The following is a 57,671-nucleotide window of genomic DNA, read 5'->3' as shown; positions in this document are numbered from 1 at the left end:
TGATTTATTTTGACGGCAAGTATTATATCAATCCGGGTATTCCTGCAGCCCGTCAATCCATCATCGATACCGTAATGGAAGTCGTGAATAACTATGATGTAGATGGTGTCCATATGGATGACTATTTCTACCCATCATCCGAGACGTCTTCCAAGAAATTTAACGATGACAAAGCTTATACTGCTTACAAAGGCAACTCTACAAGCAAAAGTGAATGGAGACGCAACAATATCAACAGTTTTGTCCGTGATCTGGGCAAATCCATTCATGCGTCCAAGCCATCTGTACGTTTCGGGATTAGCCCGTTCGGCGTATGGCGTAACAAATCCAATGATATTACCGGTTCCGATACCAAGGCGGGTGTAACTGCATATGACAGTATGTACGCTGATACACGCACATGGATCAAAAACGGCTGGATCGATTATATCGCTCCGCAAGTATACTGGAGCTTCTCTTTACCGGCAGCTCATTATGATAAGGTAGTAGACTGGTGGGCCAATGAGACCAAGAATACGGGAGTCGATCTGTATATCGGTCAAGCCATTTACAAAATCAACACACCGGAAATTGGCTGGAATACATCCAACGAGATCATTAACCAAATGAAATATAATGAGAAATACAGTAATATCAAAGGCAGTATCTTCTTCAGCTACAAGGACCTGAAAAAGAATCCACTGGATATTGTCAGCAAGCTTAAATCCTATTGGAGTCTGTAATAGTAATCAATATTCACCAACCGATCCGTGTCATAAGCGCAAGATTATCATTATAAATACTAAAAAACGCCCCCTGCGTATGAGCAGGGGGCGTTTTTGGTAAGAAAGATGCTGTGCAAATATCATTTCCAAGTGTATAAAAGTTTGATTAATGAAATTTCGGTACATCCTCATCATCTTTGCCTTTGTTGCCCTGGATGACCTGGAATGGATAATTCTTTTTGGGTTTGCCGGATGGAGATGGAGTGCTTTTGGCAAATGGAGCAGATTTACTCGATGTTTTATACTGGCTTTGCTGTGATTTGAGTTTTGCCATTGTACGTGCAGAAGGCTTTATTTTTGGCTGTTTGCTCATACCGACAGTAGTTCTGGAAGAACGAAGCAGCATAAACGCAATTGCCAAAATAACTACTGTTACAATCAATCCGCCCCAGTTAAAAGTGGCAGGCATGAATATCATCCGATATATCGATGAAGCGAGTCCAATCACAGCCAGCAGTATCATCACGACGAAAATAATCAATTGAGCAGGTGACCTTCTCATTTTTATCATCCTTTCACAGGGTCAGGAGAAACTTCGGGAACTGCAGATGATGCAGACGCATGAGCCAGCTGCGCATCCAGTTCACGCATCCGGTTAAAGGAAGCAATCGATACTTCCAGCTGATCCAGCGTAGGCTCTTTGGTTGTCAGCAGCTGCAGCCAAAGACCCGGATAACCGAGATAACGAAGCACTGGAATATCACGCAAATTATTCGTAAACTTCAAAAATTCAAAGGATACACCAATAACAAGAGGAAGCAAGATAATACGCTGCAGGATTCGTTCAGCAAGTCCATCCCAGGGGAACAAGGAATAAATAATGACGCCGATAATGACCGTCAGAATAATAAAGCTGCTGCCGCAACGGTAATGCAGACGGCTGAATCTTTGTACGCTTTCTGGTGTTAATTCAGCTTTATTCTCAAAAGCGGTAATAACTTTGTGTTCGGCTCCATGATACTGGAACAGTCGCTTGATCAGTGGTGTCTGGGAAATCCCCCATAGATAGACCAACAGCAGTATGATTTTAATAACCCCTTCTAGCAGAGTATGCAAAAACAGGTTATGGAACAGGTTTTTGAACAGTAGACCTTCGAGCATAGCGGGTACGATTGTAAAGATCAGCTTGCCGACGATCAGAGACAACACACCGACTACAGCTACACCCAGAACCATGCTGAGACTTCTTTTGGATTCTTCTTTTTGTTTCTGCTGGGCATATTCTTCGGGGTCCATCTGATCCTCGGAATAGGCATCTGCAGCATAGTTAAGATGCTTGGAGCCTTTGGCGCTGGAATCAATCAGACTGATAATACCGCGCAGAAGTGGAATGCGGCGGAGTGTACGGACCCAGGATTTATCCTGTCTGGGAACTTCCAGGTAGGTGATCTCACCATCTTTGCGTCTTACGGCGGTTACGTTGACGTGCTTTCCGCCAAACATGACGCCTTCGATTACAGCCTGGCCGCCATAGCTGACTGGAGTGGATTGTTTTGGCAAATCGTGTCACCCTTCCATTATTCTTCATCATCCAGGAAGATGATGGTTTCGCTTATTCTATTGCCGGATTCAAAAAAAGTTTGCCGGCTAAGCATTTCTTGTACTACAGACATGCTTGATACTCATATTGTAGCGGATTTTACTTACCATTACCAGAATATGCAGAGTAGGGTCAAAAAGTGAATTATTTAACTGACTATTCTCAAAAATGCGCAGGGTATGGTAAAATAATCTCTGGCTATTTGCAAGACAGAACGGAGCGAAGGGGAGAGGTTCAATGAGTACAGTACGTTTAAATAAATTGCGTCAGGCCATGAAGGAACGCCAGCTTGAAGCGATGTTCATCACAAGCAGTGTTAACCGCAGATATTTGACTGGATTTACCGGTTCGGCAGGCTATGTTATCGTAACGGCAGAACAGGCTTATTTATTAACCGATTTCCGTTATATGACCCAAGCGCCTGAACAGGCCAAAGCGTTCACCGTGGTCGAGCATGCTCCAAACGTAGTGGATACGATCAAAGAACTGCTTTCCAAATGGGGTGTAGGATCGATCGGTTTTGAACAGGATCAGGTCCCTTACAGCAGGTATGCCGCTTACAAGCAGCATCTGGCTCCAGTGGAACTCGTACCGGTCTCCGGTATGCTTGAGGGCATCCGTAACTTCAAGGATGCAGAAGAAATTGCCATTATCGAACAGGCGACTGCAATTGCCGATCGTACGTATGACCATATTTTGAGCTATATCAAGCCAGGAGTTACCGAGAAGGAACTGGAATTGGAAATGGAATTTTTCATGCGCCGTCAGGGAGCATCCGGTCCGTCATTCGAGACCATCGTCGCTTCGGGCGTACGTTCTGCTCTGCCGCATGGAGTAGCCAGTGACAAGCCGATCGGTCATGATGAATTTATTACGTTTGATTTTGGTGCTATCTATAATGGATACGTATCTGATCTCACACGTACGGTATTCGTCGGTACACCGTCGGACAAACACCGTGAAATTTACAATGTTGTACTGGAATCCCAGCTGCATACGCTGCAGCATCTGAAACCGGGAATGAGTGGCAAGGAAGCGGATGCATTATCACGTGATATTATCACGGCACATGGTTATGGAGACGCCTATGGTCACAGCGCCGGTCATGGTATCGGTCTGGAAGTACACGAAGAGCCACGTCTGTCCAAGCTCAGCGATACTGTGCTGCAGCCGGGTATGGTGGTTACCGTGGAACCGGGCATTTACCTACCTGGATTCGGCGGTGTACGTATTGAGGATGATGTACTGATTACCGAAGATGGAATTCGTATTCTGACGCATTCCAGCAAAGAATTTACGATTTTACCGGTCTAAGCAGCTTCTTCCTGCACTTAGCAGGATCAGGAGTCATGTTTGCCGAATAAAATAAACTGGGATTGCTTCGATTGGACAGGCTGAACCCATTACGTTTGTAAAAACGCTAACAGGATACCTCCCGAACGTTCGCTGATCACAGAGTTTAACCCTTTAAACAGAATATCCTGTAGATTATGGGGTATAGTACAATATATAGGCAGTCTGCCGGACAGCTCTTCAGAGAACTGTTCGGCTTTATAGATAGGCGTATATTGTATCAAACTTGGCTTTACCATATATGAGGAGGCGTTATTTTGATTTCAGTTAACGATTTTAAAACAGGTTTGACCGTAGAGGTAGAAGGCAACATCTACTCCGTTATTGAGTTCCAGCACGTAAAACCGGGTAAGGGTGCTGCATTCGTGCGCTCCAAGCTGAAAAACCTGCGTAACGGTAACATTGTTGAGCGTACATTCCGTGCAGGTGAGACTATTGCCCGTGCACAGATCGAAAACCGTGGCGTACAGTATCTGTATGCAAGCGGCAGCGAGCATGTATTCATGGACAATGAAACCTACGACCAGTTCGAGCTGAACGAAAGTCAGCTGGAATGGGAACTGAAATTCCTGAAAGAAAACATGACAGTTAACATCGTTAGCTACCAGGGCGAGATTCTCGGAATCAACCTGCCAACATCTGTTGAGCTGGAAGTAACCGAGACAGAGCCGGGTATCAAAGGTAATACAGCTACTGGTGCTACGAAGAGTGCAACGATGGAAACCGGCCATATGGTTCAGGTTCCTCTGTTCATCAACCAAGGCGACAGACTGATCATCGATACACGCGAAGGTAAATACGTATCCCGCGCGTAATGATCTGCAAACAGGCGACTTCGCCATAATAGTGAAAGGCTGTTCCTTTATCCTTATGCAGGGTAAAAGGGACAGCTTTTTCTCTATAGATAAGAAATGCCTTGAAATTTGCGGTAGTACTTAGCGCGTTGTCGTATTATACTGATAAAGAATTAGTATTTTCATGCAAAAAAATGCATGTTATGCTGGATACGCTGTTCAATCCGGGCTGCGGCCTTGCTGTATGCCTGTATCAAGTAGGGAGTGAAGAGGTCTTGGCTTTGTACGTGATGAAGTTCGGCGGGAGCTCCGTCGGGGATATTGAGCGCATGCAACGTGTAGCAAAGCGCATTATTGAAAAGCAGGATGAAGGTCATCAATGTGTTGTAGTCGTCTCGGCAATGGGAGACACGACAGATGATCTGATTGACCAGGCACGACTACTGAATCCGAATCCGCCTGCGCGCGAAATGGATATGCTGATGACAGTCGGCGAGCAGATTTCTATTGCAATGCTGTCCATGGCGATTCACCAGCAAGGACGCGAAGCCGTATCCTTTACCGGTTGGCAGGCAGGTTTTGAGACCGAAGCGGACCATGGACGTGCACGGATCGTAGATATTCGTCCGGCCAAAGTACAACATGCACTGGATGCAGGCAAAATCGTTATCGTTGCCGGTTTTCAGGGAACAACGGCAGATGGTGAGATTACTACATTCGGACGTGGTGGCTCCGATACGACAGCTGTTGCACTGGCAGCAGCGATTCAGGCGGATACATGCGAGATTTATACGGATGTTGACGGTATCTATTCCACAGATCCGCGTATCGTCAAATGTGCACGCAAACTGAATGAAATCTCTTATGACGAAATGCTGGAACTGGCTAACCTTGGCGCTGCTGTACTGCATCCGCGCGCAGTGGAATATGCCAAGCACAACAATGTACGTCTCGTTGTACGCTCCAGCTTTAACTATAATGAAGGAACCGTGGTGAAGGAGGAAGCAAGCATGGAACAGGGAGCAGTAGTCAGTGGGATCGCTTACGATAAAAACGTGGCGCGGATTACAATCAGAGGGGTTAACGACCTGCCTGGTGTACTCGCCAAAATGTTCGGTGAGCTGGCATCCGCCAAAATCGACGTTGATATTATCGTGCAAAGTGGTGTCATGAATGGCAAAGCAGACTTTTCCTTTACCGTCAGTCTCGAAGATCGTCTGGGCGCGCTAAATGTGATCGAGAATATTGGCGTTGAGCTTCCTTATGATGAAGTGACTTCCGAAGTGGATCTGGTCAAAGTATCTATTGTAGGCGCAGGTATGGTCAGCCATCCCGGTGTAGCTGCACAGATGTTCAAAGCTATTTCCGATCAGGGAGTCAGCATCAAGATGGTCAGCACCTCCGAAATCAAAGTGTCCTGTGTAATCGAAGCAGGAAGGCTTAATGATGTGGTATCTGCGCTGCATACTGCATATGGTCTGGATACCGAAGAACAGGCATTTGTCGGCGGACCGCAGGATCGTCGCTAATTTCTGGATATAAAGTCAATAATATATAGCGTTATTTATGGCGGGAACATCATTTTAAAGAAGATGTTCCCGCCTTTTTCATGAATATGCTATAATACATAGCGTTATGTGAAATTACCCCTAACTGAGTGTTTTACATTATACTCAGGTTACAGGCAAAGAAGCCAAAGGAGTGAATTAATAGATGTTTAAATTAAACGAAATTAAAGAGCTGATTCAACTGTTGGATGAGACGTCCGTTCAGGAAGTTGAAATCGAAAATGAAGGTTCCCGTCTGGTAATCCGCAAGCCGGGTAAAGCAGAGACTGTCTATGTACAGGCTCCAACTGCTGCACCTGTTATGCAGCAAGCCAGTCAACCAACTGCTGCACCACAAGTAGCACCTACAGCCCCAGCTGCGACGGCAGCACCGGAAGTGGATCCGACTCTACATACCATTGCATCTCCAATGGTCGGAACGTTCTACCGCTCCCCTTCTCCAGAAGCGGGTTCATTTACAGGTGTAGGCGAGAAAGTAACCCACAAATCCGTCGTATGCATCATCGAAGCGATGAAGCTGATGAACGAACTGGAAGCGGAAGTGAACGGAACGATCGTTGAAGTGCTTGCTGAAAACGGACAGCTCGTTGAATACGGACAGCCTCTGTTCCTGGTAAAACCGGAATAATCAGTGCTATTCGTGTATAAGGCCGGAGGAGGAAAAGCAAAATGAAATTTCAAAAAATATTAATCGCGAACCGTGGTGAAATTGCGGTTCGTATTATCCGTGCATGTCGTGAACTCGGCATCTCTACAGTAGCGGTCTATTCCGAAGCAGATCGTGATTCACTGCATGTTCGTCTTGCGGACGAAGCTTATTGCGTAGGACCTACGCTGTCCAAGGACAGTTATCTGAATCTGACCAACCTGATGAGTGTAGCGACACTGACAGAATGTGATGCGGTACACCCGGGTTACGGATTCCTGGCAGAAAACGCGGATTTTGCAGAAATCTGTGAATCCTGCAATATTACCTTTATTGGACCATCTCCCGATGCGATCAACCGTATGGGAGACAAATCCGAAGCGAAACGTACTATGCTGGAAGCAGGCGTACCGGTTATTCCAGGTTCCGACGGTATCGTCGAAGATTTGGATGAAGCGGTGAAAATCGCACGAGGAATCGGTTATCCGGTCATCATCAAGGCAACTGCCGGTGGTGGCGGTAAAGGGATTCGTCTGGCAGAAGATGAAGAGTCACTCGTTAAACAGATTACCAATGCCCAGCAGGAAGCCGAGAAAGCTTTTGGTAATGGCGGCGTATATCTGGAGAAATATCTGACCGGTATGAAGCACGTTGAAGTGCAGATTATCGCTGACCGTCACGGCAATGCCGTGCATCTGGGCGAACGTGACTGTTCCGTACAGCGTCGCCGTCAGAAACTGGTCGAAGAAGCACCATGTCCGGTACTGTCTCCGGAGCTGCGTGCCGAAATGGGAGCAGCAGCTGTACGTGCAGCACAGGCGGTTAATTACTCCGGTGCCGGGACGCTTGAATTCCTGCTTGGTCAGGATGGCCAGTTCTACTTTATGGAGATGAATACGCGTATCCAGGTAGAACATCCGGTAACGGAGATGGTCACTGGTGTTGATTTGATTCAGGAAATGATCCATGTGGCTGAAGGCAACCCGCTTTCCTTTACCCAGGAAGAAGTAAAAATCAACGGCTGGTCGATCGAATGCCGTGTGAATGCGGAAGACCCTGAGCGCAACTTTATGCCAAGTCCCGGCAAAATCGGATTCTACCTGCCACCAGGTGGTCCAGGTGTACGTGTCGATAGTGGCGCATATCCAGGTTATACGATCTCGCCTTATTATGATTCGATGATCGCCAAGCTGATCGTATGGGCACCCACACGTGAAGAAGCGATTGCCAAAATGAAGCGTGCACTGGATGAATTCGCGATTGAAGGTATTCATACAACAATCCCGTTCCATATGCGTCTGCTGAGCCATGAGACGTTTGTGCGCGGTGATTTTGATATCAAGTTCCTCGAAGAAAACGAGGTATAATCCGGTTTGTCAACCAAACAGGGACGTGTTATATTTAGTTTATCTGGCAGGAGGTGTATAAAATGAGTACATTACCGACTGAATTCGAACGGACCGATATTGGAGAAATCCAGATTGCACCGGAAGTTATCGAAGTGATCGCCGGACTGGCTACGATTGAAGTGAACGGTGTAGCCGGAATGAGCGGTGGCTTTGCCGGTGGGATTGCTGAGTTGCTCGGACGCAAAAATCTGTCCCGTGGCGTAAAAGTGGAAGTTGGACAACGTGAAGCAGCTGTAGACGTATCTGTTATTATCAAATACGGACACCGTCTGCCTGAAGTGGCGGCTGAAATCCAGCGCAACGTCAAACGTTCAATCGAGACCATGACCGGACTGAATGTCGTAGAAGTAAACGTACAGATCCATGATGTTCATCTCGAGACAGTAGAGCGAATTGAAGAGACTGAGTTTACACAACGTGTGAAATAAATGAGCAGCATCAATCTGCTCAATACTGAACCCCCGACGTCACTGTCAGGGGTTTACTATAATGTAAGGAGGTCGCACATTCTTGGCTAAAATCATGGATCGGCTGTTATTGTTTATTTACAGCCTGAGTATTGGAATTTTATCTGTGCTGGCGATCCTGCTGCTAAGCGGACAGGTGCCGATGGAGCTTGATTACCGGAATGAGCAGACCCTTTATATTACCGTCATTGCGGTGGCGGTTATCCTGTTCCTGCTGAGTATTCGCTTTTTCTATGTATCGATCCGTACCGAGCGTGGTCATCTGAATGCTGTTCATCAGCGTACGGAATTCGGTGATATACAGATCTCGCTGGAGACGATTGAGAATATGGCGCTCAAAGCAGCAGAGCGTACACGTGGAGTTCGTGATGTCAAAACACGCGTACGTGTGGTAGAATCAGGTCTTGAGATTATGATCCGGGCGATTGTGGATGGAGAGCATTCCATACCAGGTCTATCGGAAGAAATGCAGAAAAGTATTCAAAAACAGATCGAGGATATTACCGGTATTCCGGTCTCGTCTGTTGCTGTATATATTGCCAATATCGTTCAGTCCCCTGCCTTCAAAAGCAGAGTGGAGTAGAAGGGAGTTCTCCTGATGATGTGGAAAGCGATCTGGGACACTCACGGTGGACGAATCCTTGGCGTACTTGCCGGTATCGGCTGCGGCATACTGTATCTGACCATTGGCTTTTGGGATATGTTGTTCTTTGCATTGTTAGTGTTCATAGGTTATATCGTCGGCCGTAACCGGGATCTCCGGTTGGGTCCAACCATTCCCTGGCAACGGATCAGCGAATGGCTGGCAGACCGCTGGCGTCCATTTCGTTGAACCCTGTCATACATCATTCCCGGATTGCAATCCTATTTATAGCAGGCATTACCGGGAATGCTGAATGGCAGGTTTTTTTGTTGGTATGGACAGATTCTACGTTTATATAACACAGGAAAACAACCGGTGTTCTTTTTCGTGAAGACAGCGGATTTGATAAACCGGCAGGTGCTGGCCACCTGACCGTGAAAAATACAAGGTGAGCGTTCCGTAATGGATATTGCATTAGATCCATACACGCAATCACCAGGAGGATAATTAGTAATGAAAAGAAGATTAGCGCGGGAAATTACCGTACAAAGCCTGTACCAGATGGAAATGAACGAGGTAAAAGCAGAAGAAGCAATTATGATTCTGCTGGAAGAAGCAGCCGCCGATAACGAATCCGAAGTCGAGCTTAGTGATGAAGCCCAGCTCAAAACGTATGTACTCGACGTCGTTAACGGGATCTGGGAGAACAAGGAAGCGATTGATCAGCTGCTGGTAGATTATTTGCAGAACTGGCAGGTAAGCCGTCTGTCCCGTGTAGATCGTCAGATTCTGCGTTTGGCTGTCTATGAGATGGTATTTACCGAAGGTGTTCCAGCCAAAGTTGCTGTCAACGAAGCAATTGAACTGTCTAAGCATTTTGGAACCGAAGAATCCGGCAAGTTTGTTAACGGCGTACTCGGCAAAATGATTCATGACCTGGACAAATTGAAATCCCAAAAAGGCTGATAAACCGCAGCTAACGAATAGCATCCGCACCCTAGAATAGCCCACTGCATGAAAATCAATGATGGTAAGCTTAACCCTTATGCGTTACCCTATCAAAAATTAATTTTCTGAACAGATAAAGGAGCGATTATCATGGCAGCAACAATCATTAGCGGTAAACAGATTTCCGAGGAGATTCGTCAAGATATCAAACAGGAAGTGGACAAAATGAAAGCAGAAGGCTTCCAGCCAGGTCTGGCGGTTGTCCTCGTCGGTGATGATCCGGCTTCACATGTTTATGTACGCAATAAAGAAAAGGCCTGCCATGATCTGGGCTACTATTCCGAAGTACATCGTTTGTCGGCAGAGACTTCCCAGGAAGAACTGCTGGAGATGGTTCACAAGCTGAATAATCAGGATAATATTCACGGGATTCTCGTACAGCTGCCGCTACCGAAGCAGATTGAGGAGAAAGCAATTATCAACGCTATTTCTCCCGAAAAAGATGTGGATGGATTCCATCCGATCAATGTAGGGAATCTGGTCATCGGCGATGACAGTCTGCTGCCATGTACACCGGCTGGCGTGATCGAGATGATCAAGCGTACCGGTATCGAAATGTCCGGCAAGCATGCCGTAGTCATTGGCCGCAGCAATATCGTCGGCAAACCGGTCTCCCTGCTGCTGCAACGTGAGAATGCGACAGTAACGATGTGTCATTCCCGTACAACCAATATGAAAGAAATTGCCCGTCAAGCAGACATCCTCGTGGTAGCAATCGGTCGTGCCAATTTTGTAGATGCCAGCTACATTAAGCCGGGTGCAGTAGTTATTGATGTGGGCATGAACCGTCTGGACACTGGCAAGCTTGCCGGTGACGTCGATTTCGAAAGTGCCAAAGAAGTATCCGGTCCGATTACTCCGGTGCCGGGCGGCGTAGGACCGATGACGATTACCATGCTGATGAAGAACACGCTGGTAGCTGCCAGACGTGCCTACGGTTTGAACTGAGAAAGGGGATCTTATGCAGCAACAGCAGCGTATATACTCCATCAAGGAGATTAACAAATATATCCGGATGAAAATGGAGTCCGATTCGCTGCTCTCCGAAGTATGGCTGAGAGGCGAAATCTCGAACTTCACTCACCATTCCAGCGGACATATGTATTTTACCCTTAAGGACGAAAGCAGCCGTATCAAATCGATTATGTTTGCTTCGTACAATCAACGTCTTCCTTTTATTCCAAAAGAAGGCGCGCGCGTGATCGCCAAAGGCTATATCTCGGTATACGAACGGGATGGTCAATATCAGTTCTATGCTACCCAGATGCAGCCTGATGGTATTGGCAGTCTTTACCTCGCGTATGAACAGCTCAAGCAAAAGCTTGAACATGAAGGTTTATTTGATTCTGCACGTAAGCGTCCGCTACCACAGTATCCACGTACGATTGGTGTCATTACTTCACCAACCGGCGCGGCAGTACGGGATATTTTGACTACCATTCGCAGACGCTATCCCGTCGTGAAGATTGTAGTCTATCCGGTACTTGTACAGGGTAAGGGAGCTGCACCATCCGTAGTCAAAGCAATTCGCAATCTAAACCGGATCGGTGAAGCCGATGTGCTGATTGTCGGTCGCGGTGGGGGTTCACTGGAAGAGCTATGGGCATTTAACGAAGAAATGGTGGCTCGTGCGATTGCGGAGTCCCGGATTCCAGTCATTTCGGCTGTGGGTCATGAGACCGATTTTACAATTGCCGATTTTGCTGCCGATCTTCGTGCTGCCACTCCTACGGCAGCCGCTGAACTGGCGGTACCGAATATTATTGAACTGCGCGCTCAGGTGCAGCAGATGCGTCGTCAGCTCAGACAGGGACTACTTCGTCTGTCCCAGCGTCAACGTGACCGGTTGAATCGTCTCAAGCGCTCGCCGGCTCTGCTGCATCCACAGCGTCAGCTGGTGCAGCATATGACCCGGCTGGATATGCTGGAACGTCGTCTGACGAGCAGTCTGCAGCGCCGTGCTCATATCCAGCGTGATCGTCTTGGGCGTTCCAATCAGCGATTGGCCAGACATAATCCACAGGAACAGCTGATTTATGCACGCAGACGTACGGATACCGCACGTCGTCAGCTGGAACTTCGTATGCAGCAGATTTTACGGCAAAAACAACAAAAACTCGGCTTCGGCCTCAAACAGCTGGATGCTCTGAGCCCCCTCAAGGTTATGGCCCGGGGATACAGCCTTGTATACGATGAACAGCAGGAACAGCTCGTCAAGTCTGTCAATCAGGTGACGACCGGTGAGATGATCACCGTCAAGCTGGAAGACGGACAATTGAATTGTCAGGTACAACATATCGAGGAGGCGGACAACAATGGCAAAGGCAGCAAAGGAACAGGAGCTTAATTTTGAACAGGCGATGGACCGGCTGGAAGAGATCGTCTCCGAACTGGAGCATGGCGATGTTCCGCTGGAAAAAGCAATCGATCTTTTTCAACAGGGAATGAAGCTGTCTCAGGTATGCGGCTCCAAGCTGGAAGAAGTGGAACGCAAAATTGAAATGATCGTGGAGGAAGACGGAGAACTGCGCAAAAAGCCTTTTGACAGCGCAGAAAGCGGTGAACCGATTGAGTAACCGTCCGGAACTGAAGCAGTATATTCAGGATATTTCCACCTATATGGAATCACATCTGCAAAATGCCCTGCCCACGAGCTGGCAGGTGCCGGATACACTGCAGCAATCCATGCTGTACTCGCTTATGGCAGGAGGCAAACGCCTGCGTCCTGTATTTGTCATTGCAGCCGCAGAAGCGCTTGGAGGCAGCAGGGAAGCTGCTGCTCCGGTTGCCTGTGCAGTGGAAATGGTGCATACGTACTCACTCGTTCATGACGATTTGCCTGCTATGGATAATGATGATTACCGGCGCGGCAAATTGACCAACCACAAAGTGTACGGTGAAGCGATGGCTATTCTGGCAGGAGATGCACTGCTAACGCATGCTTTTCATAGCGCAGCGGGAGCTCTTCAAACAGGTGTCCCTGCAGAAGCTGTCGTAGCCATCATCAGCGATCTGGCAGAGTATGCAGGACCGCGCGGTATGGTGGGTGGTCAGGTAGCGGATATGCAGGGCGAGCAGGGAATGACCGAACTGTCTCAGCTGCAGTACATTCATCTGCACAAGACAGCAGATTTGTTCATGTTTTCCCTGACAGCTGGAGCACGTACAGCGGGAGCCACGGAATCACAATTGGCTGCACTGCGCCAATTTGGTTCGGATATCGGCCTTGCTTTTCAGATTCAGGATGACATTCTGGATGTGATTGGCGACGAAGCCAAACTGGGCAAAAAAACGCAAAGTGACAGCAAGCTGCAAAAAGTTACCTATCCGTATTTCATCGGTCTGGAAGAATCGCAGCGGGAAGTAGCCCGTCTGACAGCGAGTGCCAAGGCAGCGCTGCAGCAGGCCGGACTGCAGGATTCGAGCCGACTGGAGGAAATTGCTGACTATCTGGTGCAACGTGATCATTAAAGGTTACGTATAGCCATGAAGGTTCGTCTATTCTATAGATAAGCGACACTTAGTGCCGCAAAAGTGACAAGATTTCGAAATAAGTCATGCTTGTGGTATAGTGAATAGTAATAATATATCGAAGAATAGCTGAATAAAATCAATTTGGATGTACATTAATGTGTCCAAAGGAAAGCGGGGAAATGGTGTGCTGCTTCCACAGATTCATCAACCAAGTGATCTTAAAGATCTGACAACAGAACAATTAACCGTACTGGCAGGAGAGATTCGTCAGTTTCTGATTGAAAAATTATCGGCAACCGGCGGACATCTGGCCTCCAACCTCGGGGTCGTGGAGCTTACCCTGGCACTGCATTATTTGTATGACAGTCCCAAAGACAAGTTTATTTTTGACGTAGGACATCAGGCGTACGTGCACAAAGTACTTACTGGACGCATGGATCGTTTTGATACCCTGCGTAAATACAAAGGATTATGCGGCTTTGTCAAACGAAATGAAAGCGAACACGATGTGTGGGAAGCTGGTCACAGCAGCACGTCGCTGTCTGCTGCCATGGGTATGGCACTTGCGCGTGATTTCAAAAAAGAAGACAACAAAGTCGTTGCCGTAATCGGCGACGGCGCACTGACTGGCGGTATGGCTTTTGAAGCATTGAACCATATCGGTCATGAACAGCGCAAACTGACCGTGGTACTGAACGATAACGAAATGTCCATCGCACCGAATGTAGGAGCCATGCACAAATATCTGGGCAAAATTCGCTCGGATAAAGGATATCTTCGTGCCAAGGATGAAGTTGAGCAGTTGATCAAAAAAATCCCGGCGATTGGCGGTAAAATTGCCAAAACGGCAGAAAAGCTCAAGGATACGCTGAAATATGCAATGGTATCCGGTGTACTGTTCGAAGAGCTGGGCTTTACCTACTTTGGACCGGTAGACGGACATGATCTGCCCAAACTGCTGGAAACATTCCGTCAGGCAGACAATGTGGATGGTCCTGTACTGATCCATATTGTGACGATCAAGGGTAAAGGTTATCTGCCGGCTGAAGCGGATTCATACAAATGGCATGGAATTACGCCATACAAAATCGAATCCGGTCAGGTCGTTAAAGCTGCGGGTCATCCAATGTATACCGAAGTATTTGGTCAGACACTGATCGAACTTGCGGAGCAGGATGAGCGTATTGTAGCTGTAACACCGGCGATGCCAGGTGGCTCGGGATTGTTCCCGTTTGCCAAGCGTTTCCCGGATCGGATGATTGATGTAGGTATCGCGGAACAGCACGCAGCAACAATGTGTGCGGCTCTGGCCATGGAAGGCATGAAGCCGGTCTATGCGGTATATTCTACCTTTATGCAGCGTGCATACGATCAGATCGTTCATGATATTTGTCGTCATAATGCAAATGTAATGTTTGCGATCGACCGGGCCGGCTTTGTCGGAGCGGACGGAGAGACTCATCAGGGGGTATATGATGTCGCCTTTATGCGCCATATTCCGAATATCGTGATTATGATGCCAAAAGATGAGAATGAACTGCGTCACATGATGAAGACGGCGCTTGATTATAATGAAGGCCCTATTGCTTACCGTTATCCACGTATTAACGGTCTTGGTGTAGCAATGGATCAACAGCTCGTTCCAATCCCGATCGGTACCTGGGAAAAAGTCCGTGAAGGCGATAATTATGCGATTCTCGCTTCTGGACCGATGGTACAGATGGGCATGGAAGTTGCTGAAGAACTCAAGCGTGATGGCATGAACGTGGCTGTAATCAATGCCCGTTTCATGAAGCCACTGGATGAGCAAATGCTGCTGGAATTGGCGGACAAGGGTACACGCATGCTGGTTGTCGAAGAAGTATCCCAGGCAGGAAGCATGGGTAGTGCTGTACTGGAATTCTATGCTGCCAAAGGGCTGCATGATGTGACAGTAGGTCTGATGGGTATACCTGATGAATTTATCGAACATGGCAGCATTAAGGATCAGCAGTGTGAAGCAGGCCTGACACCGGAAAATATTGCCGCATCTCTGCGCGCACTGGCTCCCGGCAAAGCCTGGACGTTCCAGAAAAATTCCGTATAAATTACTGGTACCTGGAATACAACGGTGATATCGCAGGAACAAACTTTTTGTATCAAAAATTGTTCTGCATAACTACCGACAGTAACAAGTAAAATCGATAGTAACGAAGCGGGAGGGCATCTTTCCGCTTCGTTTGCTGTTTGAGCGGATGAATGAATGTTTATATCATTTTCACTGTATGCTCTAACGTTAATGTCAGGTGTGGCAGTACAATAGATGAGAGCTGCATAAGTATCTCATAGCAACTTGGCGTTCTACTCAGATAACAACCATCCCCACGGATTTATTATTAAAATGAAGGTAGGAGTTACTTACCATGGCAAGTGATAAAGAGCGGGTTGACGTACTACTCGTAGAGCAGGGCTATTATGAAAGCCGTGAAAAGGCCAAAGCAGCAGTTATGGCTGGTCTGGTCTATGCCGGCACCGAACGTTTGGAAAAGCCGGGAATGAAGATTGGCCGCGATACAGCGCTGAATGTTAAAGGCGCTATACATCCATATGTAAGTCGCGGTGGTCTGAAGCTGGAAAAGGCACTCAAGCATTTCGGGATTGATATGACCGATCGGACGATGCTGGATATTGGTTCATCTACTGGAGGATTCACAGATTGTGCGCTGCAAAATGGTGCAGAATATGTCTATGCGATTGATGTAGGTTACAACCAGCTGGACTGGTCGCTGCGTAATCATCCTCAGGTCTGTGTAATGGAGCGAACTAATTTTCGCTATATGACGCCTGATCAGCTGGAAGGTCCCGTGCCGAACTTTGCCAGTATTGATGTATCCTTTATCTCGCTTCGTCTGATGCTGCCTCCGCTGAAGGACCTGCTGGACAAGCCAGCGGATATCGCAGCGCTGATCAAACCTCAGTTCGAGGCCGGACGGGAGAAAGTAGGCAAAACCGGCGTTGTACGCGATCCCAAAGTTCATCAGGAAGTACTGCTGAATGTATTATCTTTTGCCCGGGAAATGGGATATGTATTAAAAGATCTTACATTCTCGCCGATTACAGGGGGAGAGGGCAATATCGAGTTCCTCGCTCATTGGTATCTGCCATCCGGTGAGGGAGATGATACGATCGAGCAGCTGGATATACTGGATATTGAGCAATTAGCTGCCAAGACAGCCGCAGAAGCCTCACATACCTTTAGAGGTGGAGCAGCCAAACACCAGTAAAGTGGATGTAGAGCAGCCATACAGAGGCAGTACGGCTTATAAAAAGACGTGTAAAATAAAGTTAAAATGACAGTGAGCCGACACAGAAAAAGCTTGCTGCTAAGCTTCACGCTGGCAGCAGGCTTCTTGTGCTGGAGACTGGAGCAGCTGGAAGACAGGAGATAACGTTGTAAAAAATTTAACGATTAAAGTTTTATTTGGCTATTGATTTACGAACAGATATTCCTATATAATGAGAACGAACGTTCCGCCCAATAACCATTTTGGTACAGGGTTGGACCTTACTGTTCTGGATGTTACAATAGGATAATGTGCGAAGCTGGATTGAATGTCGTTAAATGGACTACAATATTTTCCATTTATACAAAGGATTATACCTGATCCATAGCGAATAATTATAGGTCTGATTGCATAAGATAAACCTATTATTCACAGGTATTTACGACAATAATCACTTGCATGCTAACTATAGAGCATACCATTAACGGAGGTCTGTATGAAGGGACAGCGACATATCAAAATTAGAGAAATTATTACACACCAGGATATCGAGACACAGGACGATCTGGTTGAAGCATTGCGTCAAGCGGGCTTCCAGGTTACCCAGGCTACCGTATCCAGGGATATCAAAGAACTATTGCTAATCAAAATTCCGACGGATGACGGAAGATATAAATATTCTTTACCAACGGATCAACGCTATAACCCCGTGCAAAAGCTCAAACGTGCACTGGTGGACAATTTCCTGCAAATTGATTTTACGACCAATCTGGTAGTTATGAGATGTCTGCCCGGTACAGCCAACTCCATTGCGTCCCTGATCGACAGCATGGAATGGTCACAGATTATGGGTACCATTTCCGGTGATGATACGATGCTGATCATTTGCCGTACCGAAGAAGACAGCCAGAAAGTAATCGAGCAGATTATGGGATTCATCTCCTAGTTACAGAATCTGCATGATCCATGCGTCGTATTCAATGCAGCCAGTCTGCGATTTGCCGGAAGTATAGTCTATGGTGAAAAGCGTTGCTCCCTAGTCTTGTACACGAAGAGGAGTGAGCTCCATGCTGGTCATGCTGAGCATTAAAAACCTGGCTGTTATTGAAGAAATCGACGTTTACTTTCATAAAGGATTCCATGTACTGAGCGGTGAGACCGGTGCTGGTAAATCCATCATTATCGATGCGCTCGGTCTTATTGCAGGCGGAAGAGGCTCAGCGGATCTGGTTCGTTACGGATGCGACAAAGCAGAGATGGAAGCGCTGTTCGAACTGCGCGCGACCCATCCGGTATGGGATACCTTATCCCGTCTCGGTATTCAGGGAACAGCAGAGGAGCATTTGGTTATTCGCCGTGAAGTAACAGTAAATGGCAAAAGCACCGGACGCATTAACGGGCAGCTTGTCAATCTGTCGATGCTGCGTGAAGTAGGCGAACAGCTGGTTAACATCCATGGTCAGCATGAGCATCAGTCTCTGATGAAGCCGGAACGTCATCTGGGATTGCTGGATACATTCGGCGATGTCAAGATCGGTCCGGTCAAAATGAAATATCATGAGCAATACAATGCCTATATCAAGGTTGAACGCGAATTGCGTGATCTGCAGGAAACCAGTCAAAAAACGTATCAGATGATGGATCTGTATCGCTTCCAGCTCGAAGAGATCTCTTCTGCGAATCTGCAGCCAGGTGAAGATGAAGAGCTGCAGGAAGAGCGTCTGCGCCTTGCACATAGCGAGAAAATGATGGATTCCGTATCAGGTAGCTATCATAATCTGAATGGTGATGGCAGCATGGGCGCACTTAGCGTAGCATTGTCCCGTCTGGGCGATGTATCCCGCTATGACTCCAAGAATCTCGATCCTATTGTAGAGCAGCTGCAATCAGCCTATTATCAGCTGGAAGATGCTGTATACCAGCTGCGCAGTTACCAGGAGAATATTGAATTCAATCCGGGACGTCTTGAAGAAGTGGAATCCCGTCTGAATCTGATCTCCGGACTACGCCGCAAATACGGAGAGAATGTAGAACAGATTCTGGAGTATTATGAGAAAATCCAGCATGAGACAGATTTGCTGGAAAATAAGGATGAACGTCTGCTTGAGCTTACCGACAAACGTGATAAGCTGCGTACTAAGCTGTTGGAGACTGGCGAGAAGCTGAGCAAACTGCGCCGCGAATGTGGACGGGAACTTGCCGAACAAGTAGAGGCAGAGCTGAAGGATCTGCAGATGCAACGTACTTCACTGCGTGTCAATATTGATTATATTGAAGATGCGAATGGTGCATGCTGGAATGGCCGTAATATTCGCATTACCCGCCAGGGTATCGATACAGCAGAATTCCTGATTTCACCGAATCCAGGTGAACCGCTTCGTCCACTCGGCAAAATTGCTTCCGGTGGTGAGCTGTCACGTATCATGTTGGCACTCAAAAGTATCTTTGCGCGTCACGATCAGGTACCTGTACTTGTATTCGATGAAGTAGATACTGGGGTTAGCGGCCGGGCAGCACAGTCGATTGCCGAGAAGCTGTTCAAGTTGTCTTCGGAATGCCAGGTATTCTCGATCACTCACCTTCCGCAGGTCGCTTGTATGGCAGATCATCAATATCTGATTGAGAAGCAGATTGTTGGGGATCGTACAGCTACCCGTGTTGTATCCTTGCATGAAGATGGCCGGGTCGATGAACTGGCACGTATGCTGGGTGGCGTGGAGATTACCGAGAAAACGAATCATCATGCTCACGAGATGCTCAAATTGGCAGAAGCACGCAAAGATGATTCTTCCTATGCCGTACATTAAGTTGCAATTGATGGATCTACCGACTGTAATCTATGGTGTGATTACTTAGCGGGATCTGCTCATTTCAGTATACAACCATAATTATCACGAGGAGAGCTTAAAAGAAGCTCTCCTTTTTTATAGTCGATACATAAATACCATGTATTATTTGAAAAAATGGCAAAAAAACCCGATTTTTGTTTTCGACAGAAGGGATTATAATAAAAATGTCGAAACTATATAAAGTAAGGTGAAAAATCAACTAGACGATTGAATATTGTCGTATGGATATGAGTAATATGAGCAAGATCTCAAGAAATAATAACTATTTTAACCAATGACCCAAGGGGGAATTTTTGATGTCTACTATTCGAGTACTACTGGCTGATGATAACCGCGAATTTACCAATATGCTGGCTGAATATATTTCCAATCAAGAAGATATGGAAGTAGCAGGGGTCGCTTTTAACGGAGAAGAAGTATTGAAGACGATCGAGCAGCTGCCTGAACTGCCGGATATACTCATTTTGGATATTATTATGCCGCATCTGGATGGATTGGGTGTACTGGAACGTCTGCGTGATATGAACCTGAATCCAACGCCAAAAGTGATTATGCTGACGGCATTTGGTCAAGAGAATATTACACAACGTGCAGTGCAGTTGGGCGCTTCCTATTACATTCTGAAGCCGTTTGATATGGAAGTACTGGTCAGTCGGGTGCGTCAATTGGTTGGTATACCGGTGACGGCAGGCGGTGGCACTATGCAGCCTTCAGGCACGAACAATACAATTAACAAATCATCGCTCTCTTCACCACCAAAAAGCCGTAATCTGGATGCCAGTATTACAGCCATCATCCACGAGATCGGTGTACCGGCTCATATTAAAGGATACCAGTATCTGCGCGAAGCGATTACAATGGTATATAATAATATTGAGATTCTGGGTTCGATTACCAAAACACTATATCCGGCAATCGCTGATAAATTCAAAACGACACCATCTCGTGTAGAGCGAGCGATCCGCCATGCGATTGAAGTCGCTTGGACCAGAGGGAATATTGACAGCATCAGCCATCTGTTTGGCTATACCATCAATATCAGCAAATCCAAGCCAACCAATAGCGAATTTATTGCGATGGTAGCCGACAAGCTGCGTATTGAAAATAAAGTGTCCAACTAACTCATCGATTTTCAAAAATATATCTGCACTTATCGAATCTATAACAAGATCAATAAACAAAACAATAATCAACTAACTAGATCCTGGCAAAAGCGTTCATCTTTAATAGGTGAACGCTTTTATGGTGTCATACACAGTGTATATGCTTGAAAGAGGGTATCATTACTAAGTTATAGATAGCAGTATTTCTTCGATGGTACAGTATTATTTTTCACGGATATACTGTTCATTCTAGCAAGTCTTTTTAATCAAAAGCTTATTTATCTTGTTTATAAAGTAATTCATTTTCTCACGTGCACAATGTACGGTAATAAGGAGGAACCATTGTTGTCTAGATCCCACAATCCATCTAGCGGAAAATCAACTTCTCATGTGAATTCCAAGCAAGCGCAGATACAAAATTTCACAAAACTACCCATTTCCTTGAGAGAGCATTTACGGGCCGATTGCGAGCAGTGTGTAGGGCTATGCTGCACGGCACTGGCTTTTAGTGCTTCGGCTGATTTTAATATGGACAAGCCTGCCGGACAGCCATGCCATCATTTACAGGAAGATTATCGCTGTGGCATTCACAACGAACTGCGTAATAAAGGATTCCGTGGCTGTACGGTCTACGACTGTTTTGGTGCAGGTCAGCAAATTGCGCGTTATACATTTGATGGAAAGTCCTGGCGGCAGCAAGAAACAGCGCAGAAGATGTTTGAAGTCTTTCCAATTATGCTGCATCTACATGAACTGATCTGGTATCTGGAGCAGCTTGTTACAATGGACGCAGCTGCAGCCTATCATACAGCAGCATCTGAACTGTCCAGAGAGCTGCTATCATTGACATATCTGGATCCTGCGAAGCTGCTGAAGCTTAATCGAGGCGAGCTTCATATGCGTGTAAATGTACTTCTGACAGAAGGCAGTGAACAAGTACGTTCTGAGGCGCGACGTCTATATCTTACAGCAGATAAGCAGCCGCGTAATTATGAACGTGGAGTCGATTTGATTGGCAAAAATCTGCGTGCTGCTAATATGGTCGGTACTAATCTACGGGGAGCATACCTAATTGCTGCTGATCTGAGAAAGGCGGATTTACGTGGAGCCGATCTGATTGGAGCGGATCTAAGAGATGCTGATATACGCGATACTAATCTGAGCGAAACTTTATTCCTGACGCAATCCCAGATCAATGCTGCGATAGGCAGTGAAAGTACTATTTTGCCAGATGTACTGCTCCGTCCTGCTCACTGGCAGGTGAAATAACATGCATGAGCATCAGCATACTGCTGTCTCTATGCTACCAATTCATACGATTTCATCAAAAGCCAGGGAAGATTTCTTTGTAAACCAGTGGGGGAGTACAGAAATGATTGTCTCTAGCGGAGTCTATCATTGTCTGGAACTGGATGGATATGCGTCTGTAACATCAGATCGTTTTATTAATGGTATGATTACGTTTGTAACACGGTTGCCGGAATCCATCTGTGAAATCATTTCACTGGATAGTCTCCAAAAAGGCAAGGGAATAGGCAGCCAACTATTAATAGAGTCTGAGCAGACTGCTATGTTGGCAGGTTGTAGGGAAATGCGGATGATTACTACCAATGATAATCTGGAGGCACTTCGATTTTATCAGAAAAGAGGATACAGGCTGACAGCTGTGTATCCCGATGCTGTTCATCAAGCCAGATTACGTAAGCCGTCTATTCCACTTGTCGCGGAGAATGGAATTCCGATCAGGGATGAGCTATTGTTAAGCAAACTGCTTTGATATTGATTTCTTATGACTGATTTATAATTGTTAAAATTACAGATGATACAGATAGATTGAAAAATGGTCTATAATTCATTACAATTTAACAGTATCGCAGGATCGGCAGATATTAGCGCGATCCACCGCATAAAGGAAAGGCAGAGAAAATAAATATCACCATAGGCTACAGACCCTGGTAGTTGATGTGAATAACGGATAGATTCTGTCATATTTCTCTGTAGTATACAAGCCTATCAAACAAGAATGAATGGAGGAGACAATATGGAAAAGATGAATGCTTGGGTATTCGTTATCGCTACATATGTAGTAGCCGTTGGTGTATTTTTCGGCACATGGAAAATTAGCGATCTGCTGTTCTTCCAGTAAGTCGGCATAAAAGTTAACTTGGCTCTGCTGCACGATCATTTGTTTCGTGATCGACTATTTCCATCTTTCTGTACATATTGGACAATAGACAGACGGCAGGAAAAATAAAGGGCTATCCGTTATCTACGGAAAGCCCTTTATTTTGTAATTTGCTAAACGGTTATATTATTCTGCACATCCAGTTACCACCATGCCTGCAGATTCGATTTTATCGCATACATATAAACAGAAATCAGATTAGAATAAAGAAAATATTTTTCGGCGTCAGAATAAACCCTCCACAATAGCTTCCGGAATAACATTTGCTCAGCATTTCAGCATTTCAGCATTTCAGCATTTCAGCATTTCAGCATTTCAGCATTTCAGCATTTCAGCATTTCAGCATTTCAGCATTTCAGCATTTCAGCATTTCAGCATTTCAGCATTTCAGCATTTCAGCATTTCAGCATTTATGTCCATTCTTTGCGATAAGCAAGTGGTGTACAATCCACTCTAGCTTTGAACAAATTAATAAAATGCGACACATTGTAAATGCCGACTGCGCTGGCAATCTGCTGAATACTTTTATTCGAATAACGCAGCATATTTTTTGCAGCATTGATTCGGATATTAATTAGGTATTCAATTGGCGGTAATCCGATATACTGTTTGAAATCTCGACTGAGTTGAAACTTGTTCGTGTTGTATTTTTGAGCCAGATCGTCGAGAGTGATTGGATCTGTATAATGATTTTCCAGAAACTGCTGTAAATCCAGAATAGAAGCAGGGATTGCATTATTTTTCTCCCCGGTATGAATCGAAGTCAGTACAACCTCAGTAAGCAGCTGGACAATGAGCTGGGAGCTTATTAGCTCTGTTTTATTATTCCGAGGAATCTGGACATGGAGCAGTTGGCGCATCAATTCAGGAATGCTTGAGGATTCGGCTAGATGACAAACAGGAATCTGTCTTTGGCAGAATTGTTCATAATATCCATCCAATGTTGATCCCTGCACATGCACCCATAGAAACTCCCAATCGTCTTCTTCCATTGCTTCATAACGCTGGTACTCCATACAATTAATAAAAAACAGGTCGCCCTGACCAACTACATGCTGCTGCCCTTGATAATGCAATCTGCCACGTCCAGAGAGTGTGTGCAGAATTAAGTAAGAGTGCAGACGCTCCCGCTCCGTGAAGTAAGGAAAGGTTGTCTTGAAGCGACCGATCTCCTGTACAAAAAAGTAAGTCGCTTGTGCAGTTGAAGACGGAGTAAGAATCAGACGGGTAGAATCGTCTGCCTCTATATATGAAGCTTTTTCCTGTTCGCTCATCATCAAATCGTCCTCCTGCATAGATCACATATATAGAGAAATGAATCTTAACTATGAATAGCCAGGGATGAATTACATTTAAATTGTAAGCGTTATCTTATAAATTGGCAATTACTTCATGTGTAAAGATGTAGGTATTTTTGCACAATATGTATAGGATACGAGCAACAAGTACCCGAAAAGAGATTCAAAAGAACAAAACAAGTAATAGGACGGTTTCTCCAAAATACAATTATAAATAGAAAGAAACGATTCGACAAAAAAAGCTGCTGTCCCTTTTTCAACATAGAAAAGCCCCCTTATCCGGCCGGAAAGGAGGCAGCATACTAAAAGAAAATAGCTGAAGCGCCTTACTGTGTAATAGGCTAAGCAGTGGTCGATTTTCCATCCTATCCATTATAGTAAACCACTTCGGTAGCGATCGATCCGATTGAACCTGTCATGGATGCTACCATACGAAAAGTGCCCCAATCCGACGTCCAAATAGAAAAATGGCGATATCCTACAGGTTGGTCGAAAATTGTGACTTCAATTGGCTCCCATTTGCCTTTATCATAGTTATACTTTTCTGTAGAGAAAATCATATGTTCACCAGGATCCATATCATATCGAATATCTATACTGCTCGTATCGGGTGTATTCCATGAATAACTGTAAAAAACATTTTGATCCGGAGTAAACAGATGGGAGTCCGAATAGAAGCTGCCACCCATAGGTGATACTTGATCTGGAGCAGCTGCCTGAACAGACGTAGAACCAACAATCAACATACCTGTTAGACCCAGACAGATCATGAACATCCTCATACACTTTTTCATTATTCTTTCCTCCGTATCCTTATAGAATATTAAAACAGGAGAATCAAACGCAAGAGATATATGCAGTCACCGGAATATTCGGTACAGCAACCCTCCAATCGTATGAAGTACCCATCCCGGAAGAGGAAAGATAATATGTATTGGGTCATAATGGGAATTTACCATATAATTCTCATGACTGCTATGGTCAAGAGAACTAAATCCATATAGTAAGGATGATAAAAGACAAAGTAAAAAGGCCACCCGCAGGTGGCCTTTCTAACCCAGATGGCGCTATTTAACTTTGACCGCATCCCGCGCCGCCGGAATTCTGATAATTAAACCAGAACCTCGGTTTGGGTAAAGGACGCGTTCAACATATGACTATTGATGTTGACGCACCTCCTTTCTGTATGAACTTATTTTAGCATAGGTTTACATAAACTTCTAGTACTATTTGCAAAAAAAGATAAAAATAAACTCTGTTGCGTGTGTAATGACATATGAAACATATCAGAAATACATCAAATTCATGATTATTTATTAAAGAGCTGAATTAATAGGTGAAATTTTGCCGAATTCCTGTATAATGCCTAATAAACACAGTCAAATTATACGGAATCTGTGAATTTATTAAATAAGCAGATGACAATCGATCATCTTCATTATAAAGTGTATCTACCGGTAATCACAAATGTCTCACTATCAAAAGTTTAAACGCATTAACTTGATAATTGCTATTACTCTGGTAAGATAGGTTTTGCACAGCGTTTGACTTTATATATGCTTATTTATAAAGGAATATTTTATGAAATTAGAAATCGAATTGATTCCCGATTCAACGATGATGATCAATCTTCGACAGCAGTTGAGCTCCTATCGTTGGCGCCAGCTGTCCAGACATATTCAGGAACGAGATCAATATACATGTCAGATCTGCAGACGTGTCAAGGGTGAACAGATCGACAAACTTCATTGTCATGAAGTATGGGCTTTTGATGAAGAATATGGTATCCAGTATCTGATCGGTCTGCAATCTCTGTGCTTTAAGTGTCATATGATAAAGCACATTGGGTTTGCAGAAATGAATGGCTGGATTGAGAAGTACCAACTGATCGAGCATTTTTGCTGGGTAAACCAGGTAGCAGCTGCCGATTATGCTATTCACTTTCATGAAGCGGTACAATTATGGATAGCTCGCAACCGGATCGACTGGATCGTTGATCTTGGCGATTATACCGCCTATGAGATGCCTAAGCGGGGAGTAGAATAAATTCGGATAATGTGAGCCTGGCTATTATGATTACATAGTCTCCTGCCTATGACTTGTTTATACATGCATTATAAAAAAAAGACACTGCAAAGGTAAGCGTGTAATTTAACACATCCGATATGTATACCATCTTTATTATAAATTGAACTCATATTAATCAAAACGCTGATGATTACGCGGTCCTGTCGCTGCTGAATTTCCAGAACCTACACAAAACTGGATAGCTTGACCGGAAGCCGGATATTCGTAGTAAAATCAAAGCTGATTGCGAATTGCATAACATGGAATTTTAGTTAAATTCACGCTTTGATTAAAACGATATTTTGTAGTACATTAGCTGTTGAAGAAAGAGGAGGTTTCTAATGTACTCAAGCAAACAGAGTGACGCTCTACACATCATGACCTACACCCTGAATAGTGGTATCAAGGGCACTGTGCCTTTATCTAACCAACAAATTGAAGAATGGCTTGAAAGTTACAGAACCAATACCCGTTTCATCACCAGTATCGGCAAGGAATTTTTCGGTTTGAATCCGGAACTGGTCGCTGATTTTAAAGTACAGAATCAATTTTCCGATTATCAGCGTGTGCTGGTGCCCAATCAGCCGGAAGAGGCTGTAGACCATCTAAGCTCCGCATATAAACAAAATGAGATTCTGATTAAAGTGGACTGCAAATGCGGAACCGCTTATACAACGGATTCGCCATTTATGCGTACCAAATGGTACTGCACCAAATGCAAGGAGATTGTTTTCCTGGATCCGAAAAAAGGCAAAGTCGAGACCTCACGCGGAGAAGCATTTTATATGACCAACAAATACTTCGTTGAGCGTGGTCCGATCGAATAACAAATACAGTCTGTAGACAGCGTGCTTCCCGTAACTCATACGGGGATATAGCTGGAAACAGACTGTTTGTGTGTCGTCCAAGGATGCATAACAATAAAAATAATATATAAACCCAAATATGTCTGTTCGCAAATACAACTTGTTGTAAAGACATGATGTGCATCCAAATAAAGGCTTGCGGAAAGCCGTAACAGTCAACAGGAAAATAGCAGGCAAGAAGAGCATCGCAAATAGCTTTGTTCCTGGTCTGGAGCGGGATTTGCCGGTCATGCATGAACTGCAGTTCGCAGTATGTTATAATACGGGGCATGTGTCCGGGCAAATGTTCGGACTCAAGTTACCGAAAGGAGGATGCGATATGCGTTCATCAATGCCGTCATACCGTTCTCGTTCGCTGCCGGTAGTCCGTTTGACGATCTGGATTGTACTGACCTTGTTATGGATGGGACTGATTTTCAGTGTATCCAACCAGCCGTATCAGCAGCAGGATATCAAGCCGCTATTGTCGGACTGGATCGCGGAACCGTCGCTTGAAGCGTTTACGCCATCAATTGAATTTACATATGGAGGGTATACTGTCAGCGGTCAACATCCTTATGATTTCTGGGAATTTTTTATTCGTAAGGCAGGTCATGTGAGTGAATTTGCACTGCTGACTTTTTTGTTGATTCGTGTATTTTCCCTGTTGACCGATGCTCGTTATGCTCCTCTGTTATGGGCTGGGCTTGTAGCTTATGCGTACGCAATGACAGATGAGTGGCATCAGAAATGGATTGCCGGTCGTACCGGTCATTTCTCGGATACGCTGATTGATGCTATCGGCATTGTGCTGATGGTTGTCATTTATATGCTGATACGGCGCCGCCGCTCCCGCAGCAGAGGCCTTCATTTTGGCTAAGTCAGAAAATGTACCTATCCAGATGTAGGAATAAGATACGATAGAATAAAAGGAGGACAGGTGAATCAAGCCTGTCCTTTTTTGTATGAAGATACTGTACATCCATATATGAAAGCGTTATTTTAATTACGGGTGATAACGTCTGCCGTGGAGCAGAGAAGGGTGGGAACAGATGGGTTATGATTCGAAAAGTACAGCGCAAAAACCGCATTGGTGGCATGTGAAGGATATAGGGGAGCGTCTTCGCTATACAGTCGGAAAGCCCGAGTACGAACAGTGGTGGCAGGATATTCGCGATTATGCAGAGCTGGCGGTATCAGAACGACTGCCTGTTTTGACGTTTGAAGCTTTCCGGGAGTTTGGCGATACGGGCGGACGTGAACAGTATGAACGGATTTATTTTGACAGACGGGGCCGGATTGGAGCGCTGGCGATGATGGTGTTGCTTGATTCACCCAGTGCACAAAATGGACGAACCGTACAGGAGTGGGCACAGGGTGAACACTCCTTATCTGATAATAATAGGAAGCAACAAAGAAAAAGAGAAGATTCCTTATTGCACAAGAACGAGGGAGAAGAAGTATCTCCATCTCTTGTATATATACATATACTTGAAGAAGCTCTATGGGATCTGTGCGGAGAATACACATGGTGTCTGAATGCGCATCTGCCTGCAGAAAGTCCTTATCCGGTATGGGAGGAGCTTGATCTGTTCGCTGCCGAGACAGCAGGTATGCTCGCCGAGCTGACTGTGCTGCTGAATGGCAAAGTAGATCATCGCATTATCCAGCGTATGCGTGATGAGGTACAGCGCCGGGTATTGCTACCTGCAGCTGATCCATCCCGTACTTTTGGCTGGGAGACAGCCGAGCATAACTGGTCTGCCGTATGCGGAGCAGGGTGCGGGATAGCGGCGTTACTGCTGCTGGAACAACCAGCGCAGACACAAGTACTGGAACGGATGACGAGAGCCGCAGCCCATTTTCTGAATGGATATGGAGAAGATGGAGGGTGTGCCGAAGGACTGGGCTACTGGGTCTATGGATTTGGTTACTATACGTACTTTATGGATATGCTGTCAGCGGCGGGATTGGATAAACAACAGACAATGAATGATCCGAAAATAAAAGCGATCGCGGCTTTTCCCGAATATATGCATCTGTCTGCCGGAAAGTTTGTTAATTTCTCGGATAGTGGAGAAGAAGAGATTCTTCCTCCGGGACTGTTGTCACGCTTGACGGAGCTAACTGGCAAGCCGTACTCCCTGCCTTTTGTTATGCCTGCGCTTCGGGAAGATCCATGCCGTCGCTGGGGGCATCTGTTGCGGAATATATTATGGGCGGAACCTCGCTTTTTTGCAGTACCCGGCGCCGTAGATACAGATCGAAGTATGTCTGAAGCTGCAAAAGTTACAGCTTGGGACGAAGCTCAGACAGAGGCGGTATATCATAGGTCTGGCGGAGAAATACCAGGGGCAGACGCTCAGGAGGATCATGAGCACGGAGGGCTATTCAATCATTACTGGCACGATTTGTGCTGGCTGGTTAGCCGGGCAGAACTTCATATGCAGACAGAATATAACATGACCAGTAGAGAAACAGCGGATACAGGGGACAAAGCAGCGTTTATAACTGTAGAGGCTCATATATCGGAATTAGAGGTATCAACTACAGAGGTTCATATATCGGAATCGGCAGTATCCACTACAGCGGGCTATCCATCCGAATCGACGGATCATGAGAAAGCTATGTATATCGCCCAGTCTTCGCTAATGAGCCACAAGTTCACAGCTGCTTTGGCTACCAAAGGTAGACATAATGACGAGCCGCATAATCACAATGATCTGGGCAGCTTTATTGTACATGCAGGTGGGGAGAATATTTTTTGTGATTTGGGAGCAGGGATGTATACACAGTCCTATTTTGCTCCGGGTCGCGAACAGATTCTAAATATCTCATCTGCTGGACATTCACTTCCGCAGATTAATGGCTGCGAACAGTATTCAGGACGCGCAGCAGCGGCGATTGTGGAACATGTCCAGACTGGCGATCATGAGGTGAAATTTGGACTGGATCTGACAGCGGCTTATCCCGCAGCTGCAGGCTTAAAAAGAATGAACCGGAATTTCCACTGGAAAATAAACGATAATAAACAGGAAATTAATTTGTATCTGCAGGATCATTTCCAGTTTGCTCAACTATCATCAGAATCTTCCCGGTATGATATATCGGTATACAAGGAAACAGAATATCATACTCAGAATCTGCCGAAAACGATAACAGAAAATACTACTTCAAATACAAAAGCTGCAAAAATGATGACTATAAATGATGCAGAAGAGTTGATAGATATGAAAAACACTATCGATCCAACGGATACGAAATCGACTACAACTACCACGTATACAACAGGTAAAGTTAATGCTCTAGCTAATGAATTGCAAGCTGGAGAAGAGAGGTTAGTATCGCAGTTCAATAATACGGAAGAAAATATAAAACGGACGGCTGTTAATCAGGTTATCGAGCGTCTGATCAGTCATGTACGACCGGTTGTGCATGCTCATGAATTGATCTGGACAGGAGAACGGGCCGAGATCAGACTGCAGATTCCGGAGGAGCAATATAATGTTGAGGTAGAGACAATTGACCATTATGATCATGATGGTCGTCCGATAGTAGTGTATCGTACTTCGCTAACTGTCAGAAAGGAATGGATGATAGAGCTGCCGATGCAGGAACTGCATTGCAATCTGGAATTTGCTATTCGGCCGCTTCTATAATCAGCGATCTATATGAGGTAGACCAGCCTCCCAGCAGAGGTGTACAGATAATCTGAATCCCCCAAAGCCGCATGACCTTTTAACCAAAGGATCATGCGGCTTTTGGTATGTAGTTGCATATGTAACCGGAAATTTTTACTTTTACAGAATGAAAAAGTAAAATCTGTCTTCAAATGAGTCATATTTGTGTCTTATGAGATGCAATTCTGCCCGTTACAATAACAACAGCAATACAAGTTGGACGCTGTCGCAGTCCGCGGCTGCAGCAGCGTCCCTTTCGCCAGGAGGTGTTGGTTTAATGGATCGTTCTACATCCGCTTCATCCTCGTCCAGGCTCAGTCGCTCCAGATCATGGTGGTCCATGACTGCTAAAGAGACGCTGGCCGGGTATCTGTTTGCTGCTCCCATGCTGCTCGGATTGACGGTATTTATTCTGATCCCGATGATTTCGCTGTTTTTTATCAGTTTGACCAAGTGGAATTTTATTCAGGGACTCAGTGGAGTAGAGATGGTAGGTCTGGATAATTTCAGGCATTTATTTCAGGATAAGACCTTTTTCGTATCGATGTTCAATAATCTGAAACTGCTGCTTGCTGTACCGGTCGCTTTGTTCCTGTCACTGATTATTGCGATCGTGGTCGATGAACTGGTGTATTTCAAAGGTTTTTTCAAAATCATTTACTTTATGCCTTATATCTCCAGTATCGTGGCAGTTGCCATTGTTTTTCAGATTTTGTTCCATCCTTCCCAGGGGCCGATTAATGGATTTCTGATGTCGCTGGGGATCGAGAATCCACCCAAATGGCTGGCTGACCCGACGTATGCACTGCCTTCCATTATGCTGATTATTATCTGGACCTCGATCGGATTTAATATGATTGTGTATCTGGCAGGTCTGCAGGCTATCCCCAAAGATCTGTATGAAGCAGCCGAAATCGATGGTGCCTCCAAATGGCGGCAGTTCGCAGCCATTACGGTGCCGATGCTCTCGCCGACTACCTTTTTCCTGTTGATTACAGGTGTTATCTATTCATTCAAAACATTCGATCTGATCGCTGTACTGACTCAGGGCGGTCCTGCCAAATCAACGAATGTAATGGTCTACGAGATTTACGATCAGGCTTTTGTTAATTTGAAAATGGGTTATGCGGCGGCAGAGTCGGTATTTCTGTTTGCTGTTATTCTGCTCATTACTGTTCTGCAATTCTGGGGACAGAAAAAATGGGTCAATTATTGATACCAATTGGAGAAGAGGGGTATTCCTATGGATCAACCGCTGAAACCGGCCCTGCCCGCACACAGCTCCAAACCATCTTCCGGTTCATCGGTTACTTTGACGAGGATTATTGTAACCGCTATCATGCTTGTAGTTGGTATATTGTTTCTGCTCCCATTTATATGGATGCTATCAGCTTCGTTCAAGACTGAAGCCGATGTGTTCCAGTACCCGGTGCAGTGGATTCCGCATACATGGAATGCGATTGAAAATTACCGTACGGTCTGGTTTGGTGACCCGCCATTTATTTTGTATTACTGGAACTCGATCAAGGTATCGGTTATGACGATACTGCTCTCTGTTGCTGCTTCGGCGATGGCAGCTTATGCCTTTTCCAAAATTAAATTTCCCGGTAGAGATACATTATTTGTAATTGTACTGCTGACGTTTATGATTCCCGGACAGGCGCTGCTTGTTCCACAGTTTATTATGTATCGAAGTCTGGGGTTGTTCGATACCCATATCGGACTGGTGCTGCTCGAATCGTTCAGTGCCCTCGGTACCTTTATGCTCAGACAGGCCTTTATGTCGATTCATACCGAGTTTATTGAATCGGCGAAAATAGATGGTGCTGGTCATGCACGGATCTTTATGCAGATTGCATTGCCACTTGTGCAGCCGTTTATTGCGACCTATGCCATCCTGCGGTTTATATGGACCTGGAATGATTATCAGGCACCGCTCATCTTCCTTCGTTCGCCGGAGCTGTTCACGGTGCAGCTGGGGATTAACCGGTTTGCGGATGCAACAGGAGAATATTATTCCCTGATTATGGCAGGTACCTGCTCGGCGATCCTGCCGCTGCTGATTGTCTTCCTGGTCGCACAAAAGCATGTCATTGGAGGAATTGCTCTGGGCGGAGTGAAAGGCTGAACAGGATTGCCCGAATTGGAAAATGGATTGTATAGTACCTAATGCCGAGGAGGATTATAATGAAGATAAAAATGATAGGTATACTGGGCTTGTGTCTTATGCTGCTGTTGGCAGGCTGCGGTTCTTCGCAGAAGGCAGCGACCACAGCTGACGGGAAGAAAAGTATTACCTTTTATACCTGGTATACCAAGGATCAGTTCAAGTGGGATCAGGTATATGCTGCCTGGCAAAAGAAGCATCCCGATATTGAAGTGAATTATGTGGGCTTGTCCGAAAAAGGCGATACCGAGGAATATATCAAAAAGCTTGATCTGGCCGCCGGGTCGGGTGAAAATATGGATATCATTATGGTGAATAATTCACTCACGTATGCCCAGCGTGTTGATATGGGAATGTTCGCTCCGCTGACTGATCTGATCGACTTTAAATATGATGACGAATACCTGGCCGATTTTGCAGTAGATGATGTGCGTTATGCGCTGCCAGGCAAGCGGTCGATTATCTATGTACTGCTGAACAAGGACCGTTTGGACAAAGCAGGGCTGAAAGTACCTCAGGACTGGACATGGGATGAATTCCGCGAGTATGCCAAAAAGCTGACTGCGCCGGATGGCAGCTACCATGGAGTGTATTTCCATACATGGGCTTCCCAGACGCTGCTAAAACTGTTCAATCAGCCGGAGAATAATAGCTACCTCAAAGCCGATGGAACGTCCAATATGGATGATCCCAATCTGCGCGCTTCCTTCCAGCTGCGTTATGATGCCGAACATACCGATCATTCGGCCGTACCGTATAGCGATGCCATTTCCCAGAAACTGAATTATCGTGACCAATTCCTGAGCGGCTCTGCCAGTATGCTGGTTATGGGCAGCTGGATGAATTCCACGATTGCAGGAACAGCCGAATCGGCTCCTGACTTCAAAGTAGCAGTAGCTCCATATCCCAAAAACAAGGCTGATGACAAAACCATTTATACGAGTAATGATTATGACTACTACGGGATCGGCGCTGGATCGGACAAGCAGGACCTGTCCTACCAATTTATTCGCTGGATGACTACCGAGGGTATTCAGGCTCAGGGAACCGATATTTCTTCCTGGAAACAAGCGGATGTGAGCAAAGCGCTCGAAAGTATCGTTAACAATGGTACGCATCCGGAGAATGTCGATCTGCCATCACTGACACATACTTTTGAAGTGAGCAAAGGCATTAACAAGCCGCCTGCCGTACCGTATCTGTCCGAGATCGAATCGGAGGTTAATGCAGAGTTTGAGAAGTACATTTTGCAAAAGCAGGATCTCGATACGACAATCACCAATGCCGGCACAATTGTGCAGCAGATTATAGACGCCAATAAGAGCTAGATGAATTCATGATTGCAGCAGTATTTGCCGTATTCGATACACACTATTACTGAAATGAGGCGGACCGTATGAAACGATGGCGCAGCATCCTGCCTACTTCACTCCGTGGGAAGCTCATCGTCTCTGCGGTCTGTTGTCTGCTGCTTACGATTGGAGCAGGCACTCTATTATCCAGCTGTATGACCAAAGGCATGATGAAAGAAACCGTCGAGCAAAATGCCGGCGATTCGCTGGATGCCGCCAATCTGTATTTAACCGATCAGATCAATCGGCTGATCTATATCTCCAATTATCTATATCTGGATAATGAGCTGAATCTGTCGCTGAAATACCAGCAGAGTGGTTTCTATGTCGGACAGACAAGAGCTTCGGATATTATGCGCAAGCTTGACAATCTATCCTATGCCGGTGAGCGGGTATATATCTCGGTCTGGAACGGCGATGGAACGATGATGTACAGCAATTTTCAGTCGGATCAATATCAGGTTAAAGGGCTCGATATGAGCAGCCTTGTTCATAGTGAACAATTTACACCCGGCGGACGGCTGAATTTCTGGCTGCATCCGTCCTATTTGCAAATGAACGATCAGAGTAAGCCTGCCTATATGCTGTCGGTCGCCCGCAGTCTGCGTCTGCTATCCGGTCAGGTATATGGCTATGTGGTTGTCAGTATGGATGAACAGCGACTCAGAGAAGTGCTGAATCAATACCGTTCCACGATACAAATGATGGTAGTAGGACCTGACAACAAGATTATCTCCCATCCCGATGAGACGAAAATTGGACAGCCATTTGACAAAAGTTCTCTGGCAGACAGGGATATGCTGGAAGTGGAGCGGAACATGTCCGTTTCCGGCTGGCGTCTGGAAGGGCTGGTACCCTACGGAGTGGCTGCACAGAAGATTAACCGGATCTACCAGGTGACCTCCACCGTGCAAATGGTTGTAGTGCTGCTTTTTTTGCTGCTGTTGATGTTGGGTATTGCCCGCATGACCAAACCAATCGCCAAGCTGGCCCGGGTCGTTCGCAAGATTGACAACAATCATCTGCATATCCGCTCCGGCATACGAGGAGACGATGAAGCCGGATTGCTGGGGCAGTCGCTTGACGAAATGCTGGATCGGGTGGAACGTATGATTGTTCAGGTGAAGCAGGAGCAGGGCGAACGGCGCAGGGCGGAACTCGAGATGCTGCAGGCACAGATCAATCCGCATTTTCTGTTCAACATTCTGGGAGCCATTCGAATGGATCTGCTGCTTCAGGGCTCAGAGGAAGCTGCCCGGCTGCTTGGCTCACTGTCTTCGCTGCTGCGGATGACAGTGAATCGTGGCAATGAAATGATTACACTGCGGGAAGAACTGGAGACGGTACAGCACTATATATGCCTGGTTGATTTCCAGCGGGAAGTCCGGGTGCATCTGGACTTGGAATTGGAACCGGCTGTCATGGAAAAGCTGCTGCCAAGATTTATAATTCAGCCGCTTGTTGAGAACGCTTACCAGCATGGATTATCCAAGTATGGAGGAATTCTCTGGATACAAGGCTGGATCGAACAGGATTGCCTGTGGCTCAGTATTCGCGACAGTGGAGAAGGAATGACTATGGAACGTCTGCATCAGGTACGTCAGCAGATCATTAAGCTTGCCGATGAGGATAATACGGATGGAAATAAAAGTATTACTTATGAAGAGAAGCCAACCGGTAAGGAGATCACACAGTATATGTCCGTAGAGTCAACATCTGCAAGCACAGGAACGTCAGCTTCAGATACATCCTCCAGTCTACCCGGTGTATCAGGAATTGGACTACGCAATGTCATTCGCCGTTTGTACATGATTTATGGAGCAGACGTAGAGGTTCGCATAGACAGCCATCCTGGAGAAGGTACAGAGATTGTGCTTGGACTGCCTTTGAATGCAGGAAATCGCCGTAGTGGTGATGTCTCCATGACCAATAATGTGTCTGAATGATCGTACGATATCCTATTTTCATGAACGTCGAAAATAGATTGCGCAGCCACGCCGATGATGAAAGAGATCGCCGGAATATCAGAACGCAGGAGGGTGAGTGAAATGCACACTATCATTTTAGTGGACGATAATATGCCTGTACTCAACTATCTCTCCCATTCGATTCACTGGGAACAGCTCGGCTTGTTATTGAAAGGAAGTTTCAGCAGTTCCGAGGAAGCGCTTGCTTATGTGGAAGAACATCCGGTAGATATACTGGTTACCGATATCGGTATGCCGGGTATGAACGGTATTGAACTGATTCAGCGTATTCAGGCCATGTTGCCCCGTCTGCAGTCGGTGATCATTTCCTGTCATGGCGAATTCCTGTATGCCCAGCAGGCGGTTAAACTCGGTGTACGAGATTATCTGCTTAAGGAAAATCTGACTGCGGAACAGCTGATCCCTGTGCTCCAGGGGATATGCCAGCGGTTGGATGAGGAACAACAGGAATCACAGGAACGTCATCGCTTGCAGGAAGAGCATCGTCGTCATCGCCTTCTGCTAAAGCGCAAATTTACTAATGAGTTATTGTCCGGCAGTGCGAAGGATGAGCGTTATGGTATTCAGCGGCTGCAGCATTTTGGATTGGATGTGCAAGGCAGGCAGCTGCTGCCTGTCTATTACAGTGTAACTGCCAATGCAGAGCGCAAACAGTGTTTTCATGATATGGATCTGTTTGCATTTACCGTGGAAAATATTGTGGAAGAAGTAGCCGAGAGTTCCGGTATGGCTATTCATCTGAGCAAAAGCACTAACGAAGGCTATATCTGGTTCGCACTACCACAGCATTCCGCCTTGGAGCAGGAAAACAGTATGCAGGATGTCATGTACCGAATTATTCACAGTGTACGCAAATTTGCCAAAGCACAGATTGTAGTGGTAGCAGGCAGTCCGACTCCACATTTTCTGCAGGCAGTACAGCAGGTCATTCAGCTACAGGATCAGTGCGAGCGTTATTTTTATTTGCCTCCCTCGGCGATCTATCGCTTTCCGGTAACGGTGGCATTTGAGCAGGAAAGTGAATTGTTTGCCGACTATGCGGCGGCTGCGGAAGCACTGACAGATGCGCTGCGCTCCGATGAGCAGATGGGCAGCTGGATTCAACAGTGGATACAGAAAATAGCCAGGGAGCATTATCATCCGGAGACGGTAAAAACATTTATGCTCAAGCTTGCGATTGACTGGCAACTCAAACAGCAGCAGCTGTACCAACAGCCATTTGCCGTACCGGTCGAGCAGCTGCATCGTCAGATGGCGGCGATCCGTCACCAGTGTGAACTGGAGGAATGGATGCATACTACATTTCGTGCACTGGCGGCGCTGTGTGCGGATTGGACCGGACAGCCGGGCTGCCGTCCGGAGATTCACGAAGCGCGTCAATATGTGGAACAGCATATGCATCGGCTCGTTCGGCTGGAAGAGGTAGCGGAACATCTACACCTGAATCCAAGCTATTTCAGCCGATTATTCAAGCGGGAGACCGGAGAGACTTTTATCGAATATGCGACACGCACCAAAATGCAGCGGGCCCGCGAATGGATTACTTCCGGTCACGGCACGGTTGAAGAAGTATCCCGGATGCTGGGTTATCAGTATAAAAGTTATTTCCTTAAGCTGTACAAATTGTATACAGGTCATACACCTGTCAAAAGCAAAGGAGAGAAGTTATGAACAGTGCTGCACCCGGAACAGCGTCATCTCCATGTAGCGATCATTTATAGAGAGTTTATTTTCAAAACTGATCCGCCAGCCGTATTGACGACTCTCTGCCGAAATGGACTATAATAGAACAGACGTAAGAAGGTTAACGACGACGAGCCGGGCACATTGTGCCTGGTTTATCGCGTTTATGGATACAAATCATCAGCTGTCCTGCAGGGTAAAGAACAGCAGATTGACAGAAAGGAGCAAGATCATATGAACAAAGAAGAGCATCAGGAATGGGTTCAGCAGACAGAAGCCTTGCTGCGGCAGGAGAGATTAAACCCCGAAGATGCAGAAGCTGTACAGAAGCTGCTCGATATTGTAAATGAACTGACCGCCGAGAACAAGCGTCTGCGTACAGCACTCGTTAAAGCCAATTCCAATAAACCCCGTATGTCCAGCCGTCTCAAAGACGCATTGTACGAATAAAGGTGGTATGTCTGATTTGCGTATCATCACTGACAGACATAGAGAACCGTACAAAGTTATGTTAGAATAAATCTGCATTTCCGTTATAATCGGATAGGCATCACTATTTGGCAGCAATCGAGCCGAGAGGAGAACAGACGAGATGAGCGGTTATCAGACAGATTCAACCTACACAGAAAACACCGCAGCAGCCAGTCGGAGCGGCTATATCAGCCCCAAGGCAGCAGCTTATCTGGCAAGCAGACGCACACAGGGAATATCGCTGGAACGCATTGTGTTCCTGGGTAGAACTTTCGAGGAATACATGTCCATTCTTGGACTGGAAGAAGATCGACTACAAGGACAACGCATTTTGGACTGCCCCGCAGGTGCATGCTCTTTTGCAGCCGAAGCTTCGCAGTACGGAGCAGACGTTACCGCTGTTGATCTGGCGTATCATTTTGGTAATGAAGAATTGTATAACAAAGGTCAGCAGGATATCGGGCATATGATTCAGGCTATAACAGAAGCCAGTGAGCAGTACGACTGGTCTACACTGGGCAGTATTCAGGAACTGGAGAAGCTGCGCATCCGGGCGCTGGAGCAAAGCACACAGGATCGCAAGCTGCATCCCAAACGATACATACCGGCAGTACTGCCGGATCTGCCATTTGCTAATGAGACCTTTGATCTGACCGTGTCTGCACACTTTTTGTTTTTGTATGCGGATCGTCTGGACGAAGAATTCCATATCCGTTGTCTGCAGGAGCTGATGCGGGTGACCCGTACCGAAATCCGGATTTTTCCGCTGGTCAATCTGCAGAGTGAACGGGTTGCTTTTGTGGAAAAAGCCGTTGCAGCGGCAGGCCAGGGCAGCTGGGAGATGCAGGAGATTGCTACGGATTACACATTTCAAAAGGGTGCTAACACGCTGCTTGTCTTGAAGCGTGTATAATATAGAACAGCTGTTTAGACCATTCAGGAAAAGAGAGTGAATATTCATTATGACGATTAATTGTGATATCGCAATACTGGGCGGAGGAACCGGTGGCTATGTAGCTGCGATTCGCGCGGCTCAACTGGGCAAGGATGTAGTCATTATCGAGCAGGATAAACTGGGCGGTACCTGTCTGCATCGTGGCTGTATTCCAAGCAAAAGCCTGCTGCGCAGCGCCGAAGTATACGCACTGATGCAAGACAGCGAACAGTATGGAGTAGCAGCAGAACAGGTCTCGCTGAAATTTGACCGTGTACAGTCCCGCAAACAGGGAATCGTAGATCAGCTGCACAAGGGTGTACAGTATCTGATGCGCAAAAATAAAATCCGGGTAGTACAGGGGCAGGGACGCGTAATCGGTCCTTCGATCTTTTCCCCACAGAGCGGCGCGGTAGCCGTAGAGCTGGAAGACGGCGAGATGGAGACCGTCGTATCGAAAAATCTGATTATCGCTACAGGTTCTCGTCCGCGTTCACTACCGGGTCTTGAAGCGGATGGACAGCTTATCCTGAGCAGCGATCATGCTCTGCAGATGGATCAGCTGCCAGCTTCCATGCTGATCGTTGGTGGCGGGGTAATCGGCATGGAATGGGCTTCGATGCTGAATGATTTTGGCGTACAGGTTACAGTGGTGGAAGCAGCATCGCAGATTCTGCCGCTGGAAGATGAAGAAGTGTCACGCGAGCTGCGCAAACTGATGGAAAAGCGCGGGATTACCATTTACACAGGAGCCGCCCTGCAGCTGGATTCATATCAGCCGGGTGAACAGGAGTTCACGATTCAGATGGTGCACCAGGAACAGACAGTAGCAATTACGGCTTCCCGGATGCTGCTGTCGGTCGGACGTCAGGCCAATGTAGAGACGATTGGTCTTGCGAATACGGATATCCGGGTCGAGAACGGATTTATCCGGGTAAATGAAAATATGCAAACCAGCGAATCGCATATTTATGCAATTGGCGATGTGATCGGCGGTCTGCAGCTGGCTCATGCTGCCAGTCATGAAGGGATCACTGCAGTCAATCATATTTGCGGACAGGAGACACATTATAATCCCGAGCAGGTATCCCGCTGCGTATATACTCGTCCCGAAGTGGCGAGCGTCGGTATTACGGAGAAAGAAGCAACTGCCCGCGGTGTCGATGTCAAAGTCGGCAAGTTTCCTTTCCAGGCGATCGGCAAAGCACTGGTATACGGGGAAAGTGATGGCTTTGTCAAAGTCGTGGCTGATCGTAATACCAATGATCTGCTCGGCGTACAGATCATCGGGCCACAGGCAACCGATCTGATCAGCGAAGCGGCTCTGGCTCAATTCCTTAATGCCACCCCATGGGAAATTGGACAAACTGTTCATGCGCATCCGACCCTCGCCGAGATTATGGGCGAAGCGATGCTGGCTGTGGATGGCAAAGCCATTGGCATGTAAAAGTGAATAATCATGAAGAGATGGACTTCCAATCGTCAGACTGGAGAAATCCATCTTTTCTTTTTGCTGCAGATGTGATTATAATAGGGTTAGGCTCAAGTCTTAGTACCAGGTTTTAAGACAAGCAGATATGAGCAGTATATGCATTTATAAAATGCTGTTCATGATGCACCATACAGGAGGCGACAGAGGATACAGACGGACAGACGTTTTCGCTGTGAATTTGCGCAATGACTGTGCGGGCGTGTAACCTTTATAGTGTAGGTTGTACAATATTGTCATGCTGGTAACCAGCCAAGAGGGAGAACCTTGTTCTCTCCGTCATTTATGAAGGAGGTACCTGTAATGAAAGCAGAAGGTACTATTGACCAACAAACACGGCACGGGAAGCTCGGCTTGTCCGATGCCCAGGCTATTGAAATTTATCGATATATGATGATGGCGCGCAAGTTTGACGAGCGTTCCCTGCTCCTGCAGCGCGCTGGTAAAATTAATTTCCACGTTTCCGGGGTAGGCCAGGAAGCGGCTCAGGTTGGTGCAGCTTTTGCACTGGATCGGGAAAAGGATTATTTCCTGCCGTATTACCGTGACTACGGATTTGTGCTGTCTGTCGGCATGACTGCGCGTGATCTGATGCTGTCGGCATTTGCCAAAGCGGAAGATCCAAACAGCGGCGGACGTCAGATGCCAGGTCACTTTGGCAGCAAGCGCCTGCGTATTGTGACAGGCTCTAGTCCGGTAACGACACAGGTTCCGCATGCTGTCGGCGTAGCACTGGCTGCAAAGATGAAGGGCGAGGAACTGGTATCATTCGTGACTTTTGGTGAAGGGTCCAGCAACCAGGGAGATTTCCATGAAGGCTGTAACTTTGCCGGCGTACATAAATTGCCGGTGATCATTATGTGTGAGAATAACCAGTATGCTATTTCCGTACCGATTCACAAGCAGCTCAGCGGCAAGATCAGCGATCGTGCACTGGGTTACGGCTTCCCGGGGATCCGGGTAGATGGTAATGATGTGCTGGAAGTCTATGCGGCTGTCAAAGAAGCACGCGAGCGTGCGATTAGAGGAGAAGGCCCAACGCTGATCGAAGCGATGGTCTATCGTCTGTCTCCGCATTCCACTTCGGATAATGATCTGGCTTACCGGACCAAGGAAGAAGTCGACGCCAACTGGGAAAAGGATGGCGTGCCAAAATACAAGCAGTACCTGATCGACTCCGGCATCTGGACCGAAGAGCAGGATCAACAGCTGCAAAAAGAATGTACCGAGATTATGAAAGAAGCGACGGAATATGCGGACACAGCTCCTTATCCGAGCGCGGATGACCTGCTGAAGCACGTATTTGCAGGGGACGGGGAGGATGTTCAGTAATGGCAATGATGGAATATATCGATGCGATTCGTCTGGCGATGAAAGAAGAAATGGCACTGGACGAGAATGTGTTTGTACTCGGTGAAGATGTAGGCGTCAAAGGCGGCGTTTTTACAACAACCAAGGGACTGCAGGAAGTCTACGGAGAAGATCGGGTTATGGACACACCGCTGTCCGAATCCGCAATTGCAGGGGTAGCTATTGGTGCAGCCATGTACGGTATGAAGCCGATTGCCGAGATGCAGTATTCGGACTTTATGCTGCCGGCAACCAACCAGATTATTAGTGAAGCTGCCAAAATCCGCTATCGTTCCAATAATGACTGGACTTGCCCGATCGTTGTACGTGCGCCTATTGGCGGCGGTATCTTCGGCGGACTGTATCATTCCCAGTGCATGGAATCTGTGTTCTTCGGAACAGCGGGACTGAAAATTGTAGCTCCTTATTCGGCTTATGATGCCAAAGGACTGCTGAAAGCTGCTGTTCGTGATCCGGATCCTGTACTCTTTTTTGAGAATAAAAAATGCTATAAACTGATTAAGGGCGATGTGCCTGAAGACGATTATGTGGTACCTATCGGTAAAGCCAACCTGCTGCGTGAAGGCGATGATATTACCGTAATCAGCTACAGCCTGCCGCTGCATTTCATTATGCAGGCTGCCGAGGAACTGGAACAAGAAGGCATTACAAGTCATGTACTGGATCTGCGTACGATTCAGCCGCTGGATCGCCAGGCGATTATTGATGCTGCACGCCGCACCGGCAAAGTACTGATCGTACATGAAGACAATCTGACCGGCGGTGTAGGCGGTGAAGTGGCTGCTATTATCGCGGAAGAGTGCCTGTTCGATCTGGATGCACCGATTCGTCGTCTGGCTGGCCCGGATTCACCGGCAATGCCAATCAACCCGCCGCAGGAAAAAGCGTATATGCTCAACAAGGATAAAGTGAAAGCAGCGATGCGCGATCTGGCGCTTTTCTAGAATATAGTCTAATCCGATCTATCAAAACAGCTGCCGTCATTACCGGTTCTACCGGAACACGGCAGCTTTTAGGAGTGAATATCATGTCCCAAAAAGGAAATCCGACCGATGTGGTAATGCCACAGCTCGCAGAGTCGCTGGTATCCGCTACAATCGCCAAATGGCTCAAACAGCCAGGGGAGACGGTTGAACAATATGAACCCATCTGTGAAGTAATCACGGATAAAGTCAATGCAGAGATTCCTTCCGTACTGGAAGGTGTAATGGGCGAACTGCTCGCTGCCGAAGGACAGGAAGTCGCAGTCGGCGAAGTGATCTGTCAGATCTACACTGAAGCGGGTTCTACAGAAAGTGCACCGTCTGCTCCAGCACAGACGCAGCCTGCTGTATCAGCTTCGGCTCCCGCATCAGCTCCGCAGCGTCAATCCCAGCCAGCTGCCGGCGCATCTGATGCCATGGCGGGCCGTTATTCACCAGCTGTACAATCCCTGGCTTCCGAGCATGGACTTAATCTATCCCTGATTCAGGGCACTGGTGCAGGTGGTCGCATTACGCGCCGCGACGTACTGCAAGCACTGGAAAATGGTACAGCTCAAGCATCAGCTGCTCAGCAGAATGCTCCATCTACTCCTGCTGCACAGCCATCCGCAAATGCTGCTTCGACTACAGACTATGCGGTTCGCAATTCCGGTATGCATCTGAGCGAGACACCGGCTATTCCCAAAATTGTACTGGAACAAGCCGAGACAGCACCGGCACGTGGCGAGCATCTAATCGATGTAACGCCGCTACGTAACAGTATTGCTCGCAATATGCGCCAGAGCGTGTCCGAGATTCCTCATGCATGGACGATGATCGAAGTAGACGTAACTAATCTGGTCATGCTGCGCAACAAGCTCAAAGAAGAATTTAAGCGCAGTGAAGGCATCACACTGACTTACCTGCCTTTCCTGATCAAAGCAGTTGTAAATGCGATCAAGGACTATCCGATTATGAACTCGGTCTGGGCAGTGGACAAAATTATCGTGAAGCGCGATATCAATGTCTCGCTGGCTGTTGGTACTGAAGACTCTGTAATGACACCGGTTATTCAGCGTGCCGATCAGAAGAATATCGCCGGTCTGGCACATGAGATTGAAGATCTGGCGCGTCGTACACGCGAAGGCAAGCTTAAGCTGGATGATATGCAGGGTGGTACATTCACCGTCAATAACACAGGTTCCTTTGGATCGGTATTGTCGTATCCGATTATCAACTATCCGCAGGCAGCGATTCTGACTTTTGAATCGATTGTGAAACGTCCAGTAGTGATCAATGATATGATTGGTGTCCGGTCGATGGTGAATCTGTGTCTGTCACTGGATCATCGTATTCTGGATGGGGTTATCTGTGGACGATTCCTTCAACGTGTGAAAGACAATCTGGAAAGCTATAATCTGGAGACCAAGTTGTATTAAGCTCCGGTTTGCGTTACATTGAAATAAAGCAGGCAGCAGGTTGCTGCCTGCCCTTTTGAATGAAATGAACTTATGAATAGGCATAACAGGTAGGTAAAGGTTGACAAACGTAACGGTTTTGTCGACCTTTTGCTTATCTTCCGGGTAAAATCGGAATAGGTCTGAATCATCAGGGAAGGATGTGCTTTGTTGATGGGGAAATCAATTGAAGTATCCTATACGCCGCTGATGGAATATGCAGCAGCGTGGGACAAACAAAAGGAAATTGTACGCGGCATTGACGATGGGCAGCAGGGAGAACAGCTGCTGATGCTTCAGCATCCGCCTACGTATACGATTGGTTCACAGCGTCATCCCGAGCATCTGCTATGGAGTGAAGAGGAACTGAGAGAGCGTGGTATTGCATTGTTTCAGATTGACCGCGGAGGAGATATTACATATCACGGGCCGGGACAGCTGGTCGGTTATCCGATTCTGCTGCTGGATGCGGCCAAAGGCATCGATCCGCATCGGTATTTGCGTACATTGGAGCAGGTTATTATCGATTATCTGGCAGATCAGGGCATCGTCGCTGGACGCAAAGAAGAATACACAGGCGTATGGATCGGTGATCTCAAGATCGCTGCCATTGGTATCAAGTTCAATAAATGCCGCAGCCGCAAAGGATTTATCACGAGTCACGGATTTGCTTTTAATATCGCTTCGGGCATTCAGCAGGCAGGATTTACGGGGATTATTCCATGCGGAATCGAGCAGTACGGAGTGACTTCACTGGAGGATATTACCGGCCGCTCGTATACAGTGGAGCAGGTGGCACAGGATATTGTGCCGCATTTTATGCGTCATTTTGAGTATGAGCAGCCGGAGCATGAAGTGATCTTACAGAAGCGGCTGAATGATTGAGAACAGCACCGATCCGACAATAGCGATCAACATCACATAAATAAAAATACGAAACCATTTTTTCTGTTGCATTTTTCATGACTCCTTTGTCTATCCCCCGGCAGACGGACAGGGATCGGTAAAATAAATAATCTTTTTTATCATACCGATTGAACGTACGTTTTGCAAAGCCTCGGGGTAGATAATCATAAGGATCACGTGAAATTAATGTGACAACCATCCAAAGGAGCGAATCATTGTGGTATCCGAAAGCAGATTAATTGAAGAATTTATGGAACTTGTACAAATTGACAGTGAGACCAAACAGGAGCGTATTATTGCGGATCGTCTGACCGAGAAGCTTCTTGCACTGGGCTTTACAGTAATCGAAGATGAATCGTCCCTGCGTACCGGACATGGAGCAGGTAATCTGATTGCGACATTGCCACCGAATACGGATGCACCGATTCCGAAGATTTTCTTTACTTCCCATATGGATACGGTGAAGCCGGGTAATGGCATCAAGCCGGTAATGGATAATGAAGGATGGATTACAAGCGAAGGTGATACCATTCTGGGAGCAGATGACAAAGCAGGCGTAGCCGCCCTGTTCGAGATGATTCGCGTCCTGCAGGAACAGAATATTCCGCATGGACAGATTCAGCTGGTGATTACAGCAGGTGAGGAATCCGGACTGATGGGCGCACGTGCGATGGACCCAGGTCTACTGGATGCGGACTTTGGCTATGCGCTGGATTCCAATGGAGCTGTTGGGACGATTGCTGTCGCTGCACCGACACAGGCACGTGTAGTGATGGAGATCTACGGCAAGTCTGCTCATGCAGGTGTGAATCCTGAAGATGGAATCAGTGCTATTCAGGTAGCGGGTAAAGCGATTTCCCGTATGAAACTGGGCCGGATCGATCATGAGACAACTGCCAATATCGGCAAATTTGAAGGCGGCGGCGCGACCAATGTAGTATGCGATTATGCCCGACTCGAAGCGGAAGCACGCAGCCTTGTACACGAGAAGGTAGAAGTGCAGCTGGCAGCGATGAAGGAATCGCTGGAGAATACATGTGCTGACTTTGGTGCGACTGCCAAGTTCCAGAGTGTAATTGTCTATCCGGGATTTAAATTTACGGAAGAAGATGCGGTTGTTCAGCTGGCGCAGCGTGCTGCAGCCAATCTGGGATTGCCCAATGATATTTTCCATACCGGTGGCGGCAGTGATGCCAATATTTTCAATGGCATGGGTGTACCAACAGCCAATCTGGCAGTAGGATACGAAGAGATTCATACGACCAGCGAGCGTATTCATCGGAATGAACTGATCAATGCAGCCCGTCTGGTGATCGAAATTGTAAAGGAAACAGCGCGTCAATAATTTCTGTTCGTTACGAGCAGTAGTTTTTCATTATGAAGTGATTTATTTGCTCTATCTGATCTATTTTTTCAGAACTTGTCTGCGTCTAGTCGTTGATGTTCTTCAGATTCGACAAGATTTCAGTACAGATCCAATAGTAAAATCAAGAAGGAATTATCATCGATCTGTCTAAAAAAGCATAAACATGTGTAAAGAGTAAGAGTTGCATCTTTTATCATTTCTACCCCGACTGCAATCAACCCTATCGAAACGGCCTGTTGGTACAGGCATTATCGCTATCGACAGTCCGTTTACTTTTACCAATGCCATGGAGGGAACATAATGACTGAAAATAAAAATAAACAACTGGATGAGATTACATTATCTACGGAATCCATTTACAAAGGCAAAATCATCTCCGTACAGGTCGATACGGTAAAGCTGCCCAACGGCGAGGAAAGCAAGCGTGAAGTGGTTCGCCACTCCGGTGCAGTCGCTGTACTAGCTATTCACAATGATCGCATGATCGTGGTAGAACAGTTCCGTCAGCCGCTGGGACGCACTCAGGTAGAGATTCCTGCAGGCAAGCTCGACCCGGGCGAGAAGCCGGAAGATGCGATTAATCGTGAACTGAAGGAAGAGACCGGCTATACCGCGAAAAGCATGAAGCTGCTGTTTTCCTTCTATACTTCGCCGGGTTTTGCCGATGAGATTATTCATCTCTATCTGGCAGATGAATTAACAGCAGGGGATGCCGAGCTGGATGAAGACGAATTCCTGGAAGTCACCGAGATTACGCTGGAAGAAGCATTTGCCCAGATCCGTGAAGGACGCATGAGCGATGCCAAGACCATTATGGCTGTGCAGGCTTGGCAGCTGCTGAAGCTGGGAGCCCAGCCGGGACAATGAGTTCTTTGCAGCGTGTATACGCCGATCTCCATATCCATATCGGGCGAAGTGAGGACGGGCAGCCGGTCAAGATCAGCGGCAGCCGCAACCTGACTTTTGCCAATATTGCCAAAGAATCTTCCCAGCGTAAAGGAATTGGATTGGTCGGTATTATTGATTGTCATTCCCCGGGTGTACAGCAGGATATCCGTAATTATATGTCTTCCGGCGAGATGGTGGAATCTTCCGGTGGAGGAATTGTATATGGAGATACGACGATTCTGCTCGGATCGGAGATCGAGATTCGGGAGCCAGGATATCAGGAAGCACATGTGCTCGTCTATTTCCGCGATCTGGAGCGAATGAGTGATTTTAGCCAGTGGATGGGCGGCCATATGAAAAATCTGCAGCTCAGCTCTCAGCGTCTCTACGTCTCATACCGGGAGCTGCAGCATCAGGTGAAGCAGCGAGACGGACTGTTTATTCCTGCCCATATGTTCACTCCGCATAAAGGCATCTATGGCAGTGTAACGCCAAGGATGAGCGATGTGCTGGATATGGACAGTATCGATGGAGGGGAGCTGGGTCTGAGTGCAGACACGACAATGGCCGGTTATCTCAGTGAGCTGGATCGCTACCCGCTGTTAACCAACTCGGATGCCCATTCACTCGGCAAGATTGGTCGTGAATACAATGTATTCCGGATGCAGGAAGCGAATTTCGATGAGTTCCGTAAGGTGCTGCAGGGCCTCGAAGGACGGGGAATCGAAGCCAATTACGGCCTTGACCCGAGACTGGGCAAATATCATCGTACCTACTGTACCAACTGTGAGCATATTATTCATGAAGCGGAGCCGGCACTGGAGCGTTGCCCTTATTGCGGCAGTACTCGCCTAACGATCGGTGTGCTGGATCGGATTCTCGGTATTGCCGATCGTACAGAGCCGCAGCCGCCATCAAATCGCCCGCCATATCGTTATCAGGTACCCTTGGCGTTTATTCCCGGTCTGGGCCCTGCCAAAATGAATAGACTGCTGGAAGCATTCGGTACAGAGATGAGTATTTTGCATAATACATCCCGTGAAGAACTGGATGCTGTAGTAGGAGCCGAGATTGCTGGTTATATCGAGCTTGCACGCACCGGACAACTGACGCTTAGCGCCGGAGGTGGAGGAACCTACGGCAAGGTAGTTATCGGATAATAAGTATATAAACAAGCAAAAGAAATGCCGCAGCATCTGCCATTTGTTCGCAGAGACACTGCGGCATTGCCTTTTTGTATAGAGGTGTAATGTCGATAGCTGTAGTCCGGCAATCAACATCGTACATTCTCCGGCACAGCAGGAAATTAAGCCGATTTTGCCCGGAGGCAACATCACTGTACAAGTACACTAAAAAGTTTGACTTTGTCTTGGAACTCACCCTATAATAATTGGAGTGAGCATTTAAGCGATGCAGTGATTTCCACAGGGGGAGGGCAAAAATGGAAGCACGGATCGATAAAATTAAACATCAGTTACAATCCAAAGGTTACAAATTAACACCCCAGCGGGAAGCCACTGTCCGAGTGCTCCTTGAGAACGAAGAAGACCATCTGAGTGCCGAGGACGTATTTATGCTGGTGAAGCAAAAGGCTCCCGAAATCGGTCTGGCCACCGTTTACCGTACCCTCGAGCTTCTGAGTGAACTGCATGTCGTGGAGAAAATCAACTTCGGCGACGGTGTCGCACGGTATGACCTGCGTACCGATACAAGCAAGCATCATCATCATCATCTGATTTGCGTGCAATGCGGAAGTATGGACGAGATCCGCGAAGACTGGTTGGGACCGCTCGAGGAGAGACTGGATAAGGAATTTGATTTCTCGGTTCTGGACCACCGACTCGATTTTTACGGGGTATGTTATCGCTGCAAGGACAAAGAGCAGCAGGATGGCAACCAGAATAATCCCGAATAATGAATTGAATAACTGAATTGGATACCAGAGACTCTCGCCCGATGTTTGGCTGTTCGGGAGAGAGTCTTTTTGCGTAACCGTCTAGCTTCTGACAGACGATATCATCAAATGACTGCAAAGGAGGCTGATTTCCAGTGAGTGATTATTTGGAGCGATTTATCCGTTATCTGACCGAAGAGAAGGGACTGTCCCGGAATACGCTGGAATCGTACCAGCGGGACCTGAATCAGTTTCTGGAGTTCGCCGGACAGCGTCATCTGACAGAACCGGATCAGATCCGCAAAACACATATTGCCCTGTTCCTGGGAGAAATGCGCCAGATCGGCAGAGCGTCATCCACGATTACACGGATGACGGTTTCATTGCGTTCGTTTTGCCAGTACCTCGTTCGTGAAGGGGTTATTCAGCAGGACCCGTCTATACATATGGAAGCACCCAAAGCAGAGAAACGTCTGCCGCATGTCATGACCGTCGAGGAAATGGAACGTCTACTGGATGCTCCCGAAGCCTATACATCGCAGGGAAGACGCGATCGTGCGATGCTGGAGCTGTTATACGCTACAGGCATCCGCGTCTCCGAGCTGATCTCGGTCAATGTAGAGGATGTACGGCTCGATTTAAGATTCCTTCGCTGCGCAAGCAGTTCCGGCAAAGAACGGATCATTCCGATTACCGGTGTCACCGTCAAGCGTGTAGGTGAATATATAGAAGAAGGACGTCCGCAGCTTATCCGGAACCATCCGGAAGAACAGGCGCTCTTCGTGAATCAGCTCGGCACAAGGCTGACCCGCCAGGGCTTCTGGAAAATTATCAAAAAGTATGCCCGGGAAGCCGGAATTGAGACCGATATTACTCCACATACGCTGCGGCATTCCTTTGCTGCACATCTACTGGAAAATGGAGCCGATCTGCGTTCGGTACAGGAAATGCTCGGTCATGCCGACATCTCTACGACCCAGATTTATACTCAGGTATCCAGAAAGAATATGAAGGATGTGTATGAAGCTCATCATCCGCGTGCCAATGCGACCTGATTCATCTACCGAATAGGAGGCATGAGTCATGACAGGAATCGAACAACAGCGTTTTGAACGAATCTGCGTAATTATACTGGATAGTGTAGGTATTGGGGAACTGCCTGATGCCGGCAAATTTGGAGATAAAGGTGCCCACACGCTCGGACATATTATGGAGCAGGTGCCTGGAATACAGCTGCCTCATCTGCAGCGTCTGGGACTGGCCAATATCACGGATCTTCCGCCACTTGAAGCTGTAACCCAGACCCAGGGCTATTATGGCAAAATGATAGAAACTTCGGTTGGCAAGGATACGATGACCGGACACTGGGAACTGATGGGTCTGAATATCGGAACCGCGTTCAATACATACCCGAACGGGTTTCCGCAGGATCTGATCACACAGTTTGAGAAAAGAACCGGCCGTCGGGTACTTGGTAACAAGCCGGCTTCCGGTACGGATATACTGGATGAATACGGCGAAGAACAGATGAAAACGGGTTCATGGATTGTGTATACCTCAGCAGACAGTGTATTTCAGATTGCTGCCCATGAAGATATTATTCCATTGGAGGAGCTATACAGTGCCTGCCAGATTGCCCGTGAGTTGACGCTGGAGCCGGAACATTCGGTAGGTCGCGTCATCGCCCGTCCTTATAAGGGTGAGCCGGGACAGTTTGTCCGTACGCCGAATCGTCATGATTATGCAGTCAGTCCGCCGGAACCTACGGTGCTGAACGCACTGGAGAATGCAGGTCATGATGTAATTGCCGTAGGCAAAATCAACGATATTTTCACCGGTGAGGGTATTACCTCTTCTTATCCAACCAAAAGCAACGAACACGGCGTAGAGTTGACGCTGGAGCAGTTGCAGCAGGAATTCAAAGGTCTGCTGTTTACTAATCTGGTCGATTTTGATTCCTTGTATGGACATCGCCGCGATCCGCAAGGATATGCGCAGGCGCTGGAAGCGTTCGATCGTTCGCTGCCTGAACTGATGGAGCAGATCGGCGAGCGGGATTTGCTGATCATTACAGCCGATCATGGTAATGATCCTGTTCATGCAGGCACCGATCATACCCGGGAGTATGTGCCACTGCTGATCTACAGTCCATCACTGACATCGCCTGGTAATTTGGGAGTCCGAGCAACATTCAGTGATCTCGGTGCGACGATTGCAGACAATTTCAGTGCAGGCAAGATTATGCATGGCGAGAGTTTTTTGAATCTTTTGAAATAAAAGATAAAGGTTTGTTATTTGAAAGGGGAAATTAGCAAGATGACAACAATTAACCAGGAAATGATTAAAGAAGCAGCAGCTTATATTCGCAGTCAAAGTGATTTGACTCCGGAAGTAGGATTGATTCTCGGCTCCGGTCTGGGTGTACTCGCAGATCTGGTTGAAGAAGGCGTATCGATTGCTTATAATAGTATTCCGCATTTCCCGGTGTCTACGGTAGAAGGACATGATGGCGAACTGCTGCTGGGCAAAGTGCAAGGTCGTCCGGTCGTAATGATGAAAGGACGTTTCCACATGTATGAAGGCTATGGTCCGGAAGTGACAGCTTTCCCTGTACGTGTCATGAAGGAACTGGGTGTATCCAGCCTGCTCGTAACCAATGCAGCCGGCGGTGTAAATACAGCGTATGAGCCGGGTGATCTAATGGTATTAAGTGACCATCTGAACATGACCGGTCGTAATCCGCTGATCGGACCGAATGATTCCGCATTGGGTGTACGTTTCCCGGATATGTCCGAAGCCTATAGCCGTCGTCTGCGTCAGATTTTCAAAGATACAGCAGCACAGCAGGGTCTGAAAGTACAGGAAGGTGTCTATGCAGGACTGCTTGGTCCTACGTATGAGACGCCTGCAGAGATCGTAATGCTGCGTACGCTTGGCGCCGATGCTGTCGGAATGTCTACAGTATCCGAGACGATCGTAGCGCGTCATGCAGGTATTGAAGTACTGGGAATCTCCTGTATTACCAATATGGCAGCAGGTATCCTCGATCAGCCTCTGTCTCATGATGAAGTTATGGAGACTGCTGATCGTGTACGTGATCAGTTCCTGAAGCTGGTACTGGCTGTTATTCCGCAAATGTAATAGTTGGCAAGGGCAGAGCTTGTACAGAGTACTCATTGGGTAACGCCATCTGAATCTTATGCTATCTAAAAGTATAAAAAAGAGCCTGTGGATGATCCACATGGCTCTTTTTGGTATATGATCTGGTACATCCGTTTTCTGTAATAGCTATTAAGCTAGATGTATCCTGTGAAGACATACTTACGTAACGTTTAACATTAGACCGTTGTTTTGACAAAGGCCCGGATATGGGAGGAGCATGACTGGAGATAGGGATACTTTGGTATAACTACCGTGGATTTAGATATGAATATCCTGTACACTCTCAATCGTCATACTCGGTGATACCGCTTCTGCCGGATAGGCGTCATGTTCACGCAGATGACGGAAGTCCAGACCGGTTAGCTCCTCGATCTGAGTAACTTTGACCTGATACGTCTTGTACGGACCCAGTTCATCCTCGGTCTGCATGGTACGCAGCAGCCCTTTTTGCGAGATCAGATAGGCAGTTACAGAGAGCTCACCATTATCCTTGACGATTGCAGCGACTTTCCAGTATTCTTCGGGCAGCTGGATACCGCGGTAGGCGATATCACTGTCACGAAATACGGGACCGGTGAAAATTGTAGCCTTGCGCTTGTTGCTGCGCGCATGCTCCAGAATATAATCCTCCAGGCCCAGCCAGGTATCCTGATTCAGATCCTTGTGCTGGGGAGCACAGTTGGTAAAGTGAAATGTATCCACATTGGCGCGATCGGCATCCTTGCCCCAGATCGGGTCGCGCCTTCTTACGAGATGCCCACGGTCCAGATCGTTATCCCGGTAAATCTCATCCCCGCTCTGATACTGTTCATCCATCCGTGAATCATATCGCCATTTGTCCGACCGTCCAGCATCCTGAAGCTGGCTGCCATCAATATTGACAACCGTATAAATGGCCAGCCGCCGTGAACGGCTCATGACAATCGAGAAATGAGTGTAATTCAGAATGACAGAACCCTTTTGAAGTGGAGCAATATCCTCGGTCAGCTCTGCACTTAGCCCCGGATGCGGAATCTCGTACTGCTCACCGAGAAACTTGCTGTCATATCCTTCTGCCTGTTCATACCAATCCATACTCAGTGCCTCACCTACGCGGATCTTCTCGTCTGCATAACGCTCGTCCTGCGGTGCCATTATACCAGCCTCCTTGGATTATAATAGAACTCATATATTAAGTATCCAAATGAAGAGAGTTATAACCTGATCGATGCAAACTGATACCGAAGCAGTTGCCTGGTGTAACCGAATATAATGAATTTAAAAATAGTTGAAAATACCGAGTTGTCTGCAGCAGCCGTAGAGCTGTCTATGAGATAGCTATACTATCCTCCGTAAGTAGATGAACCGACCGTAGTACTGCCTGTATTGGCATTAACGCTGTCATTCTCTACGGAACGTTCAGCCAGACTGCTGTCGACCGGTGCCGGATTGATCTCTGGGCTGGTGAAGCGGAGACTGTGATCTGCCGTCTGAACGTCAAGCATTGCTCCGGTAACCTGACTAATCAGGCGAGCCGGGACATAAATAATATTATCGACCATTTTTGGTGCGGCACTCAGTGTGATCGTCTTGCCGTTTAGCTGTGCATATTTGCTGTTAAGAGTGAAACTGACAGTTCCTCCAGCACTGGAAGTGGCAGTTACAGTCTTGGCCGACTGATCCCAGAAAGGCACAAATCCGTAATGGGTCAGCAGCGGTTTGTAGGCTACATAATTAACGCCATTTTCCCGGAAAGCTGGGATGCGATCAGTCGGCTGTTGATTATCAATCCATACGCTTATATTGGCAGATGCAGTGGAATCTGGAGTGGATACATCATTAGCATTCTTTTTCGCCCAGAGGGTATAGCTTTCCTGAGCAAGCCACAGCCCAATCTTTTTGTTACGTCGCCATTCCTCAGCAAAGGCAGAAACCGGCAGATTCGTCTCGCCCGGCTTGATCCCGATTTCCGGAGTAAAAGCAGGCCGATTGAAAGTAGTGATAAACCAGTCGGTATATCCACCGCCTGATGAATCGCTGCGCTGCGGCATCAGGCGGTAACCGGTATAGTCACTGAATAAGCGGGCCAGCCGTTTATCCCGGGGCAGATTGGCCGCCAGCGTGTGGAAGCTCCAGTAGATGATCCGTCCAGCCGAATGATAGGATACGGCAATCTCTGGATCAATCTCATAGGTGAAATTGACCATCGCCTTGTTTTCCAGTGTCTGTACCGGAGAAGAGCCTTTGTGATTGCGCCAAAATGGATAAGGGATATTGGCTTCCAGGCTAGACCAGTAGGAGTCATACTGGCGATTCGGATCAATCCCCTGCAGATTGGCTTTCCAGCGTTTGAAATTCCGGCTGCCCCCATTCATGGTAATCAGCGCCTGATGAACCGAAGATGGAAAAGCATCCAGATCCAGCTGCTGCAGGGTAACGCCATCCGGATTCACCATCGGAACAAACCAGATTTTGGTTTTATTCAAAATGGTTCGTGCATCATAACCTTCAAACTTGCGGTTGGCTGTATAGGCAGCAGCGTACTGCTCAATCATATACATATTGAGTGTAGTAGTGAGCCATTCCCGGGCATGGTGAGATCCATTAATAAACAGGGTTGCTTCACCGCGTCCGAGCCCGACTGCCCAGATTTCCCGCCCATAACGAGTCGTACCGATCGAACGATATTCCACGATCTCAGGATACTTGCGTGCGAGTGACTGAATATCTCTTGTCAGTCTGGCATATGTATAAGTAGCCGAAGGATCAACGACAGTGCTGCTGTGGGCTTCTGCCTGCCTGGATATAACCGTGCTCTGCAGCACCAGCAGCATACACAGGATAATCAGTATACTTTTTCTCAAAATAATCCTCCTTAATATGTAGAGATGGGTATTTCAGCTGCTGGCAAAACAAACAAAGGGATGGGGAGGAATACAAACAGGAAATTGGCAGAGTAGAAGGGTAGAAATAGATTAGCGATCCAGCAGCTTTTAACAATTATATCAATACTTTACAGCCTGTAATATCAAAATTATAACGAGTTATCAGTAAATTTCAGTTCACTGCAGTAAAAGTATATACCTGGTGCCGAAGGCAACGAAGATCTGAATGAGTCTGATTTGACATATCGGTATAATTCGATATACAATACTTCGCATGAATGAAATTGACATTTTCAAGGCCCTTTCCAACGAGACACGCCTCAATATATTGAGATGGCTTGGAGAACCTGAGAAAAATTTCCCCAAACAGCAAGCACATCTGCCCAAGGAGGTCAGTATCAAAGGCGGCGTATGTGTAGGTGATATTCAGGATAAGGTGAATTTATCCCAGTCCACCGTCTCCCATTATTTATCCATTATGCAAAAAGCTGGATTATTGGAGGCTGTACGTTACGGTCAGTGGACCTATTACCGTCGTAATGAGGATACCATCAAGAAATTGGCCCAGTTCTTGGATAAAGAAATCTGAATTCGGCTGATTTCTTTTTTGATTGTATATATCGAATATTCTCGATAAATAAATGTAAGGAGAGGATTATCATTTCAAAATTACTGATATACCTGACAGCTATGATCGCAGGCATGTCACTCAGTATAGAAGCTGCAATTGGAGGAGCGCTTGGTCAGCATGTAGGTGAGCTGGAGAGCACCTACTATATCTTCATTATAGGAGCGATGGCTACTTTTCTGGTTACTCTGTTTTTTGGTAAAGGAGATCTGCGGCAGATTCTCACTGTACCGAAATGGAATCTGACTGGTGGATTGCTGGGTGTGGTCTATCTGGCGCTGCTGGTCATTAGCGTCACACTGATGGGTGTTGGTGTCTCGGTGACGGCAGTCATTGTCGGTCAGATTATTATGAGTATTCTGATTGAACATTTTGGCCTGCTCGGTTCGCCGCGTATTGCCTTTAACCGTAATCGACTGATTGCCGTTGTGCTGCTGATGATATCGTTTGTGCTTGTAGTATAGAAGGAGGTATTTATGAATATTATTATGTTATTGCTGCCGCTGCTGGCAGGGATCGGGCTGAGTGTCCAGTCCGCTGTCAATGGTACATTCGGCAAGCGGATAGGTACGATAGAAAGTGCGTTTTTTACCTTTTTTACCGGAGCGATTTTCTTGACGATTATTGTTAACTTTTTTGGACAGGGAAATATACTGAATATTCATGAAGTTCCCAAATGGCAGCTGCTGTGCGCGATCTTCGGCGTGATCTATCTGTCGCTGATGGTACTTGCTGTGCCCAAAATTGGCGTAACCGCAGCAGTCATCTCGGTCATCGTCGGTCAGTTGGTAGCGAGTATGGTGATCGACCATTTTGGCTGGTTTGAGAGTGAAGTGGTTCCGTTTGGCATTAAACGCTTGATCGGCGTTGTGCTGATGTGTATTGCCCTGTTTTTCGTGTTCCGTGAGAAAACCGATAAAAGTGCTGCGCAATCCTCATAGGTTGTGATCCAATTAGCATTAGAATAGAGCAGCGTTGCAGTTAGATAGTGATGACTGCAACGCTGCTCTATTTGCTGGAGTCCGTTATGTTGTCAAACTTATATCATATTGGACCGGGGTACATCGTAGAGTCAATGAACTGTTGTAGTAGAATAGCGATTGGATAAATTAAAAAAGTGAAACCAATCGGTTAGGAAGCAGAGAATGTTAGTGGTACAATATGGAATCAAGACGGTGAACAGACAGACAGGA

The 57,671-nt window shown here is 46.8% G+C and carries 54 protein-coding genes (1 of these 54 cut by a window edge); 47 read left to right on the top strand and 7 right to left on the bottom strand.

Features of this window, described 5'->3' with window-relative positions; translation table 11 throughout:
- Nucleotides 1-722: the end of a family 10 glycosylhydrolase gene (locus WH46_RS11395; RefSeq protein WP_052714205.1), read on the top strand. 910 nt of this gene lie to the left of the window's left edge; only the last 722 of its 1,632 coding nucleotides appear in the window; the start codon falls outside the window, past its left edge; its stop codon occupies nt 720-722.
- Between the two features lie 148 nt (nt 723-870).
- Here the strand turns inward: WH46_RS11395 and WH46_RS11390 are convergent, their stop codons facing one another.
- Both WH46_RS11390 and WH46_RS11385 read right to left on the bottom strand, forming a co-directional pair.
- Entirely contained in the window at nt 871-1,266 is a 396-nt protein-coding gene (locus WH46_RS11390) for a hypothetical protein (protein WP_046226758.1), read from the bottom strand.
- A gap of 5 nt (nt 1,267-1,271) precedes the next feature.
- On the bottom strand, nt 1,272-2,264 hold the full coding sequence (locus tag WH46_RS11385) for a DUF1385 domain-containing protein (protein WP_046226757.1): 993 nt from the start codon (nt 2,262-2,264) through the stop codon (nt 1,272-1,274).
- A gap of 277 nt (nt 2,265-2,541) precedes the next feature.
- On the opposite strand from WH46_RS11385, the gene WH46_RS11380 reads away from it, so the two are divergent.
- From WH46_RS11380 to WH46_RS11285, 20 genes are all read left to right on the top strand, one after another.
- Nucleotides 2,542-3,618, top strand: coding sequence for a M24 family metallopeptidase (locus WH46_RS11380; RefSeq protein ID WP_017815287.1), 1,077 nt, complete (start codon nt 2,542-2,544; stop codon nt 3,616-3,618).
- Between the two features lie 296 nt (nt 3,619-3,914).
- Nucleotides 3,915-4,472, top strand: coding sequence for an elongation factor P (gene efp, locus WH46_RS11375; protein WP_017815286.1), 558 nt, complete (start codon nt 3,915-3,917; stop codon nt 4,470-4,472).
- Between the two features lie 254 nt (nt 4,473-4,726).
- Nucleotides 4,727-5,980, top strand: a complete 1,254-nt coding sequence (locus tag WH46_RS11370) for an aspartate kinase (RefSeq protein ID WP_046227230.1) — start codon at nt 4,727-4,729, stop codon at nt 5,978-5,980.
- Between the two features lie 184 nt (nt 5,981-6,164).
- Nucleotides 6,165-6,647 (top strand): acetyl-CoA carboxylase biotin carboxyl carrier protein, encoded by a 483-nt coding sequence (accB, locus tag WH46_RS11365; protein WP_046226756.1) that lies wholly within the window; start codon nt 6,165-6,167, stop codon nt 6,645-6,647.
- Nucleotides 6,648-6,688: 41 nt separating this feature from the next.
- The gene (gene accC / locus WH46_RS11360) at nt 6,689-8,032 is read left to right on the top strand and encodes an acetyl-CoA carboxylase biotin carboxylase subunit (RefSeq protein ID WP_017815283.1); all 1,344 of its coding nucleotides are present in this window, start codon (nt 6,689-6,691) and stop codon (nt 8,030-8,032) included.
- Nucleotides 8,033-8,094: 62 nt separating this feature from the next.
- Nucleotides 8,095-8,502: an Asp23/Gls24 family envelope stress response protein gene (locus WH46_RS11355; RefSeq protein WP_017815282.1), complete on the top strand. Its 408-nt coding sequence runs from the start codon at nt 8,095-8,097 to the stop codon at nt 8,500-8,502.
- An 82-nt stretch (nt 8,503-8,584) separates the two neighbouring features.
- Nucleotides 8,585-9,124, top strand: a complete 540-nt coding sequence (amaP, locus tag WH46_RS11350) for an alkaline shock response membrane anchor protein AmaP (protein ID WP_017815281.1) — start codon at nt 8,585-8,587, stop codon at nt 9,122-9,124.
- Nucleotides 9,125-9,139: 15 nt separating this feature from the next.
- Nucleotides 9,140-9,373, top strand: coding sequence for a DUF2273 domain-containing protein (locus WH46_RS11345; protein WP_046214944.1), 234 nt, complete (start codon nt 9,140-9,142; stop codon nt 9,371-9,373).
- A 264-nt stretch (nt 9,374-9,637) separates the two neighbouring features.
- Nucleotides 9,638-10,090, top strand: coding sequence for a transcription antitermination factor NusB (gene nusB, locus WH46_RS11340; protein ID WP_046226755.1), 453 nt, complete (start codon nt 9,638-9,640; stop codon nt 10,088-10,090).
- Between the two features lie 132 nt (nt 10,091-10,222).
- A complete protein-coding gene (gene folD, locus WH46_RS11335) occupies nt 10,223-11,080 on the top strand; it encodes a bifunctional methylenetetrahydrofolate dehydrogenase/methenyltetrahydrofolate cyclohydrolase FolD (protein ID WP_046226754.1) in 858 nt (285 codons plus the stop codon).
- A gap of 13 nt (nt 11,081-11,093) precedes the next feature.
- Nucleotides 11,094-12,479, top strand: a complete 1,386-nt coding sequence (xseA, locus tag WH46_RS11330) for an exodeoxyribonuclease VII large subunit (RefSeq protein WP_046226753.1) — start codon at nt 11,094-11,096, stop codon at nt 12,477-12,479.
- Nucleotides 12,448-12,708 carry an exodeoxyribonuclease VII small subunit gene (gene xseB / locus WH46_RS11325; RefSeq protein ID WP_017815276.1) on the top strand — a complete coding sequence of 87 codons (261 nt, stop codon included), beginning with the start codon at nt 12,448-12,450 and terminating at the stop codon, nt 12,706-12,708. The genes xseA and xseB overlap by 32 nt, the downstream gene beginning before the upstream one ends.
- A 43-nt stretch (nt 12,709-12,751) precedes the next feature.
- Complete coding sequence (locus tag WH46_RS11320) at nt 12,752-13,603, top strand: polyprenyl synthetase family protein (protein WP_231584350.1); 852 nt, start codon at nt 12,752-12,754, stop codon at nt 13,601-13,603.
- A gap of 187 nt (nt 13,604-13,790) precedes the next feature.
- Complete coding sequence (gene dxs / locus WH46_RS11315; protein WP_046227229.1) at nt 13,791-15,692, top strand: 1-deoxy-D-xylulose-5-phosphate synthase; 1,902 nt, start codon at nt 13,791-13,793, stop codon at nt 15,690-15,692.
- A 316-nt stretch (nt 15,693-16,008) separates the two neighbouring features.
- Nucleotides 16,009-16,869 (top strand): TlyA family RNA methyltransferase, encoded by an 861-nt coding sequence (locus WH46_RS11310; protein ID WP_046226751.1) that lies wholly within the window; start codon nt 16,009-16,011, stop codon nt 16,867-16,869.
- A 496-nt stretch (nt 16,870-17,365) separates the two neighbouring features.
- Nucleotides 17,366-17,815: a transcriptional regulator AhrC/ArgR gene (gene ahrC, locus WH46_RS11305; RefSeq protein ID WP_017815272.1), complete on the top strand. Its 450-nt coding sequence runs from the start codon at nt 17,366-17,368 to the stop codon at nt 17,813-17,815.
- Nucleotides 17,816-17,936: 121 nt separating this feature from the next.
- Nucleotides 17,937-19,676: a DNA repair protein RecN gene (gene recN / locus WH46_RS11300; RefSeq protein WP_017815271.1), complete on the top strand. Its 1,740-nt coding sequence runs from the start codon at nt 17,937-17,939 to the stop codon at nt 19,674-19,676.
- A gap of 338 nt (nt 19,677-20,014) precedes the next feature.
- Nucleotides 20,015-20,839, top strand: a complete 825-nt coding sequence (spo0A, locus tag WH46_RS11295; RefSeq protein ID WP_017815270.1) for a sporulation transcription factor Spo0A — start codon at nt 20,015-20,017, stop codon at nt 20,837-20,839.
- Nucleotides 20,840-21,166: 327 nt separating this feature from the next.
- Nucleotides 21,167-22,090 (top strand): pentapeptide repeat-containing protein, encoded by a 924-nt coding sequence (locus tag WH46_RS11290; RefSeq protein ID WP_331458225.1) that lies wholly within the window; start codon nt 21,167-21,169, stop codon nt 22,088-22,090.
- Nucleotide 22,091: 1 nt separating this feature from the next.
- Nucleotides 22,092-22,598 (top strand): GNAT family N-acetyltransferase, encoded by a 507-nt coding sequence (locus WH46_RS11285; RefSeq protein WP_197088270.1) that lies wholly within the window; start codon nt 22,092-22,094, stop codon nt 22,596-22,598.
- Nucleotides 22,599-23,416: 818 nt separating this feature from the next.
- Here the strand turns inward: WH46_RS11285 and WH46_RS11280 are convergent.
- A complete protein-coding gene (locus tag WH46_RS11280) occupies nt 23,417-24,283 on the bottom strand; it encodes an AraC family transcriptional regulator (RefSeq protein WP_052714204.1) in 867 nt (288 codons plus the stop codon).
- Between the two features lie 386 nt (nt 24,284-24,669).
- Nucleotides 24,670-25,098, bottom strand: a complete 429-nt coding sequence (locus WH46_RS11275) for a hypothetical protein (RefSeq protein ID WP_156172252.1) — start codon at nt 25,096-25,098, stop codon at nt 24,670-24,672.
- 787 nt (nt 25,099-25,885) lie between these two features.
- Between WH46_RS11275 and WH46_RS11270 the strand changes: the two genes are divergently transcribed.
- The 16 genes from WH46_RS11270 to lipB all read left to right on the top strand — a co-directional run bounded on the left by WH46_RS11270 (nt 25,886) and on the right by lipB (nt 45,655).
- Nucleotides 25,886-26,350: a hypothetical protein gene (locus tag WH46_RS11270; protein ID WP_052714203.1), complete on the top strand. Its 465-nt coding sequence runs from the start codon at nt 25,886-25,888 to the stop codon at nt 26,348-26,350.
- Nucleotides 26,351-26,712: 362 nt separating this feature from the next.
- Nucleotides 26,713-27,198 (top strand): hypothetical protein, encoded by a 486-nt coding sequence (locus WH46_RS11265; RefSeq protein WP_017815263.1) that lies wholly within the window; start codon nt 26,713-26,715, stop codon nt 27,196-27,198.
- Between the two features lie 358 nt (nt 27,199-27,556).
- A complete protein-coding gene (locus WH46_RS11260; RefSeq protein ID WP_052714202.1) occupies nt 27,557-28,096 on the top strand; it encodes a VanZ family protein in 540 nt (179 codons plus the stop codon).
- 172 nt (nt 28,097-28,268) lie between these two features.
- Nucleotides 28,269-30,875 carry a heparinase II/III family protein gene (locus WH46_RS23375; RefSeq protein WP_052714201.1) on the top strand — a complete coding sequence of 869 codons (2,607 nt, stop codon included), beginning with the start codon at nt 28,269-28,271 and terminating at the stop codon, nt 30,873-30,875.
- A 298-nt stretch (nt 30,876-31,173) separates the two neighbouring features.
- A complete protein-coding gene (locus WH46_RS11250) occupies nt 31,174-32,112 on the top strand; it encodes a carbohydrate ABC transporter permease (protein ID WP_046226749.1) in 939 nt (312 codons plus the stop codon).
- Nucleotides 32,113-32,139: 27 nt separating this feature from the next.
- Nucleotides 32,140-33,024, top strand: a complete 885-nt coding sequence (locus tag WH46_RS11245; RefSeq protein ID WP_017815259.1) for a carbohydrate ABC transporter permease — start codon at nt 32,140-32,142, stop codon at nt 33,022-33,024.
- A 59-nt stretch (nt 33,025-33,083) separates the two neighbouring features.
- Nucleotides 33,084-34,391 (top strand): ABC transporter substrate-binding protein, encoded by a 1,308-nt coding sequence (locus WH46_RS11240; protein WP_017815258.1) that lies wholly within the window; start codon nt 33,084-33,086, stop codon nt 34,389-34,391.
- A gap of 68 nt (nt 34,392-34,459) precedes the next feature.
- The gene (locus tag WH46_RS11235; protein WP_046226748.1) at nt 34,460-36,361 is read left to right on the top strand and encodes a sensor histidine kinase; all 1,902 of its coding nucleotides are present in this window, start codon (nt 34,460-34,462) and stop codon (nt 36,359-36,361) included.
- A 102-nt stretch (nt 36,362-36,463) separates the two neighbouring features.
- Complete coding sequence (locus WH46_RS11230; RefSeq protein ID WP_046226747.1) at nt 36,464-38,074, top strand: response regulator; 1,611 nt, start codon at nt 36,464-36,466, stop codon at nt 38,072-38,074.
- A gap of 246 nt (nt 38,075-38,320) precedes the next feature.
- Nucleotides 38,321-38,536 (top strand): hypothetical protein, encoded by a 216-nt coding sequence (locus WH46_RS11225; protein ID WP_046226746.1) that lies wholly within the window; start codon nt 38,321-38,323, stop codon nt 38,534-38,536.
- Nucleotides 38,537-38,678: 142 nt separating this feature from the next.
- Complete coding sequence (locus tag WH46_RS11220; protein WP_052714200.1) at nt 38,679-39,470, top strand: class I SAM-dependent methyltransferase; 792 nt, start codon at nt 38,679-38,681, stop codon at nt 39,468-39,470.
- Nucleotides 39,471-39,519: 49 nt separating this feature from the next.
- Nucleotides 39,520-40,938 carry a dihydrolipoyl dehydrogenase gene (gene lpdA, locus WH46_RS11215; RefSeq protein ID WP_046226745.1) on the top strand — a complete coding sequence of 473 codons (1,419 nt, stop codon included), beginning with the start codon at nt 39,520-39,522 and terminating at the stop codon, nt 40,936-40,938.
- A gap of 345 nt (nt 40,939-41,283) precedes the next feature.
- Nucleotides 41,284-42,312, top strand: coding sequence for a thiamine pyrophosphate-dependent dehydrogenase E1 component subunit alpha (locus WH46_RS11210; protein ID WP_017815250.1), 1,029 nt, complete (start codon nt 41,284-41,286; stop codon nt 42,310-42,312).
- The gene (locus WH46_RS11205; RefSeq protein ID WP_046226744.1) at nt 42,312-43,295 is read left to right on the top strand and encodes an alpha-ketoacid dehydrogenase subunit beta; all 984 of its coding nucleotides are present in this window, start codon (nt 42,312-42,314) and stop codon (nt 43,293-43,295) included. The genes WH46_RS11210 and WH46_RS11205 overlap by 1 nt, the downstream gene beginning before the upstream one ends.
- An 83-nt stretch (nt 43,296-43,378) precedes the next feature.
- Complete coding sequence (locus WH46_RS11200; protein ID WP_046226743.1) at nt 43,379-44,752, top strand: dihydrolipoamide acetyltransferase family protein; 1,374 nt, start codon at nt 43,379-43,381, stop codon at nt 44,750-44,752.
- A gap of 192 nt (nt 44,753-44,944) precedes the next feature.
- Complete coding sequence (gene lipB, locus WH46_RS11195) at nt 44,945-45,655, top strand: lipoyl(octanoyl) transferase LipB (protein ID WP_046226742.1); 711 nt, start codon at nt 44,945-44,947, stop codon at nt 45,653-45,655.
- Here lipB and prli42 read toward each other — a convergent pair.
- Complete coding sequence (prli42, locus tag WH46_RS23830; protein WP_017815246.1) at nt 45,632-45,727, bottom strand: stressosome-associated protein Prli42; 96 nt, start codon at nt 45,725-45,727, stop codon at nt 45,632-45,634. The two genes, lipB and prli42, sit on opposite strands and share 24 nt — an antisense overlap.
- Before the next feature lie 166 nt (nt 45,728-45,893).
- Here prli42 and WH46_RS11190 point away from each other — a divergent pair, with 166 nt between their 5' ends.
- The 7 genes from WH46_RS11190 to WH46_RS11160 all read left to right on the top strand — a co-directional run bounded on the left by WH46_RS11190 (nt 45,894) and on the right by WH46_RS11160 (nt 52,965).
- Entirely contained in the window at nt 45,894-47,021 is a 1,128-nt protein-coding gene (locus tag WH46_RS11190) for a M20/M25/M40 family metallo-hydrolase (RefSeq protein ID WP_046226741.1), read from the top strand.
- Nucleotides 47,022-47,342: 321 nt separating this feature from the next.
- Nucleotides 47,343-47,909, top strand: coding sequence for an NUDIX domain-containing protein (locus WH46_RS11185; RefSeq protein WP_046226740.1), 567 nt, complete (start codon nt 47,343-47,345; stop codon nt 47,907-47,909).
- Complete coding sequence (locus tag WH46_RS11180) at nt 47,906-49,090, top strand: endonuclease Q family protein (RefSeq protein ID WP_046226739.1); 1,185 nt, start codon at nt 47,906-47,908, stop codon at nt 49,088-49,090. The genes WH46_RS11185 and WH46_RS11180 overlap by 4 nt, the downstream gene beginning before the upstream one ends.
- Nucleotides 49,091-49,371: 281 nt before the next feature.
- The gene (gene fur / locus WH46_RS11175) at nt 49,372-49,845 is read left to right on the top strand and encodes a ferric iron uptake transcriptional regulator (protein WP_017815242.1); all 474 of its coding nucleotides are present in this window, start codon (nt 49,372-49,374) and stop codon (nt 49,843-49,845) included.
- Nucleotides 49,846-49,979: 134 nt separating this feature from the next.
- On the top strand, nt 49,980-50,879 hold the full coding sequence (gene xerD / locus WH46_RS11170) for a site-specific tyrosine recombinase XerD (RefSeq protein WP_017815241.1): 900 nt from the start codon (nt 49,980-49,982) through the stop codon (nt 50,877-50,879).
- A gap of 28 nt (nt 50,880-50,907) precedes the next feature.
- Entirely contained in the window at nt 50,908-52,101 is a 1,194-nt protein-coding gene (gene deoB / locus WH46_RS11165) for a phosphopentomutase (protein WP_046226738.1), read from the top strand.
- A gap of 39 nt (nt 52,102-52,140) precedes the next feature.
- Nucleotides 52,141-52,965 carry a purine-nucleoside phosphorylase gene (locus WH46_RS11160; protein ID WP_017815239.1) on the top strand — a complete coding sequence of 275 codons (825 nt, stop codon included), beginning with the start codon at nt 52,141-52,143 and terminating at the stop codon, nt 52,963-52,965.
- Nucleotides 52,966-53,244: 279 nt separating this feature from the next.
- On the opposite strand, the gene WH46_RS11155 is transcribed toward WH46_RS11160, so the two are convergent.
- Together WH46_RS11155 and WH46_RS24255 are read right to left on the bottom strand one after the other, a co-directional pair.
- The gene (locus WH46_RS11155; protein WP_017814343.1) at nt 53,245-54,120 is read right to left on the bottom strand and encodes a DNA/RNA non-specific endonuclease; all 876 of its coding nucleotides are present in this window, start codon (nt 54,118-54,120) and stop codon (nt 53,245-53,247) included.
- 188 nt (nt 54,121-54,308) lie between these two features.
- A complete protein-coding gene (locus WH46_RS24255) occupies nt 54,309-55,829 on the bottom strand; it encodes a M14 family zinc carboxypeptidase (RefSeq protein WP_197088269.1) in 1,521 nt (506 codons plus the stop codon).
- A gap of 295 nt (nt 55,830-56,124) precedes the next feature.
- On the opposite strand from WH46_RS24255, the gene WH46_RS11145 reads away from it, so the two are divergent.
- The 3 genes from WH46_RS11145 to WH46_RS11135 are packed head-to-tail and all read left to right on the top strand — an operon-like array spanning nt 56,125 to nt 57,419.
- A complete protein-coding gene (locus tag WH46_RS11145; protein WP_017814346.1) occupies nt 56,125-56,439 on the top strand; it encodes an ArsR/SmtB family transcription factor in 315 nt (104 codons plus the stop codon).
- Nucleotides 56,440-56,465: 26 nt separating this feature from the next.
- Entirely contained in the window at nt 56,466-56,942 is a 477-nt protein-coding gene (locus WH46_RS11140; RefSeq protein WP_331458231.1) for a DMT family transporter, read from the top strand.
- A 12-nt stretch (nt 56,943-56,954) separates the two neighbouring features.
- A complete protein-coding gene (locus WH46_RS11135; RefSeq protein WP_046226736.1) occupies nt 56,955-57,419 on the top strand; it encodes a DMT family transporter in 465 nt (154 codons plus the stop codon).
- Nucleotides 57,420-57,671: the final 252 nt, after the last annotated feature.

It is taken from the genome of Paenibacillus dauci (assembly GCF_000971985.1).
Taxonomy (GTDB): domain Bacteria; phylum Bacillota; class Bacilli; order Paenibacillales; family Paenibacillaceae; genus Saccharibacillus; species Saccharibacillus dauci.
Note: the sequence above shows the minus strand (reverse complement) of the source record. Positions and strands in the feature narration are given on the sequence as shown.

Bases quoted from the DNA above. Each gene is read 5' to 3' on its own strand.
- WH46_RS11220 (WP_052714200.1), top strand. From the start codon at position 38,679: ATGAGCGGTTATCAGACAGATTCAACCTACACAGAAAACACCGCAGCA.
- WH46_RS11250 (WP_046226749.1), top strand. From the start codon at position 31,174: ATGGATCGTTCTACATCCGCTTCATCCTCGTCCAGGCTCAGTCGCTCC.
- WH46_RS11135 (WP_046226736.1), top strand. From the start codon at position 56,955: ATGAATATTATTATGTTATTGCTGCCGCTGCTGGCAGGGATCGGGCTG.
- lpdA (WP_046226745.1), top strand. From the start codon at position 39,520: ATGACGATTAATTGTGATATCGCAATACTGGGCGGAGGAACCGGTGGC.
- WH46_RS11160 (WP_017815239.1), top strand. From the start codon at position 52,141: ATGACAACAATTAACCAGGAAATGATTAAAGAAGCAGCAGCTTATATT.
- deoB (WP_046226738.1), top strand. From the start codon at position 50,908: ATGACAGGAATCGAACAACAGCGTTTTGAACGAATCTGCGTAATTATA.
- WH46_RS11155 (WP_017814343.1), bottom strand. From the start codon at position 54,120: ATGGCACCGCAGGACGAGCGTTATGCAGACGAGAAGATCCGCGTAGGT.
- WH46_RS11225 (WP_046226746.1), top strand. From the start codon at position 38,321: ATGAACAAAGAAGAGCATCAGGAATGGGTTCAGCAGACAGAAGCCTTG.
- spo0A (WP_017815270.1), top strand. From the start codon at position 20,015: ATGTCTACTATTCGAGTACTACTGGCTGATGATAACCGCGAATTTACC.
- WH46_RS11355 (WP_017815282.1), top strand. From the start codon at position 8,095: ATGAGTACATTACCGACTGAATTCGAACGGACCGATATTGGAGAAATC.
- WH46_RS11285 (WP_197088270.1), top strand. From the start codon at position 22,092: ATGCATGAGCATCAGCATACTGCTGTCTCTATGCTACCAATTCATACG.
- WH46_RS11390 (WP_046226758.1), bottom strand. From the start codon at position 1,266: ATGAGAAGGTCACCTGCTCAATTGATTATTTTCGTCGTGATGATACTG.
- lipB (WP_046226742.1), top strand. From the start codon at position 44,945: ATGGGGAAATCAATTGAAGTATCCTATACGCCGCTGATGGAATATGCA.
- WH46_RS11180 (WP_046226739.1), top strand. From the start codon at position 47,906: ATGAGTTCTTTGCAGCGTGTATACGCCGATCTCCATATCCATATCGGG.
- WH46_RS11265 (WP_017815263.1), top strand. From the start codon at position 26,713: ATGTACTCAAGCAAACAGAGTGACGCTCTACACATCATGACCTACACC.
- WH46_RS11185 (WP_046226740.1), top strand. From the start codon at position 47,343: ATGACTGAAAATAAAAATAAACAACTGGATGAGATTACATTATCTACG.
- WH46_RS11260 (WP_052714202.1), top strand. From the start codon at position 27,557: ATGCGTTCATCAATGCCGTCATACCGTTCTCGTTCGCTGCCGGTAGTC.
- WH46_RS11310 (WP_046226751.1), top strand. From the start codon at position 16,009: ATGGCAAGTGATAAAGAGCGGGTTGACGTACTACTCGTAGAGCAGGGC.
- WH46_RS11235 (WP_046226748.1), top strand. From the start codon at position 34,460: ATGAAACGATGGCGCAGCATCCTGCCTACTTCACTCCGTGGGAAGCTC.
- WH46_RS11240 (WP_017815258.1), top strand. From the start codon at position 33,084: ATGAAGATAAAAATGATAGGTATACTGGGCTTGTGTCTTATGCTGCTG.
- recN (WP_017815271.1), top strand. From the start codon at position 17,937: ATGCTGGTCATGCTGAGCATTAAAAACCTGGCTGTTATTGAAGAAATC.
- WH46_RS11345 (WP_046214944.1), top strand. From the start codon at position 9,140: ATGATGTGGAAAGCGATCTGGGACACTCACGGTGGACGAATCCTTGGC.
- accB (WP_046226756.1), top strand. From the start codon at position 6,165: ATGTTTAAATTAAACGAAATTAAAGAGCTGATTCAACTGTTGGATGAG.
- WH46_RS11205 (WP_046226744.1), top strand. From the start codon at position 42,312: ATGGCAATGATGGAATATATCGATGCGATTCGTCTGGCGATGAAAGAA.
- WH46_RS11320 (WP_231584350.1), top strand. From the start codon at position 12,752: ATGGAATCACATCTGCAAAATGCCCTGCCCACGAGCTGGCAGGTGCCG.
- xseA (WP_046226753.1), top strand. From the start codon at position 11,094: ATGCAGCAACAGCAGCGTATATACTCCATCAAGGAGATTAACAAATAT.
- WH46_RS11275 (WP_156172252.1), bottom strand. From the start codon at position 25,098: ATGAAAAAGTGTATGAGGATGTTCATGATCTGTCTGGGTCTAACAGGT.
- accC (WP_017815283.1), top strand. From the start codon at position 6,689: ATGAAATTTCAAAAAATATTAATCGCGAACCGTGGTGAAATTGCGGTT.
- folD (WP_046226754.1), top strand. From the start codon at position 10,223: ATGGCAGCAACAATCATTAGCGGTAAACAGATTTCCGAGGAGATTCGT.
- WH46_RS23375 (WP_052714201.1), top strand. From the start codon at position 28,269: ATGGGTTATGATTCGAAAAGTACAGCGCAAAAACCGCATTGGTGGCAT.
- WH46_RS11210 (WP_017815250.1), top strand. From the start codon at position 41,284: ATGAAAGCAGAAGGTACTATTGACCAACAAACACGGCACGGGAAGCTC.
- WH46_RS11380 (WP_017815287.1), top strand. From the start codon at position 2,542: ATGAGTACAGTACGTTTAAATAAATTGCGTCAGGCCATGAAGGAACGC.
- prli42 (WP_017815246.1), bottom strand. From the start codon at position 45,727: ATGCAACAGAAAAAATGGTTTCGTATTTTTATTTATGTGATGTTGATC.
- xseB (WP_017815276.1), top strand. From the start codon at position 12,448: ATGGCAAAGGCAGCAAAGGAACAGGAGCTTAATTTTGAACAGGCGATG.
- nusB (WP_046226755.1), top strand. From the start codon at position 9,638: ATGAAAAGAAGATTAGCGCGGGAAATTACCGTACAAAGCCTGTACCAG.
- fur (WP_017815242.1), top strand. From the start codon at position 49,372: ATGGAAGCACGGATCGATAAAATTAAACATCAGTTACAATCCAAAGGT.
- ahrC (WP_017815272.1), top strand. From the start codon at position 17,366: ATGAAGGGACAGCGACATATCAAAATTAGAGAAATTATTACACACCAG.
- WH46_RS11270 (WP_052714203.1), top strand. From the start codon at position 25,886: ATGAAATTAGAAATCGAATTGATTCCCGATTCAACGATGATGATCAAT.
- WH46_RS11280 (WP_052714204.1), bottom strand. From the start codon at position 24,283: ATGATGAGCGAACAGGAAAAAGCTTCATATATAGAGGCAGACGATTCT.
- WH46_RS11145 (WP_017814346.1), top strand. From the start codon at position 56,125: ATGAATGAAATTGACATTTTCAAGGCCCTTTCCAACGAGACACGCCTC.
- WH46_RS11230 (WP_046226747.1), top strand. From the start codon at position 36,464: ATGCACACTATCATTTTAGTGGACGATAATATGCCTGTACTCAACTAT.
- WH46_RS11245 (WP_017815259.1), top strand. From the start codon at position 32,140: ATGGATCAACCGCTGAAACCGGCCCTGCCCGCACACAGCTCCAAACCA.
- WH46_RS11200 (WP_046226743.1), top strand. From the start codon at position 43,379: ATGTCCCAAAAAGGAAATCCGACCGATGTGGTAATGCCACAGCTCGCA.